Raw genomic sequence first — 48,647 nt, 5'->3', positions numbered from 1 at the left:
TTGCTGTTCCAGTATTAGTTCCTCCACCAAGTGTTGTACTATCCATTTGATTAATATCTACAGTTAGACTTTGAGCACTATTTGCTCCAATATGGATTACCGCTCCGCCAGTTGATGTACCAGTACCTGTAGAAGCTGCAGTTACCTCTATTGACCATTCATCATTAGCAGCAGCAGTAATTCCTGAAATATCTAGTTCGATACCATCTACAGTTGCTGTTCCAGTACTCAAATCAATTGTTTGTGCACCAGTTCCATCACCCTTATCCAACGTGAAAGCTGTACCGTCAGTGGTAGCTAATGTCCATGTTCCTGTTTCTCCTGTGAAAGTGGACGGGTCTGTAATAGCAATATTACCACTTGTTCCTGTCGTCTGAGATGATACTGCATCAGCAGTAGTTGCTGTTCCAGTAGTTCCACTACTTGTCAAATCACCATTTAATAGTTTTTTTGTATTAAATTCTGTATCCGTAGAAATTCTATCAATTTCCTCAATTAATTGGTTCATCTCTTTTTGAATTTCTTTTCGATCAGTAAGGGTATTCGTATCATTAGAACTTTGTACAGATAGTTCACGCATACGTTGAAGAATGTTTTGTGTCTCTTGAAGTGCACCCTCAGCTGTCTGAATCATAGAAATACCATCTTGAGCATTACGAGACGCTTGATCTAAACCACGAATTTGTCCACGCATTTTTTCAGAAATTGCTAAACCTGCTGCATCGTCCCCTGCTTTGTTAATACGAAGACCTGAAGCTAGCTTTTCCATTGAATTTGAAGCTGCTTTTTGATTAGCTCCCATTTGACGGTAAGACGTTAACGCTGGAATATTATTATTAATAATCATTATAAATTTCCTCCTTGAATTTACACCCTCCACGTCCTTGTGTCGGGATCTTTAGTTTTAAGCCTCCAGCACATATTCGGCCGCCATATGCACTTTCAGCTTTACAATAATATTATCGGCACCTGATTCAACATGTTTAGGACTTTTTTAATCTTTTTTTATATTTCTAGATTTTTTTCGTTATGAACTTGTAGAAATATGTTGAAACCGGTTGAATTAGCACATTTTTCAGTATATGATGATAAGGCGAAAGTTCTATAATTAAATAGGAAAAAGGCAAACTACTCGAAAGTGTAGGACGCAAAGCCTAGGGACTAAGGTATATTCATACTATGTTCGCCTGGTTGCCAAGTAATAGTTTGTTCAACATACTCTATTTGGCTATTCCTCTTTTTAGGAGTAGTCATTTTTACTATTCATATCTTATTAAGAAGGAGGATCACAAATGATTTCTACAACAGACATGACCTATCAAACAAACATTCACTTCATCCAAGGAATCATTACCTCTATGAAAAATGTCGTTCCTCTTCAAATAACCAATTCCTTTCCGAAACGATTAGAACATTCAGTAGTAGTCGACTATGGTGTTTCTATTGAACTTATAGGCGATATGAAAGGGAAATTAGTCATGACTGGAGATGTAGCGGTTTTTTCAGCTATTGGTCAATCGATGTTTGGGATGCCACTTGAAGGAGAGATGTTAGATTCATTCATTGGTGAGTTAGGCAATATGATCGCCGGTAGTTTTTCGACCATCCTTGTGGAGTACGGTGTGACGACGGATATTACCACCCCTTTTGTCATAAAAGAACATATCGTACTAGCCGAGTTTGACAAAGGAATGCAAGTCCCCCTCTCATTCCAAGACACCGGAGATATGGACATTTACTTATTACTAGATTAATCACAGATCTACTAACTCTTACTTGGAGGTTCACAGATGAAATTACGCAAAGAGAAAAAGTCACAAATTAAGAAACAAAAAAAGCAAAAAAACAACTACGTTTATGAATTTTACCATTCGAAAAAAATTGATTACTAGCTTTGTTTTGATTTCGATTTTGTTTGGAGTTGCTAGCTTTATTTCCTATTATAACTTAAAGCAAACGAATCAATCTTTTACATATTTAATTGAAACGGTGTCAGAAGTCCGCTCGATTAGTCAGGAAATTGAAGCACTAACTAGTGATCAAGCAAACGATCTTAACGCTTATTTCCTATTTGAAGATGAATCGTTTATTGACGAAATGCATAGTAATAACCGCGAAGTACAAGGTTTAATCGAAAGCGCTCGAGAGTTGACTTCTTCAGAAGAGGCGCTTACCTATATAGATAGACTTTCTACACTCAACAATATTTTCTTAAGTGAATCAGAACGAGCAATTAACATTTCAAGATCGATTCATGATCATGGCATTCGAGTAGCCAATGAAAATGTTTTGCCTATTAGCATGGAAATGCGTGAAGTATCTCGAGCTCTTACTTCGTTTGAAGAAGAGAGATTAGACGAGGTCCAGGCGGAAACAACTCAGTCCGCACAAGCTGCGGCTATCTTAGTTGTGATCGTTAGTGCCATTGCTTTTCTGTTAGCTATTATTAGCGGGATTTTCGTCGCTAATCTCATCGCAAAACCTATTTTCAAACTAAGTGGCGTTGCAAGGCAAGTGGCTTCGGGTGATTTAACGGTTTCACGAATTACCGTTAAGAGTAAGGATGAAATACACGATCTAAATGAATCGTTTAACCAAATGACCGATAATTTACGAGAAATGATTTCAAGCATTCAGACGAACTCTGAACAAGTAGCAGCTTCATCCGAGCAGCTTAATGCAAGTGCGAACGAATCGGCAAAAGCAACCGATCAAATTACCGAATCCATCCAAGCTGTTGCCTCCGGCGCTGAAAATCAAGCAGAGAGTACATCTACTGCAAATAATACAGCCAATGAAATTTCGGCAGGGGTGGAACAAATCGCGCGAAACATCTTTTCTGTTTCAGAAGCAACAAGTACCGCTCAACAAAAGTCAAATAATGGGTTAGAAATCGTTGAAAAAACCATGAATCAAATGAATGCGATTAACAACCAAGCTGTTGCCACATCGACGGTGATTTCGAACTTGGAAGAAAAATCGAGTGAAATTGGCAGCATCATATCTCTCATTACAGCAGTTTCTGATCAAACGAATTTGCTTGCATTAAATGCAGCGATTGAAGCAGCAAGAGCTGGCGAGCATGGTAGAGGATTTGCCGTTGTTGCGGATGAAGTTCGGAAATTAGCTGAACAGTCTCATCAATCGGCTGGGCAAATTAGTACGCTAATCCAAGATATTCAGGCTGATATTAAACAATCGGTTACATCGATGGCTGAAGGAAGCAACACGGTCCAGCAAGGTCTTGTTTATGCAACAGAAGCTGGAGATGAGTTTAAAGAGATCTCCTCATCCATCAATGACATTTCCGTTCAAGTCGACGAAGTGTCGATCGCTGTCCAACAAATCGCTATGGGCACGATGAACATGCTTGAGGCAATTAAAGAAGCTTCTACAATTGCGGAGAACGCCTCTTCGTACTCGCAAAATGTCGCTGCATCAGCCGAAGAACAAACGGCAACGATGCAAGAGATTTCTGCGTCTGCTGAGATGTTATCGAGAATGGCTGAAGAATTACAAGAGACGGTAAAGAAGTTCAATTTATAACAGAAAAGCAGAGGTGATCGAACTCCTCTGCTTTCTTTTTTAGATAGCCCTTCGTGCAAAATAACTAACGAAGCGAATACAACATAGACTTTAATAAGAACAGGTGAAATTATGGACAAAACATCAATTTTTGGCATTATTTTAGGGGTACTAGCTGTTTTATTTGGGCTTTACTTCAAAGGAACAAGCTTCGGGGTTTTACTGAATCCTGCTGCCATTATTATTATTTTTGTTGGTACGGCTGCTACGATTCTTATTGGGTTCCCTGGTAACGAAGTAAAGAGAATTCCTAAATTGTTTGGCGTATTATTTAAGAATCGCAAGGATCCTGATGTTAGTAACTTGATCCAGTTATTCTCTGACCTTAGTTTAAAAGCCCGTCAAGAAGGTCTCCTAGCGTTAGAACAGGAATTCAAGACCGTTGAAGACCCCTTCTTAAAGCAAGGAATAAAAATGGTCGTTGATGGTCAGGATCCTGATTTTATTCGAGATACCATGGAAGAAGAGTTAAATGCGATTGAGGAAAGACATGCATCTGGAGCACTTATCTTTACCCAAGCGGGCACATATGCGCCTACTCTTGGCGTACTGGGTGCTGTTTTAGGATTAATTGCTGCTCTTGGTGATTTAAATGATATCGATGCATTAGGCTACGCGATAGCGGCTGCATTCGTTGCGACTTTATTTGGGATATTCACAGGGTACGTGCTTTGGCACCCATTTGCTAATAAATTAAAAAGGAAGTCAAAGCATGAAATCATGGTAAAAAGCCTAATGATTGAAGGTGTGTTATCGATTCAAGCTGGTGTTCCTCCTCGTGCCATTAAAGATAAATTAATCGTCTATATTCCACAAGCAGAACGCAGCGAAGTGGCAGACGATACAAGTCAAGGAGAGAGTGTTAATGGCTAGGAAAAAGAACCATCATGAAGAGCACGTAGATGAATCGTGGTTAATTCCTTATGCTGATATGCTGACCTTGTTGCTAGCCCTTTTCATCGTATTATTTGCTGTAAGTTCGGTTGATGCGGAAAAATACCAGCAGCTGATGGTTGTGTTTAATGAGAACTTCCAAGGCGGGAGTGGGGTTTTAGAACAGCCCGTTCCAGTTCCTGATCATAGCAAAAGTAATTCTGATGAAAACAAAGACGGAGAAACGGATTTAAGTCAACAAGAACATCATGAACTTCTCAACTTTAAAAATGAGTTTGATCAATATATTCTCGAGCAAAATCTCGGATCTGAGCTCGAAACGAAGTTATCTGAGGATGGCTTACTTATAACCATTTTAGACAATGCTTTGTTTCACTCAGGCAGTGCAAATGTGCGAGCTGATGCAGTAGATTTAGCTGATAAGGTATCTGAATTGCTTGTTACCGATCCACCACGAAACATTGTTGTAGCAGGGCATACAGATAATATTCCCATTAACAATGCTGACTTTCGCTCTAACTGGGATTTAAGTGCCCACCGCGCACTGAGCTTCATGAAGTTATTGATTGAAAATGAAGAATTAGATCCAAAAAATTTAAGTGCGACTGGATATGGTGAGTATCACCCTGTCTCAACCAATGAGACAGAAGAAGGTCGGAGTAAAAATCGACGCGTAGAGGTATTAATTTTGCCGAATTATAAGTTAGACTAATCGTTTTCTTTAAGGTTTAAGAATAGACATCTAAGTAAGGGGGTGCCTCAAAAGGTCAAAATCAGACCTTTTCAGACACCCCCTTGATTTATATAACAATTCGAATCTGACGTTTAAACTCTAAATTTCTTTACAGACTCCTTAAGTTCCTCAGCCATTCCTGAAAGTGTTGTCGCAGAGGCTGAAATCTCTTCCATTGTGGCATTTTGTTCCTCGGCTGCAGCAGCTACTTCTTGAGAATAAGCAGACGACTCTTCAGCAATACCAGCTGCCTCATCAATAAATGATACCATTGATGTCATTTGGTTGGTTACTTGTTGAATATTACCCATTACTTCTTGAATTTGAGCTGTTACATCTTGCACAGATACAGAGATCCCTTCAAACTCATCCCCTGCCCTTTCAACAGCTATTGAGCCCTCACGAACAGCGCTTCTCGTTTCATCCATTGATCTGACAGATTGACTAATTTCATTTTGAATTTCTAGAATTAGTGATTGAATTTGTCCTCCTGACTGACTAGATTGTTCTGCTAGCTTGCGGACTTCGTCTGCCACCACGGCAAATCCCCTACCTTGCTCTCCTGCTCTCGCTGCTTCAATAGCAGCATTTAAAGCCAGTAGATTCGTTTGATCCGCCACTTCAGTGATGAGCGTGACAACATTTCCTATTTCGCTAGACTTTTGTCCTAACCGTTGTACAACCTTTGATATTTCATCTGCTTTCGTACTAACCAATTTCATTTTATTGACCGATTCTTGAATCACACTATAACCAGATTTTGATTTTTCTTTTGTCATCATAGCCGATTCAGTTACCTTGTTAGCGTTATTAGAAATTTGGTTCATGTTTTCTGATATTGCCGCTGCTGAGTGATTCGCTTTCCCTGTAGTTGAAACTTGACTCTCAGAACCTGCTGCAATGGATTGAATAGATTCAGAGATTTGATCAGTAGCTCGACTTGTTTCTTCTGCCCCAGCTGATAGTTCTTCAGAAGAAGCTGCTACTTGCTCTGATGTTTCAATAACTTGCTGAATTAACGCTGATAAATTATCTTTCATAGAGTTATAACTTCTAGATAGTTGGCCTATCTCATCTTTGTAATTATCCTCTAAACTTGTTGTGAAATCTCCATTACCAGCTGATTCGAGCGCTGCTTCTACATTTGATAGTCTTTTCTTTATTTGTTTAGCGAATAATATAACTACAATAATGGCTATTCCCAGCCCAATAGCAAGGACCATCACAAGGCCGGTAATAATGTTTGAAATGGTTTCATCAATAAACTCTTGAGACACCCCAACAAACCACATCCCGATCGTTTCTCCATTTCTATCAACAATAGGTTGATAAGCCGTTTGGTTCATGACACCCGCTACATTTGCTTCACCAAAGTAGTCCTGACCATTTTGTAAAACCGTTTCAATTACAGCGTCAGAAGCTTGTGTTCCAACTGCTCGCTGACCATCTATTTGTACGTTTGTACTTACACGTGTATCACCTTGAAAAATCGTAACTGTTCCACCTGTCATCTCAGCAATATAATCAACCATTTCAAAGTTGTCATTAACTAATACATTTCCTTTGAGTAATCTGCCATCCTCAATTTCCCACTCACCTGGGAACTTTTGCTCAATGGCTTGATAAGACAGGTACATATCAGAACGCGCTTTCTCAATAGCACTTTGTTTAACTCCATCTGTTACTAATAAATGAACGACAAAACCAACCACGACTGAAAAGACCAAAAAAATAGCAATAACAAGTAAATTAATTTTTGTTGCTAACTTCAAGTTGTTAAATGTTTTCATTTTTTACCATCCTTTTTAATCATTAATCCTTTGAATTACAACACATTTCATATATTTCCACTATGGAAATAGTAGTATATAAATATTAAAGAAGAAGGTATCGAAGGAATCATTTTTCAACCTATACCTTCTTGGATACCTTCTTTATGAAGGATAAGCATTACTGCAAAATCTTTTCTGTTAAATAAACATTTTTCACCTCACCTGTTGTAAGGAGCGAACCAATACTAGCCATAATGGTGGCTTCAATCCGTTCAATCCCATCTTCACTCTGTATCTCTTGTCTCTCTAAAGATGACAGAGAATGAATCATTTTGTTTTCAATAAGCGGATAGGCATTTTCCAGTTCAGAATAACTTTTCTTTGAATCCGTTTCAATTGCAACCGCGAGCTGCAAATGAGAACTATTTTGAATGGTGATGATCATGTTATCTGTTTGAAAGATTCGATCTTCTAGTGTAGCAAGGTCATTATTAGTAGAATGATCCTTATTTTGTAAATAGATAATACTTGATAGACCAACGACAAGAACTAGTAATATTGAAATAAGAATTTTTTGCATGGAATCTTCCTTTACCTTAAATTTAAACTAACTTATTTGTTCTTTTCATTATTTAAATGCCTACTGATTGTAGATACTGACACGTTATAATATTGGCTTATTTCCTGAAGCGTCTTCCCCTGTTCGTCATAAAGTTGTTTCCATCTTGGTAACATCGTTTTGATCGTTTTTGTACATGTTCTCTTATTTCGAATCGTTACAACATCTTTTATATTTCGATAAACGGTATCAACACTTACATCGAACTTATTCGCTATGTATTGAAAGGAAAGCCCATCGTTGTAAAGCTTGACCCACTCTTTAATAAAAGGCTCATACACGTTTTGATTATTCGTATTGACTAAGTTTACTTCATCTTTAATTACGTTCAATACAACCTTTGGGTGGTAATTAAAACTACTTCCTATCGTTTTTAAACACTTGCCTTTTTTATATAAAGATACCCATGCCCACTTTAATTCATTAATAACAGGCTGGATCTCTTTGTATACATTCGTCTTCACAGCTGTCTCACTAACTTGATATTTTCTTGCAATATCAGCAAAGGTTTTTCCTTTTTGATATTCACGAACCCATTTTTTTATAGAACCCTCGCTAAAACGGCTGCTCATTCTTTTTTCCACTTTGCCTTTTATATATTTAGAAACCGTTTCTGGTTGAACATTATATTGCTTTGCGATGGCAGAGAAAGTAAGTCCCTCATTATTATAAAGTTGAATCCACTCTTCCTCTAAATGCGCATATTGTTTGACTCTACCTCTTGACATGTTACCTTCTTAACCCCTTTTACTATCAATATTCAAATTTGCTTCTTCAAAAAATGCATAAAAAAGAGATGGACACCTAAAAAACAGACAGCCACCTCGTATCAGTTTTTTTCGGCAACCCGGCTGCCATAGTCGTCCTTAGGCCCGTGGCTTTGCGTCCTTCTCTTTCGACAAGTTTGCTATTTTCGTTTAACGGTATTAATTTTTTTCAATATAAAATGTTACCTTCGATTAGTAGAGATTTGAAATTTTCTTACCAACTCATCTAACCCTTTTGATAAGTCCTCGAGCTCCTCACTCATACCTGATAACTGATTCATCGTTTCCGTCTGTTGCTCAGTAGAAGCAGCTACCTCCTCTGTGCTAGCTCTTGATTCCTCCATAACTGCAGACGTATTGGTAATGGAATCATTTATTTGTTCACCACGACCTGTTAACTCTTTGATCGTTTGGCGGATTTCGTGTGATTGTTTTTTTATAACGGTCGTAGCTACGTTAATATTTTTAATCGTTTCTCCTGTATGCTTGACTTCTTCAACCATATTAATAATTTCAACTTCACTAGTCTGGGCATCCTCAACAATATCTGTAATACTACCTTGTATATCCTGAACGAGTTGCTGAATTTGAACCGTTGATTCCTTTGATTGTGTAGCCAGTTTTCTTACCTCATCTGCCACAACAGCAAAGCCCTTTCCATGCTCTCCTGCTCGTGCCGCTTCAATAGAAGCATTTAAAGCAAGTAAGTTGGTCTGCTCGGCAATCCCGTTAATAATAACAATAACATCATTGATTGCCTTTGACTTTGTATTAAGGAGCGTCACATTTTCTACGGTTTCACCGACCTTATTTTTTGTAGATTCTGCTCTTTCTATTGAACTGGAGATGGCTTCCTCTCCTTTTTGAACATAATCGATAACATTAGACGCAGAATCATCAACCTGTTCAATACTTACCGCAAACTGCTGCAAGCCCGCTGACATCTCTGTTGCTTCATCTGCAATTTTGGCAACTTCACTCGTCAATTGCTCCGTGCCTGATGTGAACTCTTCCGTACTCGCTGCGATTTGTTGGGATGATTCTTGTGTTTCTTTTAATGACCCTTTAAAATCCATCGTCCGGTTAGAAAGAATTTCACTTGAAGCTTGAATCTCGCTGATCAATGTTTCCATTTGATCCGCCGTTCCATTAAAAACCTCACTCAATGTTTGGAATTCGTCTCCTGATTTTAGTGTAATCCGTTTTGTAAAGTCGTTATTATTGAACGCTAACGCTAGTTCTGTTAGCTGTTCAAGAGGCTTCTTCAGTATTAATCGTATAATAAAGAATGCTCCTACAGCTCCAAGAATAATGGTAACAGCAGCTGTAATGATATTAAGCAATAGAAGATTTTCAATATAGGCCTGCATAGTTCCCGTCACTGTTGTACTTAGTGACGTAATAACAAAAATAAGAAAAACAATCATCAGCGTTAGCTTCGCTTGTAAATTAAGGCGTAAATTCTTCTTACCATTCCTTTGCTCATGTTTCATTTTTAACTCTCCCTTTTATGATCTACTATGCTATTAACAATATATAAATTCTTTTTCTAGCAATGTTTTAAACTCTGTCGCCGGAACAGGCTTACTGAACAAGTACCCTTGAATTTGGTCACAGCCTTTCTCTCGTAATAGCGTCAATTGTTCTAGTGTTTCCACACCTTCTGCAACGACCTCTATCCCTAATCCGTGAGCAAGATCGATGACACCTGAGGTAATAACTTCATCTTGTTTTTTCTCAACAATTTGATTGATAAAGAGTCGATCAATTTTTAACGTATCGATATTTAACTCTTTCAAATGTGTTAAAGAAGAAAAGCCCGTTCCAAAGTCATCTAGTGCCACTTTTATTCCTAAGTTTTTTAATTCTGCTACTTCCTGTATAACCTTCTCCATGTTAAAAAGGAAGGAACTCTCTGTTATTTCAAGCTCTAATAGGTGCGGGTTAACGCCCGTTTCATGTAACAGTTTTTTTATTTTGGGGATAATGTCATTTCTTAAAAAACCTTGTGCTGAAATATTAATCGAAACCGGTGATACTGGAACCTTTTCTTTCTGCCACGCTTTCAACTGATTACATACTGTCTTGGCTACCCAATCACTGATTTCTAAAATTAATCCGTTTTCTTCAGCTAATGGAATAAATTCTATCGGTGGCACAAAACCAAGCTCAGGATGATTCCATCTAATTAATGCTTCAGCACTAAGAATTTTCCCTGTATGTGTACAAACACGAGGTTGATAGTATAATTCATACTCATTATTTTTTAGCGCTTTTCTCATATCAGTTTCAAGAAAATAGTGTCTAGAGGGCTTTCCTCGCATCGTGTTACTGAAAAGCTGAACATTGTTCTTGCCCAATTGTTTCGCCCGATTCACTGCTGCCTGCGTATTATTTAACAGAATTTCTATCGTCTCTCCGTGCGTAGGAAAGAGACTAAGACCAATACTAGCGGACAAATAAAGCTCAAACCCTTTTATTAAAAAAGGACTTAATATGGATTGATGAATGGCATTTGCAAACTCCTTCACATTAGCCACTAATTCTTCCGTTGTGACAATAACAGAGAATTCATCACCAGCCATTCGTGCAACCAGGTTTCCTTCTGGTACCAATTGAGTTAACCTTCTTGAAACCTCGATTAACAATTCATCCGCAATTAAATGCCCAAAGGTCTCATTGATTTTCTTAAAGCGATCCAAATTTACATAAAGGATAGCAAATTGCCTATCATTTTCTGACGCTTGAATGAGTGTGTCGTGAATGATATGGTCAAACATTCTTCTATTAGCCAGGTTCGTCAAATGATCACGATGTGCTAAATAGTTCATCTTTTCTTCAGCTTGTTTTTGATCTGTGATGTCTGAAATAATTCCGTCTAGTCTAATAAGTACCCCTTCGTCATCTAAGACAGGAATCGTATGGTCAGCGACCCATTTAATTTCACCAGAACTATGATAAATACGGTATTGGTGACGAATATCTCTTCCTTGCTCGAGCATCTTTTGGTTATTTAGTACACCTGGAAAGTCATCAGGATGAATGACCTTTTGCCAGAAATCTCGATTGTTCTCCAGTATATCCGTAGAATACCCATAAATATCTTCAAAACCTTTTGTACAAAACAGCACGTTGTTCGTTGCGATATCTACAGACCAAATAGCCACTTCAAGCTTGTTAAAGATAAGTTGCTTTTGTTCCTCGCTTTTTCTTAATAGATCCTCCGTTGTTCTCTGAGTGGTAATATCCTGAATCGTACCAATGAGGCGAACTGCTTTTCCCCTTTCATCTACCATCACATCTGCCTGTTGGCTTAACACTCGTTTTTTTCCGTCTGAACCGAGAATGCAAAACTCAACTTGAAAGCTTTCACCTTGCTCTAATGCCTGTTCAAAGATTTGAATAAAACGGACACGATCATTTGGATGGATGAAGGAGAGAAAACTACTGTAGGTTGGAATAAAGGAGGAGTTTTCCGGTAGTCCAAAAATACGGTACATATGTTTTGACCAAAACGCTTTGTCTTCAACTACGTCATAATCCCAACTGCCTGTATTCCCTATCATTTGCATGTGATTAAGACTCTCTTGGATTTTTATTAATTCTCGTTCTTGTTTTTTTTCTTTCGTAATGTTTTTACCAATTCCAATAACACCCATTATTTTATTATCATGCTTAATAGGGATGGTTGTCATTTCAATTTCAAGCGGATTACCTTCTCTCTGCTTTATAGCGCATGTAAAGGTGTCTGGTCTTCCTTTTTTTATGTTACTTAATGCTGAAAAAAGCTTATATGAATCATCCTTTGATACGAACTGAAAAAAGGATAGGTTTTGAATTTCCTTTGATGGATAATCAATTAATTCTTCCAATTTAGTGTTTGTACATAATATGGTTCCATTTAAATCTAGGACAAATGCTATTTCAGTACTATGAATAAGAATAGTTTTATATGTTTCAAGCGCTTCTAGGTCAACAGTCGTTATAGAAGTATCAAAAAAGTTTTGTAGTGAATCCATATAACCACCCTGTCTAGTAAATTAGTCACATATCTTACTGATCATTTTACAGGAAGAAGCCAAATATTTATGTCGAAATTTGTAGTATAAAGACATTTTTTTATGTTTTTATCCATTTTACGAATAGTCAGAATCTAATTTTGTCGAATATACAGGTAAATTTACCCAGTAGCATAAATAGCACAAAATACTAAGAGATTTCATCCTCGTACAGCTTTCAACCAACCGTGCATTGAATACTACATCTTAAAATAGAGAGGAAACCCTATCCTCTCTATTTTTCCCTATATATATTGATGCTTTTTGTGACTTAAAAAATCACGAATTTCTTGAAATACAGTTAGAGCTGTTTTAACCTCTCTCTTTGCATTATTAGCTAAATCAACAATGGCTCCCTCTCCTTTTTCTTCAATGGATATTACCCTAATTTTTTTATTTGGTTCCTCCTTTTTCCACTTCAATTGAAGGTAATTCGCCTCTACGAGATTCTTTATGTAATTGTTAAATGTCGTACTCGAGCAAATCCAACCGTATGTTTGTTTTAAAACTTTCTGTAACTCCACAAGTGAGATCGGATGTTCATTGGATCCTAACAGTTTTTTTCTTTCTTCAAGCTCTATCAGGCTTAAACTGGATAATATAGATTTTGCTTCAATATTTTGAGTAAGAAACAGTGACTCCTCATAGCTAAGATTGATCTTATTTGAAGGCGATTGTAATCTCCTACAAGCTTCTAACATTTTTTCTAAGCTTATCACCTGACGTTCAAGCGTCATCTGCCAGTTATTAAGTGGTTGTTTTAAAAAGTGCTCTCCCTTTGGAGTCAAGCGGTAAAGAGTCATTCTTCCGTAAGAGAATTTCATTACGTAATTTTTTAATTCTAATGAAATTAATAAGTTGCTTACTTGAGTTTTCAAACTACTTGTATTAGTAAATAATGATAACTCGTTAGGAATATTAGTAGTAATCGTTTCGGAATCAGCCTCTTTTTTCAATAATTGAAGCAATATTATCCAAGTAAGCAATGCCTTTCTAGATAAAACCTCCATTTTGTCCTCCTTTTCCCTCCATATATAAAGTTCCCTAAGTTCTTTTCAAAATGTAACATCGTATATATAAAATAATGCTAGCTACCCCTAATTAAGGATAGCTAGCTTTTTCTCTTGTTAAAGATGATTATTCCTTTGCGTGAAACCCTTTAACACATCAACAGAAACCGTCTGCGCCGCGGCACTATTCTCTTCCTGAATCGCCAAATATACTTCTTTACGGTGAATTTCCACATGTCTTGGAGCATCAATTCCGATTTTTACTTGATCGCCTTCAATCGCAATAATCTTCAGCTCAATGTCATCGCCAATTTGTATCGCTTCTTTTATTTTTCTTGAGAGAACAAGCATTTACTTCTCTCCTTTCGATACAGCTGGCTCTTTAAAAATGGCATGCTTTGTTTGATACGCGCCGTCACTAATTAGCAATTGTTTTCCTTTTTGCTTTTGCGTATTAATGATGACGGGGGCTTGGAGGTTCGCTGTTGTTTCTTTAAAGGGTTCCTTGACCGTCAGCATGACAAATGTTGCTACATCTTCTGGCTTGTCAATTTCAAGCAACTCAATGGTCGAGTCAGGCAGCTTCACTTGATAACCTGGAACAAAATCAAATGGGTTAATCAAAATAAAAGCGACCTCTTGTGTTTTCACTGACTGCAATACAAAAAATGGGGTTCCATTCTCAAAAGGTAAAAGAACAAAAGATGTCTCACTCTCAAATGCCGGGATGCCATTCTCAAATGTAAGGATTTGATCTTTATTGATCGTAATAACATCTTGATATTTCGTCTTTATTTCCATACTTCACTCACCTTTTCCCTCTGCAAACAGATAATTTCCATTATTGTAACACAATCCACTTCCACTTTTCCTTTATATACTTTTACATATCTTTTCATTTATTTTGATAATCGATACATTCTATTCGACAAAAATCCCTAAAAGTTGTGTATAATTAATTATCTTGTATATACAAGATAATTAATTATAGGAGGCAAGGAGATGACTAAACGTACTAACCAATTACGTTTCATATTCTGTTTCTTCTTACTTTTGACTGGCTGTAGCAATGCTTCTACTACGGAGATCAAAGAAATTGAGGAACATGATAGAGAAGAACAAACTGATTTTTCAGGTACAACATTAAACGTTATATTTGGACTTGACGATTCTGAGTGGGCTTTATTCCGTGAAAAAATTCTACCTGCCTTTAAACTTCAAACAGGAATTGAGATTGAGGCCATTGATGCACGTTCAGATGGGATGATATCTACTTTGCAATCGGCAGAGGAACAAATTGATTTATTTGCAATGGATGTCAACAACCTCTCCCAATTCGTTCAACTAGGATTAGTCGAAGATTTAAGTAGCTATTCATATATGATTCCAACATCGATCGTTCAAGGAATGGTTGACGCCTCCACTTTTGACGAGTCGCTCTTGTTTATGCCATTTCGACCAAATGTTGAAATTACTTTTTTTAATGAATCACTACTATCTCAATATGGGCTAAATCCCCCTGCAAATTGGGATGAACTTCTACATACAGCACGAACCCTCCATAATGAAACTGGTACTGGTCGAATTGCAATCAAAGCAAATTCTGAAACGGACATGATTCTTCATTTATTTGACTTTATTAAGCAAGCTGGAGGAGATCCTTATGTTTTAAATGATACAGGTTCGATTGAAGCATTTATGTATTTACAAGAGCTCTATCCATACTTAAGTCAAGAAAGTCAAGAAGCCAATTGGGATACAATGAATCAATACCTTGAATCTGATTCCGTTTATATCGGTAAAAACTGGCCATTTTACATTCCTGAATTTCATAGTAGCGGAAAAGTTGAGATCAAAGCATATAGCGGTTGGCATGGACCTGAAAGAGCCTCTCATGTCCTTGGCGGCGATGTATTAGGAATTCCTAAAGGAAGTGAAAATGTAGAAGCTGCGATGATGTTTGCACAATATTTAATGTCTAAACCAGTTCAAGAAGTATTAGCTAACGAATTAGCTTGGCCCCCTGTTCGCTTCGATTCTTATGGAATTATTGAAGGCTATCAGGAACCTTTTTTTGAAACCATTCAAAACGTTCTACAAGATGCTGAGCCACGCGGAAACAAGCCTTATTGGTCAGAAATTGAACCTATTTATATAGAAGTCTTTGAAAGCACGGTTATCAATGGAAACGATGTTGAAACAACTTTACAACATGCTGCTGAACAAATACGAGCAATTCAGGCCAACTATCAATAAGCTGATTGGAGTGATAATTAATGAAGCAACTTTGGTTTAACATGAAGCTAGGTCAAAAATACGGACTAGCATTAACCGTTACGGTTATTTTGTTCACAATTTCATCCATACTCGTGTGGGTGTTATTAAACAACGTTACATCAAATGTAAATGCTCTCGCAGAGCGCGGTGACCAGGCAATTGAATTAACAGAAATGGGGTCATTAATCCGAACAAAAGATATTTTAGTAGCTGATTATATGACGTTTGCGGAACAACATTTACTCGATGAATTTGAGATGCGTAGCCATGAGATGGCTCAATTAATGGATCTCGTCTATCCTGAACTTGAAACAGAGCATGAAATGCAGTTATTTAATCAAATTGTCGCAAATGATGAACAAATAAATATTGAATTTCTAGAAAACATGGTACCGAATGTACAGGTAAGCGAAACTCTTTTAGCAACAGTCTATCGAAATAACATCGCTGACTTACAACGCGAAACTGTAGACCTTCTCGAAGAGCTTCGGGAATTAGCTAACAACCAACGAGACGCAGCCATACAAAGTGTACAAGCTAGCATTACAGCAACCATATCATTATTACTTGGTTCAATCATTATCTCCGTTACTCTCGCTGTTACAATGATGATCTTAATTAATCGTATCGTTCAAAAAGCATTGCGGGATGTTATTGCTACTTCTAATGAAATTGCCAATGGCAATCTAGCTGTGGAGAAGAGCACTTACGCACAAAATGATGAACTTGGTCAATTAACGAAATCAACAAATAGTATGGTTGATCGTTTACGAGAAATGGTTGGTAAAATCTCTACTGCTTCTGAAAGCTTAAGTCAGCATAGTGCAGGCCTTAACCAATCGGCAAATGAAGTCAATGAAGGAAGTCAACAAATTGCATCAACAATGCAAGAACTCTCGTCCGGAGCAGAAAGCCAAGCTACTCAAGCAAGTGAATCAGCTGATTTTGTCAATAGCTTTATGAAAATGATCGAAACAGAAAACAAAAGCAGTTACACATTAAAGTCTTCCTCACAAGAAGTTCTTTCCTTAACACAAGAAGGGAAAGAATTAATGACTCACTCAGAGAACCAAATGCAAACTGTTTATCAAATCATTCAAGAAGCTGTTGAAAAAGTTAAAGGACTTGATCAGCGCTCTGCTGACATTTCAAAGCTCGTTAAAGTAATAAATGATGTTGCAGAGCAAACAAACCTACTAGCATTAAATGCGGCAATCGAGGCAGCAAGAGCTGGAGAACATGGGAAAGGGTTTGCGGTTGTTGCAGATGAGGTCCGAAAACTTGCCGAACAAGTCACTAATTCAATTTCAGAGATAACGGGCATTGTTCAAGGAGTTCAAGCTGACTCTCAGCAAGTAAGTACTTCTTTACAAACTGGTTTTGTAGAAGTAGAAAATGGAGCAAAGCAACTTCAAGACACAGGTATAGCTTTTGAAACGATTAGAGAAAACGTAGTCGATATTGCTGATCGAATCGATTCAATGACTGCCAATTTAGAAGAAATCAATCACATAGGCAACAGCTTAAGTCAATCGATTGAAAGCATTGCTGCTGTCTCTGAACAGTCTTCCGCAGGTATCGAACAAACAGCTGCATCCGTTCAACAAACAAGCAGTACAATGGATGATATTACAACTAGTTCCGATCATTTAGCAAGATTAGCTGATGAGTTAAATGAAGTCGTTCGTGCATTCAAGTTAACATGATAGCCTAATACAGAATTCAAATTTCCCCGCTATCTTTGTGTAGCGGGGAAATTTGAATTATTGATTTTTTAATAAAGCAATATCACGCTTGTTTGTTTGGGATTCTTGGAATAGGAGGTTAATATCAGCGGTCATTTTATAATAGGAAAGTTCTAACTTATCAAATCGCTCATTTGTTTCCGTTCGGAGTGCTGTGATGTCTTCTGTGTTTTGCGCTGTCATCTTAATTAAAGATTCTAATAGGCGTTCATGTTGATCAAGGCGAGTTTCAACCTTATCAAGTCTCTCTTCGATTTTATCGAGTCTTAGTTCAATCTTATCTAGTCTTCCTTCGATTTTATCGACTCTTGCTTCAATTTCATCTAGTCTTCCTTCGATTTTATCGATTCTTGCTTCAATTTTATCGAGTCTTCCTTCAACCCTACTAAATCTAATATCCATTTGTTCGAAGCGCTGATCCATCTTCTTTTCCATTTGCTCAAGTCGCTTGTCCACTTTCTCTTTCATTTGTTCAAACTGCTTGTCCAGCTTCTCATCCATGTGTTTTAAAAGAGTGAGCATTTCCTGTTCCATCACAACCACCTCCCAATTTAATATGAGCGCTAGTCTCATTATCATTTTATGTCGAAGGCCGGAAATTGTAAAGTTGATTTCCTATACCCTCTTATATTAAGTCATTATTCCCCAATTCAGTTGTCGATTTCCCGGGAAAGTTGTTCTTTATTTCCTTGAAAACACAAAAAAAGCCAAAAAACGGAGGCTACTAAAAAGCTCTCCGCAATGGCTTCACACTTTATACGCCTGCTATGAGAAAACCACTCAGAGTTGGAGTGGCATCGTTTCTCGCATTGCGACTCATTATATTCCCAAATTGACTTTGCTACCAACTACTTGAAAAGAAATTTGGTTTTTTTGTCTAATATACGTGTCTGTTTGCCATTTTGGAATGTCAACCTGTACTTCCTTACGATCAATTTGAATATCAACAGGCTTAGGATTGACACGTATGGAAACATCACTCGGCTGATACTGAAATTTCACCCGGTCCATCGAACGCGGCATATAACCAAGAGTTGCTTGCTTCTCAGGTGTCTCACTGTTCACTTTTGAAATCCTTGCTAGAGCGCCTGTTCCATTTTCAATCTGCATCATTTGATCACCCTGCTGGACGGTTCGAGCAATAAACTGAGCTGCCTTTTTATTTCCACTAGCTAAATACTCTTGATTTTGCCTCAAGGCCGGTACTAGATTGGCATCCGCAAAAGCCTCCGTTTGGTCAATATACATCCTTCCAGCCGTTGTGCTAATTTCTACGAGTCCATGATGATCTTGGTTTATGTGTAAGTCTGGACTTTGTTGTCTTATTTGCAGTTCAGGACGATGGGAGCGGAGTCCAGTTAGAGTAGAAGTCTGCTGGATTTGTAATGAAGGTGTCATCATGTTACTCTGCTCCTTTCGTTCCTTTGTTTAACTGATTAACGTAAAAAGTCCATCAATGTTGGCTGGATAATTCTCGCACCAGCTGATAAGGCAGCACGGTGGACACTTTCTTGTGTCATCAAATCGATGATGACTTCTTCCATTTCTGCATCTTCGTTATTCGACATAATGCGTTTGGCAATGACTTCTTGTTCCATTAAGCGGTTTTCCATCATTTCAACGCGATTGACTCGTGCTCCAAGTTCTGCTCGCTCAGCAACAAAGTTATTTATATGACCAAATAGAGTATCGATAAATCCCGACAATTCTTCTCCACTTGCATTTTCATCTTGAAGAGATGCTTCAAGTGCTTTAATATCATCAAATAGTTCATTCGTAAAAACATTTCCAGCATTAACGTTCACTTGAACGGATACACCCTTCATTAACTCAATTTCAACGGGTTGATTATTTGTAGTTACTTCTCCATCTTGAACAGGAGCCGTCGTTGTGTTCATTCCGTTAAAAATGTATTTATTGCTATTTTTCGAATTGGCAATGGATTCGAGGTGCTCGCGCAGCTGTGCTACTTCCTTAGCCATATTCGCCCGCTCTTCAGGTGTATACGAATCATTTGCTGCTTGTGTAGCCAGTTCGCGGATACGGGCAAGTGCTTGAGTTCCTTGATCCAAGGCTGAATCTGTCGTATCCATCCAGTTATACGCTTCTGCAAGGTTTCGCTTGAATTGCTCCACCTCCGTTACTTGACTTCGATAACGCATTCCCTTCATAGCAACAACAGGGTCTTGAGACGCACGGGTAATTTTTTTCCCGCTTGCCAGTTGATCTTGAATCGTCGCTAGCCGGTCATAGCCTTGATTTATATGTCGCAATGAGCTTTGCGATAGCATCATTTGTGTTACACGCATCTACTTTCACCTATCCTTACCTGCCGACTACACCCATCCCGTTAATAATTCGGTCTAGCATTTCATCGACCATCGTAATATTTCTTGCTGCTGCATTATACGCATGCTGATATTGAATCATCATCGTCATTTCTTCATCGAGTGACACGTTACTAACAGACTGTCTTCTGTAATCAACACTATCACGTAACGACTCATTGCTTCGTACCATTCGCATCGCTTCGGACGTATCAACAGCCATTTGCCCAATAACTCCTTGATAAAAGCTGCTAACTGTGGCCAAGTCGTCATTAAATGTCAATGGATCATCCTTCGCATCCGCTAAGCGCTTGGCATTTGAACCATCTCCAGAAAAAACTCCATCCGGTCCCCCCGTTGCTGCTGCAATGTTATTTAAACTTGTTTGGATAGCAGCAGAAAGTTTAATCTGACTTGCCGCTCCAACCCCCGTCTCTGGTACACTTTCTAGATCAAATAATAGTATCCCTTGTTGAGCCTCTTGATTATCGGTTGCAAGAGTATAGCCATCGCTATGAATTTCATTTAAATGTGTAGCAAAAACAAAGGCCATTTCATCTAAATTAGCTAACATATCTGGGTATAACCCTTGAATATTCTCAGCATCTGGACCATGGCCAAATGCCTCAATTAAAGCTCTCATCTCACCACGTGGCATCATGTCTAAAAGGTTCGGAGCCGATTCGATATCTCCTTCAAAATCTTCGTCTAAAACACGAAAGCCATTGACATAATTGCCATCTTCTCCGAAGGAAATATCGACTTTCTTTTTTGATTCAATCCCCTGACCATCAACTAGTTTAATATCATTGATAGGCTGACCTTGATCATTGACAAGCCAAACCGTTACAGCTCCTTCTGCAGCTGGGTTCGGCTGGCCCCCACTTTTCTCACGTTCAACTTTTATATTAACGATACTTGAAAGCTGATCAAGCAAGTGGTCTTGCTCATCGTACAGATCATTCGTTACATAGCCATGAGGCTCCGTTTCACGAATTTGTGCGTTCACACTTTCTAAACGATGCAAAATGGCATTTACTTCATCTTCGGTCACACTGATTTCATTTTGATAATCAGATTGAATTGTTGTTAATGAACTATGAAGAAAATTAAAGGTTTCAGCTACGGCTGTCGCACGTTGACGTACTACGGAACGAGCCCCAGAGTCTTCTGGATCAACCGATAAATCTTGAAGCGCTGTCCAAAACATATCAATTTGCCTGCTTAATCCTTGCTCCGATGGTTCGTTTAATACATCTTCCATTTTCTCTAACGCATTGTAACGTGCATCCCAATAGCCGACTTTGTTGTTTTCATTGCGGAATTGGACATCAAGGAATGCCTCCCGTACTCGCTGGATTGAACCCGCTTGAACTCCTGTACCAAGGTGGCCAGGAACACGCGGGGCATTCATACCAATTGACGGATATGGCTCTGTTTGAGTGAAATTCACTCGCTGTCTTGTATATCCAGGTGTATTGGCATTTGCAATATTATGTCCAGTTGTATGTAACGCGCTTTGCTGAGTCATCATGGCGCGTCTTGCCGTTTCTAATCCATGAAATGTTGATTGCATGTGTTGCTCCTCCGGTTTCTAATCTGTTACGCCTTTGAATCAAACAGGGAATGGTTCCCTTCCATTGGGCGATCTTCTCTATCTCGCGGGTTATAGCTGACATCTTCTTTGTGCGGAATCATTAAATCAAGGGAAAGATTGACAAACCGCAACGATTCTTCAATGAGTGACTGATTCAATTCATTTTGTTCCTTCAATGACACAACATAGCCAACGAGCTTTGTTTGAAGGTCATCTAGACGTTGCTGCTGCGCTTCTGTTCCATACTTCTTCACGTCTGTTAGCGTCGCGTCTTCTTTTACCTCTCCCTTTTCTTCCAAAAATGTCCGCACGACCTTTGCACGAAGCATCTCAGTCGTCTGCAGCTTATGAGCAAGCTTGGATTCTTCCCGAACAAGTTTCTCAAGGGTTGGCATATCGCTTCTTTTTATGGGTTCGACCTTCTTAGTAGCAAGATCCAGCAACCCTTCATGTATTTCAATTAAACGTTCAATTAATTGAGTAATCGCCGTTAGTGACACACCGTTCCCTCCTTGTTCTTAGTTGTTCCAATACTCATAAAATTTGTTGGCAACAGCCTTTGCATCAACCTTGTACTCCCCGGCATCTACTTGTTCTTTTAATGCTTTTACTTTCTCTGCTCGTTCCTGCTCCATCTTTGTTCCTTTTTGCATCTCCAACGCTTCAGGGGAAATTTCCAGCTTATCTCGTTGAGCTGATGCCCCTTGTGCTTTCTCACTCTTATCAATTTGTTTTCGATATGGATTTTGCTGAATAGAGTTGTATGGATTGATTTTCATGTTTCTCACCTCACTGAATGTAAATAAAAACGCACCGATTTATGGTACTAAGTAATGATATACCTTGTTTAGTACTCTCTTTGCATTTATATCGGCACGTTTTCCACTATTGTTAACTATTTTTTATGAAAACGATCATTTAATGAATGGTACGTCACATTTTCAGTCCGTTTGTTCCTATCTTGCTCTTCCTTCTTTTGCTCAAATTCTTTTTCCTTCTGCAATTTTTCAAGTCCACCTTTAATATTGTCTGTGCACGATGAACAAAGTCGGCCATCTTGAATGATGGCTCCACACGATTCACATGGATATCCTAAATTAGGAAAATGAGTAACAAGCAAACGACCTTCACGAACAAATTGATGGATCTGCTCAAGTGGCACGTCTGTTTTTTCGTGAACTTCGCGAATAGATGCCATTCGGTTTTGTTTTCGTCTCATAAACTTCGAAACGGTTTCATAATTGGCTTCTTGCTCTTTATAGCAGTGCTGACAAATCGGTCGAAGTGCTTTCACAAAAATCTGCCCACACTTCGGACAATTCGCTACATCTTTCATAGCTTTCCCCCTCCTCATGGTTCCATTATAGCGAATGTCTTCAAGATTGCCAGACCTACCTTGCAATTGTTAAGGACGCCACCTTTTTTGCTCCGTGTTTCATTAATACCTTGGCTGCTTGTCGTACCGTTGTTCCCGTTGTGTAGATATCATCAATGAGCACGATGGCCTGTCCGCTCACATGTGCCTCATGTTTGATTGAAAAAGGATTTCGGTCCACCTGGCTGATTCTCTGTTTGCGGTTTTTTTTGCTTTGTTTTTCTCCTTCCATTCGTTCAAGCACTTCAACATCTTTAGCCCAGCCGTCCATTAGCAATTTCGACTGATTGAATCCTCTTGCGTACAGACGCGCTTGACTAAGAGGAATCGCCACTGGCCTGTAGCCAGAAAAATGGCGCTCATATACAGCAGTTAGCTTCTTTGAAAAATAAGAAGCGATCACTGCATCACCTCGGAACTTAAATGTGGCGATCCACTCTTTTAAAAAGGCATTGTATTCATAGAGCGATACGTTTCTATCAAAAGGCTGGGCCTGTTGATCCCACCTCCAGCAGTCTAAACATTGTTTGCCTTTTTTGTAGGAGAAAGACAACTGATCCAACGAGCGTGAGCATGTTATGCAACGTTGTCCACCAATTGGAATTAACTTTGCTTCGCAACTCTGGCAAAGGCGTGAAGGTGGCTCAAGCATGAGCACCCTTCTCCACCCTGGTTGATCGTAGTACATATCATGACAAGCTAAGCATCTGTTCATATTCATCCTCCTTCTTGGTTCATTTGCCTTATGTGGGTACGAGCTGCCCGCATCGCTTTTGTTATTCCATAATGAAAAAAGACAATATCACCTGTTGGCGCCTCCTCCTTCCGTCCCACACGGCCCGCAATTTGAACAAGCGCTGCTTCTGTGAATACCGTATTTTCAGCCCCTAGTACCGCTACTTGTACGTCTGCAAACGTTACACCACGTTCTAAAATCGTCGTCGTTACCATCAGTTGAACTTTCCCACTTCGAAACGCTTGAACTGCCTCATGTCGATTTGGATCGGCCGCATGGACAGCTGCATGCATAACGTTGTTTTCTAATAGGATTCGTGACATGAGGGAGAGAGTAGACACGGAAGGAACAAACAGCAGGAGTGGTTTTTTCTGAGCGAGATACGTTCGAATCCAGTGATCAAGCTTGGACGGAAGTTGATTCTTTTTGACGTGCTTTGACCAGTTTCCAATCCATTGAAAGCGTGGAACTGGAAGTGGAAAGCCGTGATATCGTTTTGGGATTTTAACAACGGTAAGCTGAGGTTTTGTTAGTAAGGTGTTTGACGGGGTTGCACTTAAGAGAATCATCGTCGAGGTTGGTCTTTTCGCTTGGTCAACCGCATATTGAAGGCTTTTGTCATATGAAAAAGGGAACGCATCAACTTCATCAATAACCACCACATCAAAGGCTTGGTAAAAGCGCATGGCTTGGTGGGTTGTGGCGAGGACCAGCTGTGCATGAGTATGGCGGTCTTTGCTGCCACCGTACAAGGCCGTGATTTCGACTTCTGGAAAGCTCTTTTTGAAACGGGGGACCAATTCCTTTACAACATCTGTACGTGGAGTGGCAAGGAGTACGCGCTTTCCTTCTTCAAAAGCTCGTTCTAATCCATGAAAGAGCACTTCTGTTTTTCCTGCCCCACATACTGCCCAGACGAGCAATTCCGACTGGGTGGCTATCGCTTGGACGACAGATTCGGATGCCTGTCTTTGTCCAGGAGACAACTCTCCTTGCCATTGTAGGGCTCGCTTTAGCCTTGGGTATCGGATTGGTTGTCCAACCCAAATGTACAGATATTGACAGCGGCTGATTTTACCAAGCTGTAAGCAGTGGCGACAATAAGAGCACTCTTGTTTGCAACGAGTACAATAATGGACGCCAAACAATGAGCGTTCTTGATTGCCACAGCGCCGACACATAAGGCGCTGACCATTTGTTTGTAAGCCACTCACCTTCTCAACAAAATTTTGTTCAATTGCTTTGTTAATAAGGGCTTCTTCGAACGGAATTTCAGAGCGGAGCAACCTTTTTCCTGCGAGAAATAAGGCGAGCGAATGGAGTTGCGGAGATGGATTCAAAGGGGAGCACCTCGATTTCATTTTTATAAAAGGATGTTTTCGAAAAGATTGCTGTAATTAAATTGTTTATCCTCCTAGTGAAAAGGAGCGGAAGTCACTCGACTCCTGCGGGATGCAGAGGTAGGGGCGAGACCCCACAGGCATAGCCGAGGAGGCTCGGCACCTCCCCGCGGAAAGCGAGTGACTGGAGCGGAGTGGAACGAACATATGAAACAAAAACAACAAAGAATGCGAAAGCAGCCTATAAAAAAGAGCATGCCAGCATAAACATGTCAGCATCCTCCTTGATGATTAGTTTTGTTTTTGCCAAGATAAACCTAAGCTCCCTGCACCTAAATGGGTGCCAATTACAGGTCCAAAATAGCTTATATCAACCGAAACTTGATCGAAACGTTCATTAATCGTCGCTTGAAGCTGCTTTGCTCCTTCAAGGTTATCAGCATGAATGACCGTTGCGATATATTTCCCGCCGTTCTTCACGTCTTCTTCTAGCAAATGAACGATACGGGATAACGCTTTTTTCTCTGTTCTCACTTTTTCAAACGGTACGATGCTGCCTTCTTCAAAATGCAAAATCGGCTTGATCTTAAGCAAGTTTCCAACAAGCAGTTGTGCTCCTGAAAGACGTCCACCACGATGCAAATGGTTGAGATCATCAACCATAAAATAAGCTTTCGACGTTTCCTTTAACGCAATCAGCTTCTCGATAATCGCATGGCCATCTTCTCCGGCATTCGCCATTTTAGCTGCTTCCAAGACATAATAACCTTGCGGCGCGCAACTTACTTCTGTATCAAAACCAAGCACTTCAATGCCTTCTACCATTTCCCCAGCACTTACCGCTGATTGGAACGTACCACTAATTTTGCTTGATAAATGAATGGTTATTACTTGTTTGTAGCCTTCATTGGCAAGCCGCTCAAATAGTGTAACGAAATCACCAATTGCAGGCTGAGATGTTGTTGGCAGCTGTGCCGCTGTTTTCATTTCCTCATAAAATTGCTCCGTCGTTAAGTCGATTTCTTCTTGATACGACTCTTCTGCAAACACAACATTAAGAGGAACCATCTCAATTGATAACTCGTCACGAATGTCTTTAGGTAAATAGGCTGTACTATCCGTTACAACAGCTACACTCTTATTCATGCATAGGTCCTCTCTTTTTTCAAAGTCTAATGACTGGAATATCTATTCTTACTGTACATGGAATCGTCCAAGCTTTCAAGCAAAAGCCGCACATGTGGGCTTTTTGATCACCAAAAAAGAGAGCAACTTATGCGCTCTCTCTCCTTGTTATCTGACAACTACATAACCTTTTTTTATGGCTTCAACGACTGCTTGCGTTCGGTCGTTGACACTCATTTTTTGCAAAATGTTGCTGACATGGTTTTTGACCGTTTTTTCACTAATGTATAGTGTTTCCCCAATGGCACGGTTGCTTTGTCCGTCTGTCATTAATTGCAGCACTTCACATTCACGACGAGTGAGAATATGTAGTGGTTTGCGATATTCGACTTCTCGGAATCCAATCGATTCTTCGTGAAGATCGTCCTCCGTTGCCAATCTGCGGTATTCATTGATCAGGTTGTGTGTGACCTTTGGATGGATGTACGCTCCACCTGAAGCGACTACTTTTACCGCTTCGATTAAAGCGGATGCATCCATTTCTTTCAATAAGTAGCCAGATGCCCCTGTTTTCAATACATGAGTCACATACGACTCATCATCGTGAATGGATAAAATAAGTACTTTTGCATTTGGGAACGTTTGGATGAGTTCTTTTGTTGCTTCTACTCCGTTCACTTGTGGCATATTAATATCCATAAGAATAACATCAGGACGATGGATTTTCACAAGTTCAATCGCTTGTGATCCGTCTTGTCCATCTGCCACGATTTCAAATTCAGGTTCCATCGCTAAAATCCGCTTGACTCCCTCACGAAATAATTGATGGTCATCAATGATGACGATCTTAATTTTCTCTTTGATTTCACTCATCATTTTCACCTCTCCGCTGACATGGTTTTTACTAGTTACATATTTTATCGAGTGTTACGATGCAGAGTTTAATGGAATGCCAATAATGACAATCGTTCCAACCTTCAATTCAGATTGAATCTTCATCTCACCTTTTAGCATGTTCACTCTTTCTTTCATTCCGATCAACCCAAATGATCCTTCCTTTTTTGGCTAGGATCAAAGCCTTTGCCATCATCTTTAATTATCATTATAACCTTGTTTGGCTTGATTTCAATTTTCACTTGAATCTCGGTAGGTTCGGCATGCTTATAGGCATTTTGTACCGATTCTTGTACGAGACGGAATAAGGCAATTTCTAGTTGTTGAGGCAGTCGCACATCTTTCCCAAAATGTTGAAACACTACAGTTACTTGATTATGCTCTTCAAATGTTCTCAAATATTTTTTTAACGTAGGAATCAATCCAAGGTCATCAAGCGCCATCGGTCTCAAATCGTATATAATTCTTCTCACTTCCGCAAGTGAGGATTTTACCATTTTTCGCATGTCTCGAATCTCATTTAGTGCTTCTTCTATTCCTTTATCTTGATAAATTCGTTCAATTAGCTCAGAACGAAGCATCACATTTGCCATCATTTGGGCAGGCCCATCATGAATTTCTCGTGATAGTTTCTTCCGCTCATCCTCTTGTGCCTCAATGATTTTCAGGCCAAACGCTTGTTTTTCCCGTGCGTCTTCAATGACATCAGTGACTTGCTTAATATCACTAGAGAGGAATTTATAAACGACAGACATTTGCCCAGATAGTTGTTCTGCTCGCTTAACCGTATCTTTCAAATTAATCAGCCTTCGTTCAATTTGGTCACGCTTGTCCCGTAATTGAATCTCTTCTTGCTTTAATACTGCTAGTTGTACTTGAAAGTTGTTTGCTTTTTCATAAGCAATGCGAACTTCATCGTTCGTAAATTTATCAAAGGCTTTACTAACTTCAACTAATCGGCTACGTGCTAGACGGGCATACATTTGTGTCTCGTCTGTTTTTGCAATGACTTCTGCCACTTTCATTCGAACTTCTTCCAACTCTTTTTCAAGTGTATGTTGTTCGTTTCTTGACTGTTCCTCAATTTCATAAATCTGTTCACGACTTTGGCCTACTGTATCTAACGTTTGATCTATAATCTTGTCCAGTATTTTTGTGTCTGTCATTCCAACACCAACCCTTAGTTGAAGATAAAGCGATCCAGTTGCTATATAAAAAAGAATTCGATATTCTTATTTTACAACATCTTCAACAAAATAACGCATAAATCTTTTTTTAATCGCCATTTTTAGTTAGGAAGGATTAGGTATTTGAGGATGGGAGACGTCCTGCAACGAACCTATCGTAACATAGCTTTATTACATATTGATTGCTCAGTTTTGTAAAACTATGAAAAAAGAAGGAGGATTAAGTTATGGCTCTAGCAACCTATCAAACGGTAAAAGGCCCGGGACAGCATGAGATTGTCATTCAAAAGTCACGATTTATAGCTTTTTTTGACCGGGCACAAACAGAGGAAGAAGCCCAAACGTTTATTGAACGAATCAAAAAAGAACACTGGAATGCGACTCATAATTGCTCGGCCTACTTAATCGGTGAGCGTGATGAAATTCAAAAAGCCAATGATGACGGTGAACCAAGTGGGACTGCTGGGGTACCAATGCTTGAAGTGTTAAAAAAACGCGGGTTGAAAGATACAGTCGTCGTGGTTACACGTTACTTTGGCGGAGTGAAGCTTGGTGCAGGTGGATTAATTCGAGCATACGGCGGAGCAGTTAGTGAAGGGCTCAATGCCGTTGGTGTCGTTAAGCGTTCATTGGTCAAGGTTGTTCATACAGAGGTCGACTACCATTGGCTTGGTAAAGTCGAGCACGCATTAAGAGAATCGTCTTACCAAATGAAAGGCACGGAATACTTAGAGCAAGTCGATGTCCAGACATATGTTGAGGTTGATGATCTTGAAGCGTTTGAAGAATGGATGACAAACATGACAAACGGTCAAGCGAAGATCACTCAAGGCGAAGAAACGTATTTGGAGACTTTAGCGAAGTAAGACCCCTCTCCTTATGAGGGATAGTACTTATGTAGAGGAAGGAGGAGTTTATTTATGGCTGAAACGACATTACAACTAAAAACAAACTCTCGTGATCAGATGATTGATATGACTAGAGACATTACTGAATGGGTGCGTTCTGTCGGGGTGGATAATGGGATTGTTATCGTGTCTTCCCTCCACACGACAGCGGGTATTACCGTCAATGAGAATGCCGATCCCGATGTAAAGACGGACATGCTTAGACGATTTGATGAAATTTACCCATGGCATCATGATAAGGACCTTCACATGGAAGGCAACACCGCTGCCCATATGAAAACGAGCACAGTTGGCCATTCACAAACAATCGTGATCTCTCGAGGTCGACTCGTGCTTGGTACGTGGCAAGGGGTGTATTTCTGCGAATTTGATGGACCGCGACACCGCAAAGTATTTTTAAAGGTGTTGGAAGGTTAGCGTAATGAAAGAGGATCGAGGCTTGACTGAGCTTCGATCCTCTTTTTTTAGTCAGAGATGCACTCGATTATAACCCTTACCGCTCTTGTTAGTTCTTGCTGTGACATGCTTGGCAGTTGGGCATTCGTGACAGCAAGCTCATGACTTGCCGGAAGATGAATAAACCCAGCCGGACAGCAAAGACGTTGTTGCTCTAAGTAATCTAGCATATGATACATGATATTGTTGCAAAGATAGGTTCCTGCTGTATTGGAGATTTGAGCTGGGATGGACGCTTCATTCAGTTGGTTGACGATCTTCCTGATTGGCAGCGTCGAGAAATAGGCAGCTGGTCCGTCCTCGCGTATCGATGCATCTTGAAGGGCTCTTCCTTCATTATCTATATCACCATCATTGCAATTAATCGCAATGCGTTCCGGTGTGATCCGGTTCCGCCCGGCAGCTAACCCTAACATGATGACAGCATCAGGTCTGTGTTCTTTAAATAATGTAATCAGCTGTGTCGCTGATTGAGAGAAAGCCACAGGGAGCACTTCCCCGATGATTTGTTTGCTTCCGATCAGCTGCCCATGTAACTCTCGGGCAATCTTTTCTGTCGGGTTGATGCCATGATTTAGAAAAGGCACGAAGCCAGTAAGTAGTACGCGCATGGTTGGTCCTCCTATTATGGTTGGTTTTAGTTGGGAGTTTAGATATGATTCTACTTTCCTTTTAGAAAAACAGCTATGAAATGCATTATTGGTCAACTTAAATAGTAGTTTCGACGACAGAGCGAGCGAATTCTCCTTCATCGGGATTATTCCCCATTTATTCCCCGGGGTCTGACCCCTCTGCACCGCTGCACTGCATCACCGCAGGAAACAGAAGAGCAGCGGCATTAGCCGCTGCCCTCCTCCTATAGCCACCCAAAGCTTACTTCTCGACTACCCGCGGATCAAGCGCGTCACGCAGGCCATCCCCGATAAAGTTAAAGCATAATACGGTCGTTAAGATTAATAATCCAGGGAATGTTGGATACCACCAAGCGTTACGGAAAATCGTTACACTTTGGGAGTCTGTCAACATGTTGCCCCACGATGCATTCGGTGGCTGCACGCCTAGACCGAAGAAACTTAACGCCGATTCTGCTAAAATAAAGGACCCGACTGCAAGCGTTGCTGCAACAATGACCGGACCTAATGCATTCGGCAAAATTTGCGAGAAGATAATCCGGATATTAGACATCCCAATGGTCCGAGAAGCTAGCACGAACTCTCGCTTCTTAAGGGATAAGAATTCTCCTCGAACAACACGGGCGGTTCCTGTCCAACTGAGCAAAGCAAAGACCAAAATTAAAATATTAATACTAGGATCTAAAATTGCCACTAACGTAATCAGTAAGAAAATGTTCGGGAATGCAAGGATAACGTCAACAAGGCGCATTAAAATCGCATCAACCCATCCCCCAAAATAACCAGCTACCGCTCCAATTACGGCACCAATCGTAACCGCACCAACCATGGAGGCAAAGCCTACATACAAGGAAACCTGTCCACCGTATAGCAAACGACTGAATAAATCACGACCTAGATGATCGGTACCGAGCCAGTGCTCAGCACTTGGCGCCCCTAAACGATTACGTAAATCTTGATATGCTGGATCATGTGGTGCAAAATAGGGTGCTAACACACAAGCAATCGTAATGATTGTTAAAACGACTAACCCAAAAACCGCTAACTTATTTTGAAAAAACTTTGCAACAATAATGGAAAAGAGGGATCGACGTTCGCCGAGAACTTGACTGTCTTCAACCTCATGTCCCATCTTTTCTAGCTGTGGTTGTTGTAAACTCATGCTCTTCGTCCCTCCTTAATATTCAATCCGCGGATCAAGAACGGCATACAAAATATCTGCAATCAAGTTCCCGATGACTGTAAGTAATGCCCCAAACATCGTGATCGCCATGATGACTGGATAATCACGCTGGAATGTCGCATCGATAAACATTTTTCCAATCCCAGGCCAGTTAAAGACTGACTCAACAATTGCAGAACCACCAATCATCGTTGGCAGCATTAAACCAAACATCGTAATAACAGGGATGAGTCCGTTCCGTAGACCATGCTTATAGATAACACGGCGTTCGCGAAATCCTTTTGCACGAGCCGTACGAATGTAATCCTGATTAACCACCTCTAGCATACTTGAACGCGTATAACGAGTAAGACCAGCCATATCTGCCGTTGCCAATACAAACGCAGGCAAGATTAAATGATGAAGTCTATCCAAAATGCTAAAATCAGCGCCGATTGTGGCTACCCCACCAACCGGTGTCCACCCTAATTGAACAGAAAATAACATAATTAACATAATACCGAGCCAAAAGTTAGGGGTGGCTAGGCCAACAAAGGAACCCATCGTTACCCCGTAATCGGTCAAGGAATATTGCCTTGTTGCTGAGATAACCCCGAACGGTATGGCGATAATGGCTGCAATAAATAAGGATGAAGCCATCAACAATAACGTGTTCGGTAAACGGTCTAAGATCATATCAGTAACCGGTATTTTTCTCGAATAGGATGTACCAAAGTCACCTTGTGCAACATTACCTAACCAACGAACATACTGAACCGGAATCGGATCATTTAATCCTAATCGTTCAATTTGTGCCTCACGTACTTCAGGAGGAATCTCTGGATCTAGGTTCATAATTGCTGGTTTACCAGGTGCAGCGTACATAATAGCAAATGATAGAACGGAAATTCCAAATAGTATTGGGATCATCATAACGACCCTCTTAATGATGTAACTAATCATGATTACATTCCTCACAATCCCTCAAGATAATTTAGTAGAGTAGGAAGGGGAGGGATTCACCCCTTCCCCCCACTACTTGAAGGCTTTATTCAGATACATACCACTCATTAACTTTGTACATGTTAACACGTGGGTGATGAGTGAAGCCTTCGATACGGTTGTTAAGTAACATGTGTTGCTCTGGGTAGTAAAGGAACGTGTAAGGTTGCTCCTCAGCAAGAATCTCATAGATCTCACCAATCACACCCGCACGCTCATCTTGATCGATGATTCGCTTGTTTCCAGCCGCTAACTCATCCACACGGTCATTACGATACGCGATGTTGTTTAGGCCATTTTCAATTTCACGAGAATGCCAAATTGCTGTTGGATCTGGGTCTAATGCCAAGCTCCATGCAAGAACAACAGCGTCAAAGTCATAGTTTGGTGGGTTGATTTGATCTAAGAATGCACCCCACTCCATTTGACGAGGGTTTGCTTCCACACCAATTTCAGCAAGCATTTGTTGAACGATAACACCGATATCACGACGAACGACGTTACCATCGTTTGAAAGAATTTCAAAAGAGAACTTCTCTCCGTCTTTTTCTAAGATTCCATCAGCACCTGGCTCCCAACCTGCTTCAGCTAAAAGCTCTAGAGCGCCTTCTGGATCATAGTCAAATTCAGTCACACCATCTGGGTATGCCCAGCTAAGTGGAGATGCAGGAGCATGTGCAACTTCTGCGCGTCCATCCATGATTTCATCAACAAGTAATTGACGGTCAATCGCCATTGTTAACGCTTGACGAACACGTACATCATCAAATGGAGCACGGTCGTTGTTCCAACCAATATAGTCATAACGTAATGCTAAAACAGAAGAGATACGACCGTGGTCATACGTTTCTGCTGTTGCGATTTCATTAGGAGGTAAAATCATCCAATCAATTTCACCAGTTTCAAAAGCTAAAAGCTCAGCGTTTGTATCAGCAAATACACGGAACGTTACTTTATCAAGATGAGGACGACCCTCAAAATAGTCATCAAAAGCAACTAACTCAATGTATTGTCCATCTTGGTATTCAACAAATTCAAACGGACCTGCACCAATCGGGTTATCACGGTTGTATTCCATATGCTCTTCAAGATCAGCTACTGGAACATCTTCAAGAATATGCTTAGGAAGAATGCCATAACTACTTAAACGAGTAACAAAACTAGCATCAACTTCATTTAATGTAAATGTTACCGTATACTCATCTACCACTTCGATGCTTTCAAGCTCAGTGAAATCACCAGCACGAGGACCAGTATATTCTTCATTAATAAAAATGTCGTAAGTGAACTTAACATCTTCTGCAGTTAGCCCTTCCCCATCATGGAAAGTAACGCCTTCATGAATGGACAAAGTGTACTCTAACCCATCTTCGCTAATTTCAGGAAGTTCCGTCGCAAGCAATGGGTGTAATTCTAAATTTTCATCAGACTCTAAAAGTGTAAGATGAATTAAATCAATAACATCTGAAGACGCAGTGTCTTGTGAATATAATGGGTTAAACGTTACAGGCTCTCCTGACGTACCTAAAATCACACTACCACCAGCAGCCGCTTCCCCTTCAGCAGCATCGTCATCTGTCTCTTCCGTCGGCTCTTCAGCTGGATCTTCAGCTGGAGCATCATCATTGCCACCACAAGCAGCAAGAACAAGCATAAATGCTAGCGCCACACCAAGCAGCATCAACAACTTCTTGTTTAACATCGTATTTCCCCCTTAACTTTTTGTTTTCCAAATGGTTGATTTGCACTTCCCGTTTGAGCTCCCCTCGCTCGGCAACACCTCCCTTACAGAATATAAATGAATCTTCTGAAAATCTTAAAGATTAAAGGAGGTTTCTTGTTCCCCCTAGTTTATTTAGCTTCCAACACGTCATCATTGTACAAATGACATGCGACAAACCGGTCTTTTCGAACTTCCCTGAACTCAGGAATATCGACCTTACAATGATCCATCGCTTTTGGACAACGCGTATGGAACACACAGCCCGTTGGCGGGTTCGATGGATTTGGAATATCTCCTTTTAAAATGACGCGCTCGCGCTTACGCTCTGATGGATGAGATTTGGGCACGGCCGATAACAAAGCTTGAGAATATGGATGAAGTGGTTCTGCATACAAATCATGCTTACTAGCAATCTCCATCATGTTTCCTAGATACATAACCCCGATGCGATCGGAAATATGTTTAACGACTCCTAAATCGTGGGCAATGAACAAATACGTTAAGCCAAACTCTTCTTGCAAGTCTTTCATTAAATTCAACACTTGTGATTGAACCGATACATCAAGCGCTGATACAGGCTCATCCCCAATAATTAATTTCGGATTTAGTGCAAGTGCTCTTGCAATTCCAATCCGCTGACGTTGACCACCTGAGAACTCGTGCGGATAACGATTTGTGTACGATGGGTTCAGCCCGACTTTTCCCATCAATTTTTCGATGTATTCTTGCCGTTCTTTCCCTTTGTAAAGCCCGTGAACGCTTAAAGGCTCTTTTAAAATCGCACCGACTGTTTTACGTGGGTTTAAAGAAGAAAACGGATCTTGGAACACCATTTGAATATCGCGACGGTATTTGAGAAGTTCTCGTTCTTTGAGCTTCGAAATATCTTTGCCATCAAAAATGATTTGTCCTTCTGTCGGCTCGTATAATCGCATAATCGTCCGACCAGCTGAGGACTTTCCGCAGCCTGACTCTCCTACAAGCCCAAACGTTTCGCCTTTTTTAATCGAGAACGTAATGCCATCAACCGCTTTCACATTCCCAACCGTTCTTTGAAAAAAACCTTTTTTAATCGGAAAATACTTTTTTAATCCATTTATTTCAAGCAACACATCGTTGTCTGTACTAGTGTATTTTTCTTTTTCGGTTAGCTGTACACTCATGAATCGTTTCTCCCTTCCTCGTGCAAGAAACATCTTACCTTGCGTCCTCGTTCCACTTCGATTAATTCAGGCTGCTCGTTCGAACAGCGATCTAATGCAAGAGGACAACGTGTGACAAAACGACACCCCTTTGGAAAATTATCAGGAGTTGGTACGTTCCCGGCAATTGATGTTAACCGTTCTTGCTCGACATCTAGTTTCGGAACGGATTCCATTAATCCAACGGTATATGGATGAAGCGGCTTATCAAATAACGGAACAATATCGGCTTCCTCTACGACTTGACCTGCATACATGACAACGACTCGATCAGCCAGTTCAGCAACCACACCTAAGTCGTGAGTAATAAGGATAATAGAAGAATTAAATTTATCACTTAATCCACGCATCAAATCTAAAATTTGAGCTTGTACGGTTACGTCTAATGCGGTTGTGGGCTCATCCGCTATTAATAGCTTCGGATCATTACTCATCGCCATGGCAATCATGACGCGCTGACGCATCCCTCCAGATAAACGGTGCGGGTAATCAGCCAAGATCTCATCTATTCTCGAGAAACCTACTAACTCAAGCATTTCTTTTGCGCGCGCATAAGCTTGTTTTTTCGTGAGCTTCTTGTGGTAGATGAGCGTTTCCATTAATTGATCACCAATCGTCAATACAGGGTTCAATGACGTCATCGGTTCTTGGAAGATCATGCCGATATCATTTCCACGAACTTTAAACATTCGGTCCTGCCCGTGTTTTAACAGATCGTCACCGTTAAACAAGATCTCTCCACCAACCGTTTTTCCACCTGGGGATGGAACCAGCTGCATAATGGATAAGGTTGTCATACTTTTACCTGACCCTGATTCCCCAACGATGGCTACGGTTTCGCCTTCATGTACTTGAAAGGACACATCATCTACAACAGGAAGCTCTTTTCCCTTTTTATAAAAGTAAGTCTTTAAATTACGGACATCTAATAATGGCTGATTTGTCACCATCTTCACCTCATTCATCTTAGAAGACTTTGCAAAAATTATCGCTTTACCTTAATTAAAATTACTAATTATAGCAAGATTCAAAAAATTAATTTTATTTCACTATATAGGAGAATGAATCTTTGTATTGCTTTAGTTCAATGCTCACATCAACGGAAATAACTCCATCCATATTAGCAAGTTCTTTGTTAACAAAATGAACAAGGTCATCATTGTTTTTAAAATAAGCTTGTAAAATTAAGTCGTGACGACCCGAGAATGCACCGACAAAACGAACTTCTTGAAATTGGTTGAGCGTTCTTGCTATTTGTTCCTGCAGCCCTAGCTTAGTTGAAATTCCAATAATAACTTGAACATTTAATCCAATTTTGTTTGGGTCCATATGAATGATAAATTCGAAAACCCCGTCTTTTAACATGCGGTTAATTCGCGTTCGGACCGTTCCTTCACTGACGCTCAACAACTTGGCAATCTCCGTATAGGAACGTTTTCCATTCTCTTGTAAATATCCTAGAATTGAAAAATCAATTTCATCTAATTTATTCATCTGACCACTCTCTTCGATAACGAATTTTGCTAGAAAACTAGTTTATTATTACGAAATTTAATAATTTCACATATTTTTCTGCAAATTTCGTAAATTGGACTAACGTCATTATAAGTGAATAATTCAGCTAATGCAATATTCAATCTTTTTGGAATAATAATTTCTTTGTGAGAATTCCTAACACACAAAAAATAGTTTACGATTTTATATGTCTTTTTCATGAATTTTATCACCAAACTTTTCGAAATTTACAAAATAACTCCCTCATCGCTACGAATTCTCTCACATCAAGTTCCTTACCGACACACTGAAAACAGACCAGTTAGTTTCCTACAATAACTTATGCAAACCCAAGCGTATAATTGGGGTCAGACCCCTCTGTTGTTCTGTACAGTACTGCAGAGGGGTCTGACCCCGGAGTTCACCAAAATGAATACATAACAATTCCTTCTTCTGTGAAACTTAGACAGAGGAGGGATGAGTTTGTATATTGTACGCCATGAATTAATTCCTTATAGAGATGGTTTTAACTTAGTCATTTATTTAGATCCTACCGATATAGCCTTGTCGGAGTTTGCAAGTGAACTCCTTGAACCCAAACCAGATCGTCAAATCCCTATAGCAAAGCAGCATTATGTTGCTAGCCAATTTGACCGAATTAAGATATTTTCAGTGAAGGTAATAGTTGGATCCATGTTAGTCGCCGTTATCCCTTTAAATAAGGATCAAATGACCGTTTCCGCCCAGAGTCAAATTAGTGTCCCAACAGAAACGTATTCCGTCGTTTCTGGTGACACGCTTTTTCTTATAGCTTCTAGATTTAACATAACAGTTAACGAGTTAAAAAATCTAAATAACTTAACTTCTGATGAAATCTTTGTTGGGCAGGCGCTCAAAGTTCCAAGTGGGTCGGAATTAAAGGAAATCATCGAGCTGTTTGGACAAAGCCGGTACGATACAAGTGTCGTTATTTCTAAAGCTGGCTGGAGGGGACAGGCTGACACGGTTGTTTTAGGGCGCGGTGACATTTCCATTGATGCACTATCTGCAAGCGTATTAGCAAAAAAACATAATTCTCCTTTGCTATTGACTCAATCAACGCAACTACCTGCTAGCGTAGCAGCCGAAATTGATCGTCTTAAGCCTAAAACCGTGTATATTGCTGGCGGTGAACAAGCCGTATCACAATCCATCGTTAACCAATTACAAGCAAAAGGGTATCAAGTCGTTCGCATCAGTGGACAAAGTCGTTATGATACATCCGTACACATGGCTAGAGAAGTCCATTCGAAGCCGGCAGAAATCATTTTAACAACAGGTGACAGCAACTCTCCTGATGCTCTTGCCATTGCCCCTTATGCAGGGATCAAACAAATTCCTATTGTTTTCACAGAAAAAGAGCAGCTTCCTAGTACGGTAAGACAGTTCATTCAAGAAAAGAACATAAAAAAGGTCACCATTATTGGTGGAGAAAGTGCTATTAGCAATCAAGTTAGATCGCAATTGAATCAGATTGGCGTCAATGAAATTGAACGTATTTCAGGTCCTAACCGATTTGCTACTAGTGTTCAGATTGCAAACAGGTACAAAGATACGTTTGATTCTAATCAGGTCTTTGTTGCTAGTGGTAGCAGTTTTATTGATGCTTTACCTGCATCGCCACTTGCTGCTATGCAAAAAGCACCCATCCTCTTAACCAATCGAGATTCAGTTCCAGATTCCGTCGGGCAGTGGATGAAGGAAAATAATCACGTAAATACACTCAAGATTGTAGGCGGCACTAGTGTCATCTCTAGTTCAACTAGAAATCAACTAAGTGGTAAAGCGGCTAGTATTTCACCACCTGCGCCTGCACCATCAGAACCATCAGCACCGCCTACGCCACCTCAACCGGAGGCTACGACACAGTTTTATACGGTTCGTTCTGGCGATACATTGTGGTCAATTGCCAATCGTTTTAATACCACACCTGATAGGTTAAGACAATTAAACAATCTCTCAAGCGATCAAATTCATGTGGGGCAAGTATTAAAAGTACCTGGATCAGGAACTGCTGGTTCCCCTAGCAGCCCTCAAGAAAAAACGATAAGCTACACAACATACACAGTCAAAAGCGGAGATAATTTATGGAATTTAGCGATGCAATTTGGAGTTCCGATGAACGAGCTCCTACAGGTGAACAATCTGAATCATAATAGCCAGCTTCGTATCGGCCAAGTCTTGACCGTACCTGTCCATCATATTCCAGTAAAACCCGTTGTCAGCTCAAGACATGGCGAATTGCTAGATTGGTGGACGGAGGCTAGATATGTTTTCTCCACAGGAAAGAATGCCAAAATTACCGATTTCCAAACGGGTCGGACCTTTAATGTAAGACATACGATGGGTGGGAATCATGCTGACAGTGAGCCATTAACTTCTCAAGATGCTCAAATTATGAGAGAAATTTGGGGCGGAGCTTTCTCTTGGACACCAAGAGCTGTGATCGTCGAAGTGGACGGCCGAAGACTAGCAGCAGCTATGCACTCCTTTCCACATGGAGACCATGTCATCCGAAACAATAATTACAATGGTCATTTTTGTATACACTTTCTCAATAGTCAAAGACATAATGATGGCCTCGTTCAAGATTCCATGCAAGTTCAAGTTCAAATCGCCGCAGGCTTAAGATAAAAAGGGGTCAGAAAAGGCCACTGAAAAAGGGTAATATTCCCTTTTTCAATGGCCTTTTAAGCAATGAGCGTAACCTTTGCTTTGTCTTAAAGCCTGCTATGAGTGGGTTTCATAGGTGCAAACTTGCTTTGCACCGGCAGCCGACTTTAGGAGGCTCATGTTTCTCGTAGCAGGCGCGCAACGTGTGGAATGCTACTTCCGCGAATTTGCTAAAAGAGACTTTTTCAGTGGCCTTGCAAAACCGTGCAAAGGGGTCTGACCCCGAAATCATTTCATCACTTTTCTCACTTCATTACGGACCTCTGCATGAATGGCACTATTTCCGCCTAAGAAGTGAAGGTCTGTCTTTGTCTGCTTTTCCTGCTCCAACCAGGTCTTAACAGATATCGGCAAGGATGTCGGCGAAGTTAAAATAATCGGCGCCTCGTTCATCGCCGCTAACGGGGATCCGGGTAATGCATCAACAAAGCTAACCCCACTCGCAAAGAACACTTTATTACTACTAAAAGAGTCACTAAATCGATCTGCAATGGCAAGGCTCGTTTGGTAACGGTCGCCTCCTGACACTCGTTCCACACTCGCCACTCCTAATTGTTTCAACTCAGCAACAACGCCTTCACTAATAGCCGATGTTCCACCAATAACAGTCACTTTTTCAATTCCCTTGTCCCTTATATAAGAAACAACAGAAGACGGCAATTGATCTTTAGTCGATAAAACAATTGGAATTTGTTCCATCCCTGCATAAGGAGCAACAGATAACGGATCTGAGGATTGCTCATTCCCTGTTGTTAAAATGATCTCTTTTGGACCCTCTATTTCATTAGCCATCTCAATAGCTGTATCGTACCTAGATTTCCCACTGATTCTTATGACATCATAGCCTGCTCTCTCTAGTTTCCTTTCAATATCTTTTGATATCGCCACTTCTCCACCAGCCAAATAGATTTTCTTCGGAGCTAGCCGATTGATCTCCTGCTCGACTTCTTGTGGGAGTCGATTGGATTGTGTTAAAAGCAATGGAGAATCGTGCTTCTTTGCAAGCACACTTCCTGTTAAAGCATCAATTGGTACATCCCCTCGTCCTAGTACGACTGCATCTGAGCCGTCTTGCCAACCATACTGAGATATAACGACACTCGTCTCAAAACGAGTCCCTCCTTGCAGTTCTGTAATCGGAATCGCGGCTTCTAAATCAATTGATTTAGAAGGGTCTATCCAATTGCCATAACTGCTCCATATAACTGGGTTTTCTTGTCCGAGTGCCCAACTGCCTGTTCCTTTTAAGTTATATTTATGAACCAGCTCTGCTTTTGCTTCTAATGATTTTTCATTCTCAAACCACGCTGTATAAGTACCTGCTCGGTAATCGGTCCAACCTATTTTTGTCGGTTCACGTAACGTAAATCGTGCATAGGGAGATTGACTTTTTTCATCAAAGGTAATTGTCCCATTATTTTCGGCGACTAATTGCTCAATATGTGCCTTTGGAACGCCTTGTCCACCCGTTGCTTCTCCATCTATCCAATACCGTCCAAAAAAAGGCAGACCTAATACAACTTTTTCAGAAGGTGCATAGGTTAATAAGTGCGAAATGGAGCGCTCTACCCATTGATAACTAGCCACAGGTCCAGCCGGTCCGCCATGAAAGCTCTCATCATATGCCATAAGCATTAAATAGTCAGCGTACTCGGCAAGCTTTTTATAATCATAGCTTCCATGCCAACCTGTCTTCCACCCATTGGGATTGGCGGCAACCGCAACAGAAACTTCTTTATCATCTGGTAGCTTATCTCGTAAAAGACGTACCAAATCAGTAAATTGATCACGGTCAGCCTCTGTCACATTTTCAATATCAACATTTACCCCATCTAAATTATGTTTCATGATCATATCTGCTATTTGCTGCGCAAGCTTCTCCCGATTCCTTAATCCAGCACGCCCCAATTCACGGTCCCAATGATTGCTTAAAAACGGAACAACTTTGACTCCCCTTGTATGCATCGCATCAATAAAAGCTGGATCAAATTGCCATGATAAATCAAGCGATCCATCCTCTTTTAGATCAAAGTAACTTGGGGAAACCACTTGAACTTGTCCTTGCGTCCGGTCAACATAGCTGATCTGGGTCCTTGTATCACCGAAAAACAGGTAAGACATCGTAAAATCGGCCGCCTCGGCTTTTCTTTCCTGAAAAGGAACAGAGAAAAGCAACATGGATCCAACCATGATCGAGATTGTTCTTACCTTCATTTTCGGAAAAGACTTCTTAACATAAGCAATGGAAAGTTGGTCCAACTTGGCCTTTTTTCCTTTATCGACTTCTCCTAGTTCATTTGCAAATTCCGTAGTAAACGGGTCGAGGTATAATATAACATCATATCCGTCCCCGTTTTTTATTGCCTTTGAATAAAGGATCTCTATATTCATCCAACCACCTTCTTTTCCAATAGTTCATTTCTTTCTAATATGAACAAGTACACCGAGAATATGCTTTAGAAGTTTCTCACTAAAATCGACAATCTCCTATCATTCTCTACTAAATTCCTCAATCTTCTTCTTTACGTAGAGAGTCTTTTTCGATACTATTAAATTGGACCGTTATATTAATATTAAGGTTCTATATATTTTTTTATGGTTATAAACTATATTAAAAGCGAGGTACTGCAATGGCGCATATAAAAAAGAGGAAGACTAGGCGGAGGAAAAAGGCTCTCTTACGTATGCTATTACTAGTATGTGTGATTTCTTTTGTAGCAGTTGGCGGTACTGCAACCTACTTCATCTATAAATTATCAAATGTTACAGCCAATACACAGGTTGAACTTGACCGAGGAGATAAGTCAGAGAGACGTGAGCAACCTGTTGATCCGTCAAAAGATAATATTTCTGTATTAATATTAGGTCTTGATGACCGCGATGGAGAACTTCGAGGTCGCACGGACGCGATGCTTTTAGCAACCTTTAATAAAGAATTAGGAAGCATTAAGCTTCTAAATATTCCAAGGGATTCCCTAGTGGAAATTCCAGGTCGTCTAAACCGCGACAAAATCAACCATGCACATGCATTTGGCGGACTTGAAATGACGATTAATACTGTTGAAAATCTTTTTGACATTCCAGTTGATTATTATGTCTCATTAAACTTTATTGCATTCATGGAAATTATTGATGCATTAGGCGGCGTTGAAGTTGAAGTTCCTTTTACCTTCTCAGAAATGAATAGCAACGATGAGAAGGGAACCATCACCTTGTATGAAGGAATGCAAACATTAAATGGAGAAGAAGCACTAGCATTCTCTAGAATGCGGAAACAAGATCCACGAGGCGATCACGGACGTGGCGAACGCCAACAAGAGGTTATCAAAGGGATCATATCAAAGGCAGCTTCCCTCTCTTCTATTACAAGCTATGGGGACATCATGGATAGCCTTGAAAGCCATCTTGCTACGAACTTAAGCTTTGGAAACATCTTAGCTCTACATTCGTATTCATCGGCTTTAAATGACATCGAGTCTTTAACTCTTAGAGGAACTGATGTACGAATCAATGGTGGTTACTATTATGACCTTACTCCAGACTCTGTAGATGAGCTCTCTAAGACATTTCAATCACACCTAGGATTAATTGAGATAGAAGAACCACTTGAAAATCAAGAAGAAGAAACTCCTTCCTACTAGAAGGAGTTTCTTTCTTTTGTGAAGTTATAGTAATACACCATCCCAAACGACAAAGAAGCGACTAGAACGTGGTCTAGTCGCTTCTGTCTTATCCATATCGTCTGCTTGCATTTTTCACTCGTCTTACGAAATTCATCATTGGTCTATATTCCGAACTAACTAAACCAACTCGCTCAACGATAAACTCAATCGCTATAATTAGGACGCACATAATCATCACAGAAATCCACAATGTAGACATGGTTAACATGACAGCCCCAACACTAAAGAATGCTGTGATCGCATAAATAACAAGTACCGTTTGCTTATGAGAAAGCCCTAAACGTAATAAACAGTGATGCAAATGCGATTTATCTGGAGCTGATAACGGCTGCTTGTTCACAAAACGTCGAACAATAGCAAATAATGTATCCGATATCGGCACCGCTAATATAATAACAGGGATGATTAATGAGAACACTGTAACATTCTTAAATCCTAACAGAGCAATAACAGAAATCATATACCCTAGAAACAGCGCTCCGGTATCCCCCATAAATATTTTAGCAGGATTGAAGTTGAAAATTAAAAACCCTAATGTACTACCAAGTAGCATGACGCCTAAAGAGGCAACAAAAACATCCCCCATAAAGATGGCAAGTGACGATATGGTGATTAACACAATTGATGATACACCAGCCGCAAGTCCATCTAACCCATCAATAAGGTTAATGGCATTTGTAACCCCAATAATCCAAAGCAACGTTAAAGGAATACTAAACCATCCTAAATGCAGCTCACCATTAAATGGTAGATTAATATACTCAACTCGTACATCTCCCAAAATGACGACAACAGCTGCGATGATCTGACCAGCTAATTTCCACTTAGCTGACAGTTCCATTAAATCATCAAGAACTCCTGTGAGAATGATAATAAAGCTCCCTATAATGATCGGAATCACATAAGGGCTATCCGGTTGAAGAATTACAAATCCAATTAAAAAACCTATATAAATAGCGAGTCCACCCAGTCTAGGCATAACCTTCTGATGAACTTTACGGTAATTCGGGTTATCTACAGCACCAATTTTGATCGCAAAACGTTTAATAAACGGCGTAATAATGACAGTTGCCAAAAAGCAGATCAATAACGTTACATAAATCATATTGACCCTCCTAAGTTTGTAAGCCAACTAAAACAACGATTCTAATTAACTTTGAGATTGGTCATAGTTTTGTCTATACCAAGAAGGATTATAGCATAACCAAAATAGAATAGCACTCATATTTAATAAAATTGCATGATCGTACACATTTTTACTTAATTAAAGAAGGCACTGAAAAAGGGCGGTTTTCCCTTTTTCAGTGCCTTCTAAGCAATGAGCGGAACCGTTGCCATGTTTTAAGCCAGCTAAGAGTGGGGTTCTCTTAGCTGGCGCGCAACGTGTGCAGCCATTGCGCTTCCTCGAGTTACTTTCAAGCGCTTCTCAGCTACCTCGGTTTTCCCTTTTTCAATACCTTCTAAGCAATGAACAGAACCGTTGCCATTTTTTAAAGCCAGCTAAGAGTGGGGTTCTCTTAGCTGGCGCGCAACGTGTGCAGCCATTGCGCTTCCTCGAGTTACTTTCAAGCGCTTCTCAGCTACCTCGGTTTTCCCTTTTTCAATACCTTCTAAGCAATGAACAGAACCGTTGCCATGTTTTAAGCCAGCTAAGAGTGGGGTTCTCTTAGCTGGCGCGCAACGTGTGCAGCCATTGCGCTTCCTCGAGTTACTCTCAAGTTCTTTTTTCAACTGCCTCCGATTTTCTCTTTTTCAAGGTCTTCTGTTACTTTCATAAAGTTTTCAGTATCCTAAAATGAGTGATTTCTCCTCTTTAAGAACCCTGTCTTCCGTCCTATGAAATCTCCTTCATTCTAGCTACAAAAGTTCAGCATACTGATTCTGAACTTCATGATATAACTGGTCAATTGAGTACGTCGTGGAGGCTTTCTCATAAAGCTTTGTACCAACACGATCTAACTCGCCTTGCTTAAATTTATTATAGGCGTCGAGGATCGCTTGAAACAATGCTTCTTCATCCTTCACGGGCACAACCCAACCTAATGAGGAATCTGAAATGAGGTCTTTGACTCCTCCCACATCAGTAGAAATAACTGGTGTTTTTGCACGAGCCGCTTCCAATATGACTAAAGGAAAACTTTCGCTGTAAGAAGCTAATAACTTCACGTTTGAGACTTGGAAAAAGGCATGAACATCCTTTTGAAACCCTAACAATTTGACTGAATCTGATAGATCATGCTCTTGGATCTTCTTAACAACCTCATCCTTGTACGGCCCATCCCCAATTAACAGGAGCTTCACAGGAACTTTCTGATCAACTAACTTCTTCACTACTCTTAACACTTCTGTATGGCCTTTTATTGGATGAAGACGCGCGACCATGGCAATGACAAAATCGCTATCTTCCACTCCAATCGACGCCCGATCCAACTTATTAGATACCGGTTCATCAAAGGAGATTCCATTGTATATTGCTTTAATTTTATTTCCATCAATGCCAAACTCGACGAGCATATCCTTAAATCGATTGGATACAGCAAAATAGAAATCCAACTTTTTTAAAATCGTTAAGTTCAACTTTGTAAATAACTTTCCTTTGATCCCGCCGTTGATAAAATCATCTCTTGGGTCGCTATGAACCGTTGTTACCCACAGACATCTTACTCTTTTTTTAATAAAGAAACCGAGTAAATTAGCCCTAGGACCATGAGTATGCATAATTGAGATGTTTTCGTTTTTAATAAAGGTTGAAATCGTTGCAAGTATGGATAAGTCATACCTGCTATTCTGCCGGAACAACTGAACATCTAATCCTGCAGCAACAGCCTCTTCGTATAGCTGGCCTTTTTGCATAACACCTAGAACAATTTCCCCTTTTGGAAATTGTTCTAGCAAAGAGATCAAATGATTTTTTGATCCGCCGGTTTCTCCTCCACTAATTAGATGAAGAACTTTCATAAAGGTCCTCCCCATTTCGGATGATACTTCCTACTACACCCATCAAGATGAAAAAGTAAAGAGTGAACGTTTTATTTTCCCAAATATTATAAAACATACAAGCCGGTAACGTCCCGGCTAATACAGCAAACATGACCAAGGCAAGCGGGGTTGCCTTCCTAGCCTTCCACAAATACAGCAACATTCCGATAATAAAGGTCGCATATAACAAGACTCCTATTGAGCCGGTTTGAACAATAATTTGGATGTATTGGTTATCAGAATAGAAATCCCGTTCGATTCCATACTCTTCATAGATCGGTGAAGAGTGGCTTTTGGTTGCTGAATCTCCAAACGTTCCAAAGCCGGTTCCTATAATAGGGTGATCTTGGAATACCTCAAATCCTTTTGTAATAAAAAAGATTCTCCCCGTGCTTCTACTTAAATCTAATATATCTTCATTAAACGTTTCAGAAAGCCTACTGCTTAAATCGGCCCTTGTTTCTTCTTTTTGTTTCTCTTGCTTTGTAGCAAAAGGACTATCTTCAATTACCCCTACAGCCAAATTGACTGGAAAATAGACAAAAAGAATCGCTGTAACAAGACCAAAAGCCCCATGTTTTACTAATTTCCAATTTCTAGTTAGCAGCAAGTATAAAGCAAGCCCAAACAGAACCGCTATCCAAGTTCCACGTGAGTACGTAAAAACAAATACCCCTAGAATTAAGATTAACCCGCCATTGACTAGCCATAAGCATTTTCCTGTAACAAATCTTCTTAAATAATAAGTTAGGAAAAGAACAAATGTTAAGTAAATCGCTAAGACATTCGGATTTCCTATTAAGCCATAGATGCGAATTTTATTGGTCGCTGATAACGGCATACTTGCCCATGTTTGCGGGAGTAGCCAGCTTCGCAATGAAAGCTTCTCTACTAACCCGTGAAGGCAGATAACAATGGCCACAGCAAACGTCGTCCATAAGAACGTACGCACTTCTTCTTTTGTAATCGATAAACGTGTTACAGCATAAAATAATAAATACGTAATAACAAAGGCACGCAATTGAAAAATAATTGCACTTAAACTAACACCCGTTACATAAGCGGAAACAGCCCCAAGCAGACAAAATAAGAAAAAGGCCCACTCAAAAACGTGAAATCTAAATAATTCCTTCCACTGTTTACGGTAGTTAAAGACCACTCTTAAAAAGACAAAGATAATAATGGCATCTCCAATTGCTTTTAAATTTGGTTCAAATTCAATCAGAAATGGTCTTGTCGGAAAGTAAATCAATAATAGAATAATGGCCTCTTTCGGACGTAAAAAAGCGAATATCATGACAGCAACTGTAATTATTTGCGCCAATAATGGAATATTTAAAAAAGCAGCTGCCACTAAGAAAAAAACAAATCCTACAAGTAGGGCAATCTTTTTACCACTCATGTCTACAACCCTTCCAGCAAATCATACAATTGCTTTTTCTTTTCTCGATTTTGATAAACTCCCCAAAGAAGTGTTTCTGTTTTATTCACTTGCTTAAACAGCGACGAATATGACGTATTCTTTTGAGCTAAGGTTTCGGCTCTTTTTGAAAATTGGTCAAAAGATTGCACTAAGAAGCTTTCAACAAACTGAACTTCTTTAGGATCCTTCAACAAATTTGTCTTCACCTTTGACAAATAAACAAACCCATCAAAATCAATCGCCTGTGACTGAAAGACATCAATCGCTTCTTCTTTTTTTTGTTGATACTTTGTGATATCTACAACTGCGTTTAGCGAATTCGGATCAATTGGACAATTGATTTCATAGCACCAAACTTGCCCTTCATAAGAAATTTCTCTTAACGCACTTGCTAATGCCATCCCGGTTTGAACATGATCAGAGTGACAATCAACAAAGGTTGGACAAAAGATAATCTCTGGTTGAAACTGGTTTACGTAGTCTATTAGTTGATTAACAAACTCGTTATGAACCGTTACTTGGCCATCAGGCTCATCAAAAAAAGAAATACTCGTCATTCCAAGAATGTCTTTTACTTGACGGGCTTCTTTTCTTCTTTTTTGAATTAGAACTTCTTTTGAATCCGTCGAGACACTTTTTGCCCCGTCCGTAATATAGATACAATGAACGTCTTTCCCTTGCTCGGCAAGAGAGAGAATGGTTCCACCTAGTCCAATCGTTTCATCATCAACATGAGGAGCCAGCACAAGAATTCGCTCTGCCTTGATTTCAGTTAATGGCAATTGTCTCTTGTAATACTTCGAAAGGAACCATTCGTTTAATGGAAGAACTATTGGCCTAGCCAATTTTAATATGGTACGCTTCATTTTCTGCACTCCTAGTCCGAATTAAAAAGAATCGACATCACCGGGCGTAATAAACCAATTTTCAATCTCATTCGCCTTATTATTGCCTTCTTGTAATGACACACCGACAAAAGGCATCGGAGAATCTTTATGGATGAAACCGCAACCTTTTAATTGAGAATAGAGTCGCGTATGTTTCAAAGCCCAAGTACTAATCATATCAGAATTCGACAAATTGCGTAAGGATGTTTCAATTAATTTCAACCAAACTTCATTTTCATCCACGGCAAAGATGTCAACCACATAGCCTAAGTTTAAATGGACTCCATTTATTTGCTTCTCTTGTATGGCTGTAACGGCATACCCTTTTAGTATACCACCGTCT

43 protein-coding genes, 1 pseudogene and 2 riboswitches (1 of these 46 only partly in view) are annotated in these 48,647 nt (G+C 40.0%); of the genes and pseudogenes, 10 read left to right on the top strand and 34 right to left on the bottom strand.

The genetic code is table 11. The features are described from left to right. Positions 1 to 847, bottom strand: an 847-nt coding sequence (locus LQ50_RS13545) for a flagellin N-terminal helical domain-containing protein (protein WP_034630223.1), incomplete at its 3' end; no start/stop codon positions are given. 265 nt (positions 848 to 1,112) lie between these two features. Continuing rightward, a riboswitch (cyclic di-GMP riboswitch) is annotated at positions 1,113 to 1,199 on the top strand. Positions 1,200 to 1,292: 93 nt separating this feature from the next. Here LQ50_RS13545 and LQ50_RS13540 point away from each other — a divergent pair. The 4 genes from LQ50_RS13540 to motB all read left to right on the top strand — a co-directional run bounded on the left by LQ50_RS13540 (position 1,293) and on the right by motB (position 5,191). Beyond that, positions 1,293 to 1,754: a chemotaxis protein CheX gene (locus LQ50_RS13540; RefSeq protein ID WP_084138805.1), complete on the top strand. Its 462-nt coding sequence runs from the start codon at positions 1,293 to 1,295 to the stop codon at positions 1,752 to 1,754. Positions 1,755 to 1,857: 103 nt separating this feature from the next. Then, positions 1,858 to 3,546, top strand: coding sequence for a methyl-accepting chemotaxis protein (locus tag LQ50_RS13535; RefSeq protein ID WP_052144760.1), 1,689 nt, complete (start codon positions 1,858 to 1,860; stop codon positions 3,544 to 3,546). A 111-nt stretch (positions 3,547 to 3,657) separates the two neighbouring features. Next, complete coding sequence (gene motA, locus LQ50_RS13530) at positions 3,658 to 4,458, top strand: flagellar motor stator protein MotA (RefSeq protein WP_034630220.1); 801 nt, start codon at positions 3,658 to 3,660, stop codon at positions 4,456 to 4,458. After that, positions 4,451 to 5,191, top strand: coding sequence for a flagellar motor protein MotB (gene motB / locus LQ50_RS13525; RefSeq protein ID WP_034630218.1), 741 nt, complete (start codon positions 4,451 to 4,453; stop codon positions 5,189 to 5,191). The genes motA and motB overlap by 8 nt, the downstream gene beginning before the upstream one ends. A gap of 113 nt (positions 5,192 to 5,304) precedes the next feature. Here motB and LQ50_RS13520 read toward each other — a convergent pair whose 3' ends face one another. The 8 genes from LQ50_RS13520 to fliW all read right to left on the bottom strand — a co-directional run bounded on the left by LQ50_RS13520 (position 5,305) and on the right by fliW (position 14,239). Continuing rightward, entirely contained in the window at positions 5,305 to 7,002 is a 1,698-nt protein-coding gene (locus tag LQ50_RS13520) for a methyl-accepting chemotaxis protein (RefSeq protein ID WP_034630216.1), read from the bottom strand. A gap of 160 nt (positions 7,003 to 7,162) precedes the next feature. Next, on the bottom strand, positions 7,163 to 7,564 hold the full coding sequence (locus LQ50_RS13515) for a flagellar basal body-associated FliL family protein (protein ID WP_034630213.1): 402 nt from the start codon (positions 7,562 to 7,564) through the stop codon (positions 7,163 to 7,165). Positions 7,565 to 7,596: 32 nt separating this feature from the next. Next, a complete protein-coding gene (locus LQ50_RS13510; RefSeq protein ID WP_034630211.1) occupies positions 7,597 to 8,331 on the bottom strand; it encodes a COG3415 family protein in 735 nt (244 codons plus the stop codon). Positions 8,332 to 8,441: 110 nt separating this feature from the next. Then, a riboswitch (cyclic di-GMP riboswitch) is annotated at positions 8,442 to 8,522 on the bottom strand. Between the two features lie 30 nt (positions 8,523 to 8,552). Continuing rightward, a complete protein-coding gene (locus LQ50_RS13505; protein ID WP_034630209.1) occupies positions 8,553 to 9,863 on the bottom strand; it encodes a methyl-accepting chemotaxis protein in 1,311 nt (436 codons plus the stop codon). 33 nt (positions 9,864 to 9,896) lie between these two features. Beyond that, positions 9,897 to 12,389, bottom strand: coding sequence for a sensor domain-containing protein (locus LQ50_RS13500; protein ID WP_052144759.1), 2,493 nt, complete (start codon positions 12,387 to 12,389; stop codon positions 9,897 to 9,899). Between the two features lie 284 nt (positions 12,390 to 12,673). Then, positions 12,674 to 13,438, bottom strand: a complete 765-nt coding sequence (locus LQ50_RS13495) for a hypothetical protein (protein ID WP_034630206.1) — start codon at positions 13,436 to 13,438, stop codon at positions 12,674 to 12,676. Between the two features lie 117 nt (positions 13,439 to 13,555). Then, positions 13,556 to 13,789 carry a carbon storage regulator CsrA gene (gene csrA, locus LQ50_RS13490; RefSeq protein WP_034630204.1) on the bottom strand — a complete coding sequence of 78 codons (234 nt, stop codon included), beginning with the start codon at positions 13,787 to 13,789 and terminating at the stop codon, positions 13,556 to 13,558. After that, positions 13,790 to 14,239: a flagellar assembly protein FliW gene (fliW, locus tag LQ50_RS13485; protein ID WP_034630201.1), complete on the bottom strand. Its 450-nt coding sequence runs from the start codon at positions 14,237 to 14,239 to the stop codon at positions 13,790 to 13,792. It lies immediately after the preceding gene. Positions 14,240 to 14,440: 201 nt separating this feature from the next. On the opposite strand from fliW, the gene LQ50_RS13480 reads away from it, so the two are divergent. After that, complete coding sequence (locus LQ50_RS13480; RefSeq protein ID WP_052144758.1) at positions 14,441 to 15,694, top strand: ABC transporter substrate-binding protein; 1,254 nt, start codon at positions 14,441 to 14,443, stop codon at positions 15,692 to 15,694. A 20-nt stretch (positions 15,695 to 15,714) separates the two neighbouring features. After that, complete coding sequence (locus LQ50_RS13475) at positions 15,715 to 17,421, top strand: methyl-accepting chemotaxis protein (protein ID WP_052144757.1); 1,707 nt, start codon at positions 15,715 to 15,717, stop codon at positions 17,419 to 17,421. Positions 17,422 to 17,478: 57 nt separating this feature from the next. On the opposite strand, the gene LQ50_RS24405 is transcribed toward LQ50_RS13475, so the two are convergent. The 12 genes and pseudogenes from LQ50_RS24405 to LQ50_RS13415 all read right to left on the bottom strand — a co-directional run bounded on the left by LQ50_RS24405 (position 17,479) and on the right by LQ50_RS13415 (position 28,020). Continuing rightward, the gene (locus tag LQ50_RS24405) at positions 17,479 to 17,994 is read right to left on the bottom strand and encodes a coiled-coil domain-containing protein (RefSeq protein ID WP_052144756.1); all 516 of its coding nucleotides are present in this window, start codon (positions 17,992 to 17,994) and stop codon (positions 17,479 to 17,481) included. Positions 17,995 to 18,279: 285 nt separating this feature from the next. Further along, positions 18,280 to 18,861 (bottom strand): DUF6470 family protein, encoded by a 582-nt coding sequence (locus tag LQ50_RS13465; protein ID WP_034630199.1) that lies wholly within the window; start codon positions 18,859 to 18,861, stop codon positions 18,280 to 18,282. A gap of 35 nt (positions 18,862 to 18,896) precedes the next feature. Then, positions 18,897 to 19,769, bottom strand: coding sequence for a flagellar hook-associated protein FlgL (gene flgL / locus LQ50_RS13460; protein ID WP_034630197.1), 873 nt, complete (start codon positions 19,767 to 19,769; stop codon positions 18,897 to 18,899). A 16-nt stretch (positions 19,770 to 19,785) separates the two neighbouring features. Continuing rightward, positions 19,786 to 21,363 (bottom strand): flagellar hook-associated protein FlgK, encoded by a 1,578-nt coding sequence (gene flgK, locus LQ50_RS13455; protein ID WP_034630195.1) that lies wholly within the window; start codon positions 21,361 to 21,363, stop codon positions 19,786 to 19,788. A gap of 26 nt (positions 21,364 to 21,389) precedes the next feature. Next, entirely contained in the window at positions 21,390 to 21,884 is a 495-nt protein-coding gene (locus LQ50_RS13450; protein ID WP_034630193.1) for a flagellar protein FlgN, read from the bottom strand. Between the two features lie 18 nt (positions 21,885 to 21,902). Continuing rightward, positions 21,903 to 22,163 (bottom strand): flagellar biosynthesis anti-sigma factor FlgM, encoded by a 261-nt coding sequence (gene flgM, locus LQ50_RS13445; RefSeq protein ID WP_034630190.1) that lies wholly within the window; start codon positions 22,161 to 22,163, stop codon positions 21,903 to 21,905. 116 nt (positions 22,164 to 22,279) lie between these two features. Further along, positions 22,280 to 22,720 (bottom strand): TIGR03826 family flagellar region protein, encoded by a 441-nt coding sequence (locus LQ50_RS13440; protein WP_034630187.1) that lies wholly within the window; start codon positions 22,718 to 22,720, stop codon positions 22,280 to 22,282. A 55-nt stretch (positions 22,721 to 22,775) separates the two neighbouring features. After that, positions 22,776 to 23,474, bottom strand: coding sequence for a ComF family protein (locus LQ50_RS13435; RefSeq protein ID WP_034630184.1), 699 nt, complete (start codon positions 23,472 to 23,474; stop codon positions 22,776 to 22,778). 2 nt (positions 23,475 to 23,476) lie between these two features. Next, positions 23,477 to 24,835 (bottom strand): ATP-dependent helicase ComFA, encoded by a 1,359-nt coding sequence (locus LQ50_RS13430; RefSeq protein ID WP_237563710.1) that lies wholly within the window; start codon positions 24,833 to 24,835, stop codon positions 23,477 to 23,479. A gap of 291 nt (positions 24,836 to 25,126) precedes the next feature. Next, positions 25,127 to 25,981 (bottom strand): DegV family protein, encoded by an 855-nt coding sequence (gene fakB, locus LQ50_RS13425; protein WP_034630180.1) that lies wholly within the window; start codon positions 25,979 to 25,981, stop codon positions 25,127 to 25,129. Positions 25,982 to 26,128: 147 nt separating this feature from the next. Beyond that, positions 26,129 to 26,833 (bottom strand): response regulator, encoded by a 705-nt coding sequence (locus tag LQ50_RS13420; RefSeq protein WP_373279204.1) that lies wholly within the window; start codon positions 26,831 to 26,833, stop codon positions 26,129 to 26,131. 54 nt (positions 26,834 to 26,887) lie between these two features. Then, positions 26,888 to 28,020: pseudogene (locus LQ50_RS13415) on the bottom strand (sensor histidine kinase). Between the two features lie 248 nt (positions 28,021 to 28,268). Here LQ50_RS13415 and LQ50_RS13410 point away from each other — a divergent pair. Next, complete coding sequence (locus tag LQ50_RS13410) at positions 28,269 to 28,907, top strand: YigZ family protein (RefSeq protein ID WP_034630175.1); 639 nt, start codon at positions 28,269 to 28,271, stop codon at positions 28,905 to 28,907. Positions 28,908 to 28,961: 54 nt separating this feature from the next. Then, the gene (locus LQ50_RS13405) at positions 28,962 to 29,366 is read left to right on the top strand and encodes a secondary thiamine-phosphate synthase enzyme YjbQ (RefSeq protein WP_034630172.1); all 405 of its coding nucleotides are present in this window, start codon (positions 28,962 to 28,964) and stop codon (positions 29,364 to 29,366) included. A gap of 47 nt (positions 29,367 to 29,413) precedes the next feature. On the opposite strand, the gene pcp is transcribed toward LQ50_RS13405, so the two are convergent. The 7 genes from pcp to LQ50_RS13370 all read right to left on the bottom strand — a co-directional run bounded on the left by pcp (position 29,414) and on the right by LQ50_RS13370 (position 36,620). After that, entirely contained in the window at positions 29,414 to 30,016 is a 603-nt protein-coding gene (gene pcp, locus LQ50_RS13400) for a pyroglutamyl-peptidase I (RefSeq protein ID WP_034630170.1), read from the bottom strand. A 262-nt stretch (positions 30,017 to 30,278) separates the two neighbouring features. Next, positions 30,279 to 31,199: an oligopeptide ABC transporter permease gene (opp4C, locus tag LQ50_RS13395; protein WP_052144755.1), complete on the bottom strand. Its 921-nt coding sequence runs from the start codon at positions 31,197 to 31,199 to the stop codon at positions 30,279 to 30,281. Positions 31,200 to 31,214: 15 nt separating this feature from the next. Beyond that, on the bottom strand, positions 31,215 to 32,162 hold the full coding sequence (locus LQ50_RS13390) for an ABC transporter permease (RefSeq protein ID WP_034630167.1): 948 nt from the start codon (positions 32,160 to 32,162) through the stop codon (positions 31,215 to 31,217). Between the two features lie 85 nt (positions 32,163 to 32,247). Continuing rightward, positions 32,248 to 33,903 carry a peptide-binding protein gene (locus LQ50_RS13385; RefSeq protein ID WP_034630166.1) on the bottom strand — a complete coding sequence of 552 codons (1,656 nt, stop codon included), beginning with the start codon at positions 33,901 to 33,903 and terminating at the stop codon, positions 32,248 to 32,250. Between the two features lie 149 nt (positions 33,904 to 34,052). Next, positions 34,053 to 35,087: an ABC transporter ATP-binding protein gene (locus LQ50_RS13380; RefSeq protein ID WP_034630164.1), complete on the bottom strand. Its 1,035-nt coding sequence runs from the start codon at positions 35,085 to 35,087 to the stop codon at positions 34,053 to 34,055. Continuing rightward, entirely contained in the window at positions 35,084 to 36,076 is a 993-nt protein-coding gene (locus tag LQ50_RS13375; RefSeq protein WP_034630162.1) for an ABC transporter ATP-binding protein, read from the bottom strand. Before LQ50_RS13375 ends, LQ50_RS13380 begins: the two co-directional genes overlap by 4 nt. 91 nt (positions 36,077 to 36,167) lie before the next feature. Next, a complete protein-coding gene (locus LQ50_RS13370; protein ID WP_034630160.1) occupies positions 36,168 to 36,620 on the bottom strand; it encodes an Lrp/AsnC family transcriptional regulator in 453 nt (150 codons plus the stop codon). Positions 36,621 to 37,103: 483 nt separating this feature from the next. On the opposite strand from LQ50_RS13370, the gene LQ50_RS24985 reads away from it, so the two are divergent. Further along, positions 37,104 to 39,293, top strand: coding sequence for a cell wall-binding repeat-containing protein (locus tag LQ50_RS24985; RefSeq protein ID WP_052144754.1), 2,190 nt, complete (start codon positions 37,104 to 37,106; stop codon positions 39,291 to 39,293). A 267-nt stretch (positions 39,294 to 39,560) separates the two neighbouring features. On the opposite strand, the gene LQ50_RS24670 is transcribed toward LQ50_RS24985, so the two are convergent. Beyond that, on the bottom strand, positions 39,561 to 41,723 hold the full coding sequence (locus LQ50_RS24670) for a cell wall-binding repeat-containing protein (RefSeq protein WP_070808146.1): 2,163 nt from the start codon (positions 41,721 to 41,723) through the stop codon (positions 39,561 to 39,563). A gap of 239 nt (positions 41,724 to 41,962) precedes the next feature. On the opposite strand from LQ50_RS24670, the gene LQ50_RS13355 reads away from it, so the two are divergent. After that, positions 41,963 to 42,973, top strand: a complete 1,011-nt coding sequence (locus tag LQ50_RS13355; RefSeq protein WP_034630159.1) for an LCP family glycopolymer transferase — start codon at positions 41,963 to 41,965, stop codon at positions 42,971 to 42,973. 88 nt (positions 42,974 to 43,061) lie between these two features. Here the strand turns inward: LQ50_RS13355 and LQ50_RS13350 are convergent, their stop codons facing one another. The 5 genes from LQ50_RS13350 to LQ50_RS13325 all read right to left on the bottom strand — a co-directional run. Further along, complete coding sequence (locus LQ50_RS13350) at positions 43,062 to 44,120, bottom strand: glycosyltransferase family 4 protein (RefSeq protein WP_034630157.1); 1,059 nt, start codon at positions 44,118 to 44,120, stop codon at positions 43,062 to 43,064. Positions 44,121 to 44,872: 752 nt separating this feature from the next. Further along, a complete protein-coding gene (locus LQ50_RS13340; protein ID WP_034630152.1) occupies positions 44,873 to 45,973 on the bottom strand; it encodes a glycosyltransferase family 4 protein in 1,101 nt (366 codons plus the stop codon). Continuing rightward, complete coding sequence (locus LQ50_RS13335; RefSeq protein WP_034630150.1) at positions 45,951 to 47,396, bottom strand: O-antigen ligase family protein; 1,446 nt, start codon at positions 47,394 to 47,396, stop codon at positions 45,951 to 45,953. Before LQ50_RS13335 ends, LQ50_RS13340 begins: the two co-directional genes overlap by 23 nt. A 2-nt stretch (positions 47,397 to 47,398) precedes the next feature. After that, positions 47,399 to 48,283, bottom strand: a complete 885-nt coding sequence (locus tag LQ50_RS13330; RefSeq protein WP_034630131.1) for a PIG-L deacetylase family protein — start codon at positions 48,281 to 48,283, stop codon at positions 47,399 to 47,401. A 21-nt stretch (positions 48,284 to 48,304) separates the two neighbouring features. Next, a protein-coding gene (locus LQ50_RS13325) for a GNAT family N-acetyltransferase (protein WP_034630129.1) crosses the window boundary here: on the bottom strand, positions 48,305 to 48,647 show its end. 692 nt of this gene lie beyond the right edge of the window; the window shows 343 of its 1,035 coding nt (coding positions 693-1,035); its start codon lies off the right edge, out of view; the stop codon is at positions 48,305 to 48,307.

This window comes from Halalkalibacter okhensis, from assembly GCF_000787375.1.
In the GTDB taxonomy this organism is placed as follows: domain Bacteria; phylum Bacillota; class Bacilli; order Bacillales; family Bacillaceae_D; genus Halalkalibacter; species Halalkalibacter okhensis.
The sequence above is the reverse complement of the archived record's forward strand: the minus strand, read 5'-3'. Positions and strand labels throughout refer to the sequence as shown.

Bases quoted from the DNA above. Each gene is read 5' to 3' on its own strand.
- opp4C (WP_052144755.1), bottom strand. From the start codon at position 31,199: ATGAGTTTACAACAACCACAGCTAGAAAAGATGGGACATGAGGTTGAA.
- LQ50_RS13505 (WP_034630209.1), bottom strand. From the start codon at position 9,863: ATGAAACATGAGCAAAGGAATGGTAAGAAGAATTTACGCCTTAATTTA.
- LQ50_RS13495 (WP_034630206.1), bottom strand. From the start codon at position 13,438: ATGGAGGTTTTATCTAGAAAGGCATTGCTTACTTGGATAATATTGCTT.
- LQ50_RS13370 (WP_034630160.1), bottom strand. From the start codon at position 36,620: ATGAATAAATTAGATGAAATTGATTTTTCAATTCTAGGATATTTACAA.
- LQ50_RS13540 (WP_084138805.1), top strand. From the start codon at position 1,293: ATGATTTCTACAACAGACATGACCTATCAAACAAACATTCACTTCATC.
- LQ50_RS13520 (WP_034630216.1), bottom strand. From the start codon at position 7,002: ATGAAAACATTTAACAACTTGAAGTTAGCAACAAAAATTAATTTACTT.
- LQ50_RS13500 (WP_052144759.1), bottom strand. From the start codon at position 12,389: ATGGATTCACTACAAAACTTTTTTGATACTTCTATAACGACTGTTGAC.
- LQ50_RS13420 (WP_373279204.1), bottom strand. From the start codon at position 26,833: ATGAGTGAAATCAAAGAGAAAATTAAGATCGTCATCATTGATGACCAT.
- LQ50_RS13355 (WP_034630159.1), top strand. From the start codon at position 41,963: ATGGCGCATATAAAAAAGAGGAAGACTAGGCGGAGGAAAAAGGCTCTC.
- LQ50_RS13340 (WP_034630152.1), bottom strand. From the start codon at position 45,973: ATGAAAGTTCTTCATCTAATTAGTGGAGGAGAAACCGGCGGATCAAAA.
- LQ50_RS13390 (WP_034630167.1), bottom strand. From the start codon at position 32,162: ATGATTAGTTACATCATTAAGAGGGTCGTTATGATGATCCCAATACTA.
- pcp (WP_034630170.1), bottom strand. From the start codon at position 30,016: ATGCGCGTACTACTTACTGGCTTCGTGCCTTTTCTAAATCATGGCATC.
- flgL (WP_034630197.1), bottom strand. From the start codon at position 19,769: ATGCGTGTAACACAAATGATGCTATCGCAAAGCTCATTGCGACATATA.
- motB (WP_034630218.1), top strand. From the start codon at position 4,451: ATGGCTAGGAAAAAGAACCATCATGAAGAGCACGTAGATGAATCGTGG.
- LQ50_RS24670 (WP_070808146.1), bottom strand. From the start codon at position 41,723: ATGAATATAGAGATCCTTTATTCAAAGGCAATAAAAAACGGGGACGGA.
- flgK (WP_034630195.1), bottom strand. From the start codon at position 21,363: ATGCAATCAACATTTCATGGATTAGAAACGGCAAGACGCGCCATGATG.
- LQ50_RS13405 (WP_034630172.1), top strand. From the start codon at position 28,962: ATGGCTGAAACGACATTACAACTAAAAACAAACTCTCGTGATCAGATG.
- LQ50_RS13465 (WP_034630199.1), bottom strand. From the start codon at position 18,861: ATGATGACACCTTCATTACAAATCCAGCAGACTTCTACTCTAACTGGA.
- LQ50_RS13475 (WP_052144757.1), top strand. From the start codon at position 15,715: ATGAAGCAACTTTGGTTTAACATGAAGCTAGGTCAAAAATACGGACTA.
- motA (WP_034630220.1), top strand. From the start codon at position 3,658: ATGGACAAAACATCAATTTTTGGCATTATTTTAGGGGTACTAGCTGTT.
- LQ50_RS13380 (WP_034630164.1), bottom strand. From the start codon at position 35,087: ATGAGTGTACAGCTAACCGAAAAAGAAAAATACACTAGTACAGACAAC.
- LQ50_RS13410 (WP_034630175.1), top strand. From the start codon at position 28,269: ATGGCTCTAGCAACCTATCAAACGGTAAAAGGCCCGGGACAGCATGAG.
- LQ50_RS13385 (WP_034630166.1), bottom strand. From the start codon at position 33,903: ATGTTAAACAAGAAGTTGTTGATGCTGCTTGGTGTGGCGCTAGCATTT.
- fliW (WP_034630201.1), bottom strand. From the start codon at position 14,239: ATGGAAATAAAGACGAAATATCAAGATGTTATTACGATCAATAAAGAT.
- LQ50_RS24405 (WP_052144756.1), bottom strand. From the start codon at position 17,994: ATGGAACAGGAAATGCTCACTCTTTTAAAACACATGGATGAGAAGCTG.
- LQ50_RS13375 (WP_034630162.1), bottom strand. From the start codon at position 36,076: ATGGTGACAAATCAGCCATTATTAGATGTCCGTAATTTAAAGACTTAC.
- fakB (WP_034630180.1), bottom strand. From the start codon at position 25,981: ATGAATAAGAGTGTAGCTGTTGTAACGGATAGTACAGCCTATTTACCT.
- LQ50_RS13330 (WP_034630131.1), bottom strand. From the start codon at position 48,283: ATGAAGCGTACCATATTAAAATTGGCTAGGCCAATAGTTCTTCCATTA.
- LQ50_RS13515 (WP_034630213.1), bottom strand. From the start codon at position 7,564: ATGCAAAAAATTCTTATTTCAATATTACTAGTTCTTGTCGTTGGTCTA.
- LQ50_RS13440 (WP_034630187.1), bottom strand. From the start codon at position 22,720: ATGAAAGATGTAGCGAATTGTCCGAAGTGTGGGCAGATTTTTGTGAAA.
- flgM (WP_034630190.1), bottom strand. From the start codon at position 22,163: ATGAAAATCAATCCATACAACTCTATTCAGCAAAATCCATATCGAAAA.
- LQ50_RS13335 (WP_034630150.1), bottom strand. From the start codon at position 47,396: ATGAGTGGTAAAAAGATTGCCCTACTTGTAGGATTTGTTTTTTTCTTA.
- LQ50_RS13510 (WP_034630211.1), bottom strand. From the start codon at position 8,331: ATGTCAAGAGGTAGAGTCAAACAATATGCGCATTTAGAGGAAGAGTGG.
- LQ50_RS13480 (WP_052144758.1), top strand. From the start codon at position 14,441: ATGACTAAACGTACTAACCAATTACGTTTCATATTCTGTTTCTTCTTA.
- csrA (WP_034630204.1), bottom strand. From the start codon at position 13,789: ATGCTTGTTCTCTCAAGAAAAATAAAAGAAGCGATACAAATTGGCGAT.
- LQ50_RS13350 (WP_034630157.1), bottom strand. From the start codon at position 44,120: ATGATTTATGTAACGTTATTGATCTGCTTTTTGGCAACTGTCATTATT.
- LQ50_RS13535 (WP_052144760.1), top strand. From the start codon at position 1,858: ATGAATTTTACCATTCGAAAAAAATTGATTACTAGCTTTGTTTTGATT.
- LQ50_RS13435 (WP_034630184.1), bottom strand. From the start codon at position 23,474: ATGAACAGATGCTTAGCTTGTCATGATATGTACTACGATCAACCAGGG.